Annotated in this window: 58 protein-coding genes (2 of these 58 only partly in view); 15 read left to right on the plus strand and 43 right to left on the minus strand. The window is 71.3% G+C overall.

Annotated features, from left to right (window positions below):
- Together clpS and AC6CQV_RS06890 are read left to right on the plus strand one after the other, a co-directional pair.
- A protein-coding gene (gene clpS / locus AC6CQV_RS06885; protein WP_060958584.1) for an ATP-dependent Clp protease adapter ClpS crosses the window boundary here: on the plus strand, positions 1-68 show its final stretch. The gene continues 217 nt to the left of window position 1, outside the view; the window shows 68 of its 285 coding nt (coding positions 218-285); its start codon lies beyond the left edge, outside the window; it ends in the stop codon at positions 66-68.
- Positions 65-553 (plus strand): DUF2017 family protein, encoded by a 489-nt coding sequence (locus tag AC6CQV_RS06890; RefSeq protein ID WP_498260598.1) that lies wholly within the window; start codon positions 65-67, stop codon positions 551-553. Before clpS ends, AC6CQV_RS06890 begins: the two co-directional genes overlap by 4 nt.
- 15 nt (positions 554-568) lie before the next feature.
- Here AC6CQV_RS06890 and AC6CQV_RS06895 read toward each other — a convergent pair whose 3' ends face one another.
- Genes AC6CQV_RS06895 through gatC form a run of 6 tightly spaced genes read right to left on the minus strand, consistent with a single transcriptional unit; the run spans position 569 to position 6,129 of the window.
- Entirely contained in the window at positions 569-1,159 is a 591-nt protein-coding gene (locus tag AC6CQV_RS06895) for a nucleoside/nucleotide kinase family protein (protein WP_498260599.1), read from the minus strand.
- Positions 1,143-1,463, minus strand: coding sequence for a hypothetical protein (locus AC6CQV_RS06900; RefSeq protein ID WP_060958511.1), 321 nt, complete (start codon positions 1,461-1,463; stop codon positions 1,143-1,145). Before AC6CQV_RS06900 ends, AC6CQV_RS06895 begins: the two co-directional genes overlap by 17 nt.
- Positions 1,464-1,485: 22 nt before the next feature.
- The gene (locus tag AC6CQV_RS06905; protein ID WP_498260600.1) at positions 1,486-2,748 is read right to left on the minus strand and encodes a DNA polymerase IV; all 1,263 of its coding nucleotides are present in this window, start codon (positions 2,746-2,748) and stop codon (positions 1,486-1,488) included.
- A gap of 59 nt (positions 2,749-2,807) precedes the next feature.
- Entirely contained in the window at positions 2,808-4,322 is a 1,515-nt protein-coding gene (gene gatB, locus AC6CQV_RS06910; protein ID WP_498260601.1) for an Asp-tRNA(Asn)/Glu-tRNA(Gln) amidotransferase subunit GatB, read from the minus strand.
- Entirely contained in the window at positions 4,322-5,833 is a 1,512-nt protein-coding gene (gatA, locus tag AC6CQV_RS06915) for an Asp-tRNA(Asn)/Glu-tRNA(Gln) amidotransferase subunit GatA (RefSeq protein ID WP_060958508.1), read from the minus strand. The genes gatB and gatA overlap by 1 nt, the downstream gene beginning before the upstream one ends.
- Positions 5,830-6,129: an Asp-tRNA(Asn)/Glu-tRNA(Gln) amidotransferase subunit GatC gene (gene gatC / locus AC6CQV_RS06920; RefSeq protein WP_060958507.1), complete on the minus strand. Its 300-nt coding sequence runs from the start codon at positions 6,127-6,129 to the stop codon at positions 5,830-5,832. The genes gatA and gatC overlap by 4 nt, the downstream gene beginning before the upstream one ends.
- Positions 6,130-6,197: 68 nt before the next feature.
- Here gatC and AC6CQV_RS06925 point away from each other — a divergent pair, with 68 nt between their 5' ends.
- Positions 6,198-7,916: a long-chain-fatty-acid--CoA ligase gene (locus tag AC6CQV_RS06925; RefSeq protein ID WP_498260602.1), complete on the plus strand. Its 1,719-nt coding sequence runs from the start codon at positions 6,198-6,200 to the stop codon at positions 7,914-7,916.
- Between the two features lie 6 nt (positions 7,917-7,922).
- On the opposite strand, the gene ligA is transcribed toward AC6CQV_RS06925, so the two are convergent.
- The 3 genes from ligA to AC6CQV_RS06940 all read right to left on the minus strand — a co-directional run bounded on the left by ligA (position 7,923) and on the right by AC6CQV_RS06940 (position 12,715).
- Positions 7,923-10,250 (minus strand): NAD-dependent DNA ligase LigA, encoded by a 2,328-nt coding sequence (gene ligA, locus AC6CQV_RS06930; protein WP_498260603.1) that lies wholly within the window; start codon positions 10,248-10,250, stop codon positions 7,923-7,925.
- 155 nt (positions 10,251-10,405) lie between these two features.
- Positions 10,406-11,497, minus strand: coding sequence for a tRNA 2-thiouridine(34) synthase MnmA (gene mnmA, locus AC6CQV_RS06935; RefSeq protein ID WP_082734057.1), 1,092 nt, complete (start codon positions 11,495-11,497; stop codon positions 10,406-10,408).
- 9 nt (positions 11,498-11,506) lie between these two features.
- On the minus strand, positions 11,507-12,715 hold the full coding sequence (locus AC6CQV_RS06940; protein ID WP_498260604.1) for a cysteine desulfurase family protein: 1,209 nt from the start codon (positions 12,713-12,715) through the stop codon (positions 11,507-11,509).
- A gap of 54 nt (positions 12,716-12,769) precedes the next feature.
- Here AC6CQV_RS06940 and glgX point away from each other — a divergent pair, with 54 nt between their 5' ends.
- The 3 genes from glgX (at position 12,770) to glgB (ending at position 19,166) form a co-directional block, all read left to right on the plus strand.
- Entirely contained in the window at positions 12,770-14,854 is a 2,085-nt protein-coding gene (gene glgX, locus AC6CQV_RS06945) for a glycogen debranching protein GlgX (RefSeq protein WP_498260605.1), read from the plus strand.
- 209 nt (positions 14,855-15,063) lie between these two features.
- Entirely contained in the window at positions 15,064-17,031 is a 1,968-nt protein-coding gene (locus AC6CQV_RS06950) for an alpha-1,4-glucan--maltose-1-phosphate maltosyltransferase (protein ID WP_498260690.1), read from the plus strand.
- The gene (glgB, locus tag AC6CQV_RS06955) at positions 17,028-19,166 is read left to right on the plus strand and encodes a 1,4-alpha-glucan branching protein GlgB (protein ID WP_498260606.1); all 2,139 of its coding nucleotides are present in this window, start codon (positions 17,028-17,030) and stop codon (positions 19,164-19,166) included. The genes AC6CQV_RS06950 and glgB overlap by 4 nt, the downstream gene beginning before the upstream one ends.
- 37 nt (positions 19,167-19,203) lie before the next feature.
- On the opposite strand, the gene AC6CQV_RS06960 is transcribed toward glgB, so the two are convergent.
- The gene (locus tag AC6CQV_RS06960; protein WP_061781796.1) at positions 19,204-20,139 is read right to left on the minus strand and encodes a tetratricopeptide repeat protein; all 936 of its coding nucleotides are present in this window, start codon (positions 20,137-20,139) and stop codon (positions 19,204-19,206) included.
- Positions 20,140-21,897, minus strand: a complete 1,758-nt coding sequence (locus tag AC6CQV_RS06965; protein ID WP_498260607.1) for a DUF8094 domain-containing protein — start codon at positions 21,895-21,897, stop codon at positions 20,140-20,142.
- 154 nt (positions 21,898-22,051) lie between these two features.
- On the opposite strand from AC6CQV_RS06965, the gene AC6CQV_RS06970 reads away from it, so the two are divergent.
- On the plus strand, positions 22,052-23,131 hold the full coding sequence (locus tag AC6CQV_RS06970) for an AI-2E family transporter (RefSeq protein WP_492490780.1): 1,080 nt from the start codon (positions 22,052-22,054) through the stop codon (positions 23,129-23,131).
- Positions 23,132-23,162: 31 nt separating this feature from the next.
- Here the strand turns inward: AC6CQV_RS06970 and AC6CQV_RS06975 are convergent, their stop codons facing one another.
- The 9 genes from AC6CQV_RS06975 to rpsB all read right to left on the minus strand — a co-directional run bounded on the left by AC6CQV_RS06975 (position 23,163) and on the right by rpsB (position 29,759).
- Positions 23,163-23,876, minus strand: coding sequence for an alpha/beta hydrolase (locus tag AC6CQV_RS06975; protein WP_498260608.1), 714 nt, complete (start codon positions 23,874-23,876; stop codon positions 23,163-23,165).
- 1 nt (position 23,877) lies between these two features.
- Positions 23,878-24,159: an Rv1322 family protein gene (locus tag AC6CQV_RS06980; RefSeq protein ID WP_498260609.1), complete on the minus strand. Its 282-nt coding sequence runs from the start codon at positions 24,157-24,159 to the stop codon at positions 23,878-23,880.
- Positions 24,160-24,163: 4 nt separating this feature from the next.
- Complete coding sequence (locus tag AC6CQV_RS06985; protein ID WP_498260610.1) at positions 24,164-24,910, minus strand: aggregation-promoting factor C-terminal-like domain-containing protein; 747 nt, start codon at positions 24,908-24,910, stop codon at positions 24,164-24,166.
- Between the two features lie 48 nt (positions 24,911-24,958).
- Positions 24,959-25,525 carry a DivIVA domain-containing protein gene (locus AC6CQV_RS06990; RefSeq protein ID WP_205282869.1) on the minus strand — a complete coding sequence of 189 codons (567 nt, stop codon included), beginning with the start codon at positions 25,523-25,525 and terminating at the stop codon, positions 24,959-24,961.
- Complete coding sequence (locus AC6CQV_RS06995) at positions 25,522-26,544, minus strand: phosphatidate cytidylyltransferase (protein WP_101306246.1); 1,023 nt, start codon at positions 26,542-26,544, stop codon at positions 25,522-25,524. The genes AC6CQV_RS06990 and AC6CQV_RS06995 overlap by 4 nt, the downstream gene beginning before the upstream one ends.
- Before the next feature lie 4 nt (positions 26,545-26,548).
- Positions 26,549-27,103: a ribosome recycling factor gene (gene frr / locus AC6CQV_RS07000; RefSeq protein WP_060958581.1), complete on the minus strand. Its 555-nt coding sequence runs from the start codon at positions 27,101-27,103 to the stop codon at positions 26,549-26,551.
- Positions 27,104-27,159: 56 nt separating this feature from the next.
- A complete protein-coding gene (gene pyrH, locus AC6CQV_RS07005) occupies positions 27,160-27,879 on the minus strand; it encodes a UMP kinase (RefSeq protein WP_498260611.1) in 720 nt (239 codons plus the stop codon).
- 90 nt (positions 27,880-27,969) lie between these two features.
- Positions 27,970-28,797: a translation elongation factor Ts gene (tsf, locus tag AC6CQV_RS07010; RefSeq protein WP_101306245.1), complete on the minus strand. Its 828-nt coding sequence runs from the start codon at positions 28,795-28,797 to the stop codon at positions 27,970-27,972.
- Positions 28,798-28,889: 92 nt separating this feature from the next.
- Positions 28,890-29,759: a 30S ribosomal protein S2 gene (rpsB, locus tag AC6CQV_RS07015; RefSeq protein ID WP_060958492.1), complete on the minus strand. Its 870-nt coding sequence runs from the start codon at positions 29,757-29,759 to the stop codon at positions 28,890-28,892.
- Between the two features lie 290 nt (positions 29,760-30,049).
- Between rpsB and AC6CQV_RS07020 the strand changes: the two genes are divergently transcribed.
- Positions 30,050-30,652: a murein hydrolase activator EnvC family protein gene (locus AC6CQV_RS07020; protein ID WP_498260612.1), complete on the plus strand. Its 603-nt coding sequence runs from the start codon at positions 30,050-30,052 to the stop codon at positions 30,650-30,652.
- On the opposite strand, the gene AC6CQV_RS07025 is transcribed toward AC6CQV_RS07020, so the two are convergent.
- The 10 genes from AC6CQV_RS07025 to AC6CQV_RS07070 all read right to left on the minus strand — a co-directional run bounded on the left by AC6CQV_RS07025 (position 30,637) and on the right by AC6CQV_RS07070 (position 38,393).
- Positions 30,637-31,230, minus strand: coding sequence for a DUF3060 domain-containing protein (locus tag AC6CQV_RS07025; RefSeq protein WP_101306243.1), 594 nt, complete (start codon positions 31,228-31,230; stop codon positions 30,637-30,639). The two genes, AC6CQV_RS07020 and AC6CQV_RS07025, sit on opposite strands and share 16 nt — an antisense overlap.
- 24 nt (positions 31,231-31,254) lie before the next feature.
- Positions 31,255-32,157: a tyrosine recombinase XerC gene (locus AC6CQV_RS07030; RefSeq protein ID WP_498260613.1), complete on the minus strand. Its 903-nt coding sequence runs from the start codon at positions 32,155-32,157 to the stop codon at positions 31,255-31,257.
- A gap of 93 nt (positions 32,158-32,250) precedes the next feature.
- Entirely contained in the window at positions 32,251-33,450 is a 1,200-nt protein-coding gene (gene dprA, locus AC6CQV_RS07035; RefSeq protein ID WP_498260614.1) for a DNA-processing protein DprA, read from the minus strand.
- Positions 33,447-34,979, minus strand: a complete 1,533-nt coding sequence (locus tag AC6CQV_RS07040) for a YifB family Mg chelatase-like AAA ATPase (protein ID WP_498260615.1) — start codon at positions 34,977-34,979, stop codon at positions 33,447-33,449. The genes dprA and AC6CQV_RS07040 overlap by 4 nt, the downstream gene beginning before the upstream one ends.
- Positions 34,976-35,338, minus strand: coding sequence for a YraN family protein (locus AC6CQV_RS07045; RefSeq protein ID WP_101306239.1), 363 nt, complete (start codon positions 35,336-35,338; stop codon positions 34,976-34,978). Before AC6CQV_RS07045 ends, AC6CQV_RS07040 begins: the two co-directional genes overlap by 4 nt.
- Before the next feature lie 117 nt (positions 35,339-35,455).
- Positions 35,456-35,779, minus strand: coding sequence for a DUF2469 domain-containing protein (locus AC6CQV_RS07050; protein ID WP_060958485.1), 324 nt, complete (start codon positions 35,777-35,779; stop codon positions 35,456-35,458).
- A gap of 54 nt (positions 35,780-35,833) precedes the next feature.
- A complete protein-coding gene (rnhB, locus tag AC6CQV_RS07055) occupies positions 35,834-36,493 on the minus strand; it encodes a ribonuclease HII (RefSeq protein WP_101306238.1) in 660 nt (219 codons plus the stop codon).
- Positions 36,490-37,242: a signal peptidase I gene (gene lepB / locus AC6CQV_RS07060; protein ID WP_498260616.1), complete on the minus strand. Its 753-nt coding sequence runs from the start codon at positions 37,240-37,242 to the stop codon at positions 36,490-36,492. Before lepB ends, rnhB begins: the two co-directional genes overlap by 4 nt.
- 144 nt (positions 37,243-37,386) lie before the next feature.
- Complete coding sequence (gene rplS / locus AC6CQV_RS07065; protein WP_060958579.1) at positions 37,387-37,731, minus strand: 50S ribosomal protein L19; 345 nt, start codon at positions 37,729-37,731, stop codon at positions 37,387-37,389.
- A 167-nt stretch (positions 37,732-37,898) separates the two neighbouring features.
- On the minus strand, positions 37,899-38,393 hold the full coding sequence (locus tag AC6CQV_RS07070; RefSeq protein WP_060958482.1) for a hypothetical protein: 495 nt from the start codon (positions 38,391-38,393) through the stop codon (positions 37,899-37,901).
- 52 nt (positions 38,394-38,445) lie between these two features.
- Between AC6CQV_RS07070 and map the strand changes: the two genes are divergently transcribed.
- Entirely contained in the window at positions 38,446-39,228 is a 783-nt protein-coding gene (gene map, locus AC6CQV_RS07075) for a type I methionyl aminopeptidase (protein ID WP_061781801.1), read from the plus strand.
- 31 nt (positions 39,229-39,259) lie between these two features.
- On the opposite strand, the gene trmD is transcribed toward map, so the two are convergent.
- Genes trmD through rpsP form a run of 4 tightly spaced genes read right to left on the minus strand, consistent with a single transcriptional unit; the run spans position 39,260 to position 41,219 of the window.
- On the minus strand, positions 39,260-39,952 hold the full coding sequence (gene trmD / locus AC6CQV_RS07080; protein ID WP_101306236.1) for a tRNA (guanosine(37)-N1)-methyltransferase TrmD: 693 nt from the start codon (positions 39,950-39,952) through the stop codon (positions 39,260-39,262).
- A gap of 1 nt (position 39,953) precedes the next feature.
- Positions 39,954-40,562 carry a ribosome maturation factor RimM gene (rimM, locus tag AC6CQV_RS07085; protein WP_498260617.1) on the minus strand — a complete coding sequence of 203 codons (609 nt, stop codon included), beginning with the start codon at positions 40,560-40,562 and terminating at the stop codon, positions 39,954-39,956.
- Between the two features lies 1 nt (position 40,563).
- Positions 40,564-40,794 (minus strand): RNA-binding protein, encoded by a 231-nt coding sequence (locus AC6CQV_RS07090; protein WP_060958478.1) that lies wholly within the window; start codon positions 40,792-40,794, stop codon positions 40,564-40,566.
- Positions 40,795-40,799: 5 nt separating this feature from the next.
- Positions 40,800-41,219 (minus strand): 30S ribosomal protein S16, encoded by a 420-nt coding sequence (gene rpsP, locus AC6CQV_RS07095; protein ID WP_060958477.1) that lies wholly within the window; start codon positions 41,217-41,219, stop codon positions 40,800-40,802.
- A gap of 185 nt (positions 41,220-41,404) precedes the next feature.
- On the opposite strand from rpsP, the gene AC6CQV_RS07100 reads away from it, so the two are divergent.
- On the plus strand, positions 41,405-42,568 hold the full coding sequence (locus tag AC6CQV_RS07100) for a glutamate--cysteine ligase (RefSeq protein ID WP_498260618.1): 1,164 nt from the start codon (positions 41,405-41,407) through the stop codon (positions 42,566-42,568).
- Between the two features lie 75 nt (positions 42,569-42,643).
- Positions 42,644-43,393, plus strand: a complete 750-nt coding sequence (locus tag AC6CQV_RS07105; protein ID WP_205282859.1) for an SGNH/GDSL hydrolase family protein — start codon at positions 42,644-42,646, stop codon at positions 43,391-43,393.
- A gap of 4 nt (positions 43,394-43,397) precedes the next feature.
- On the opposite strand, the gene ffh is transcribed toward AC6CQV_RS07105, so the two are convergent.
- Positions 43,398-44,954, minus strand: a complete 1,557-nt coding sequence (gene ffh / locus AC6CQV_RS07110; protein ID WP_061781802.1) for a signal recognition particle protein — start codon at positions 44,952-44,954, stop codon at positions 43,398-43,400.
- A gap of 32 nt (positions 44,955-44,986) precedes the next feature.
- On the minus strand, positions 44,987-45,529 hold the full coding sequence (locus AC6CQV_RS07115) for a TetR/AcrR family transcriptional regulator (protein ID WP_498260619.1): 543 nt from the start codon (positions 45,527-45,529) through the stop codon (positions 44,987-44,989).
- A 119-nt stretch (positions 45,530-45,648) separates the two neighbouring features.
- On the opposite strand from AC6CQV_RS07115, the gene lipB reads away from it, so the two are divergent.
- The gene (gene lipB / locus AC6CQV_RS07120; protein ID WP_498260620.1) at positions 45,649-46,296 is read left to right on the plus strand and encodes a lipoyl(octanoyl) transferase LipB; all 648 of its coding nucleotides are present in this window, start codon (positions 45,649-45,651) and stop codon (positions 46,294-46,296) included.
- Positions 46,293-47,318: a lipoyl synthase gene (gene lipA, locus AC6CQV_RS07125; RefSeq protein WP_060958472.1), complete on the plus strand. Its 1,026-nt coding sequence runs from the start codon at positions 46,293-46,295 to the stop codon at positions 47,316-47,318. The genes lipB and lipA overlap by 4 nt, the downstream gene beginning before the upstream one ends.
- A 110-nt stretch (positions 47,319-47,428) precedes the next feature.
- Here the strand turns inward: lipA and AC6CQV_RS07130 are convergent, their stop codons facing one another.
- From AC6CQV_RS07130 to smc, 3 genes are read right to left on the minus strand one after another with little or no spacing between them, the layout of a single operon-like run.
- Entirely contained in the window at positions 47,429-47,929 is a 501-nt protein-coding gene (locus AC6CQV_RS07130) for a DUF2004 domain-containing protein (RefSeq protein WP_060958471.1), read from the minus strand.
- A 48-nt stretch (positions 47,930-47,977) separates the two neighbouring features.
- Positions 47,978-48,850 (minus strand): signal recognition particle-docking protein FtsY, encoded by an 873-nt coding sequence (gene ftsY / locus AC6CQV_RS07135; RefSeq protein ID WP_060958470.1) that lies wholly within the window; start codon positions 48,848-48,850, stop codon positions 47,978-47,980.
- 34 nt (positions 48,851-48,884) lie between these two features.
- Positions 48,885-52,394 (minus strand): chromosome segregation protein SMC, encoded by a 3,510-nt coding sequence (gene smc / locus AC6CQV_RS07140; protein WP_498260621.1) that lies wholly within the window; start codon positions 52,392-52,394, stop codon positions 48,885-48,887.
- Positions 52,395-52,786: 392 nt separating this feature from the next.
- Here smc and AC6CQV_RS07145 point away from each other — a divergent pair, with 392 nt between their 5' ends.
- Both AC6CQV_RS07145 and AC6CQV_RS07150 read left to right on the plus strand, forming a co-directional pair.
- Positions 52,787-52,918 (plus strand): hypothetical protein, encoded by a 132-nt coding sequence (locus AC6CQV_RS07145; protein WP_255266054.1) that lies wholly within the window; start codon positions 52,787-52,789, stop codon positions 52,916-52,918.
- Positions 52,919-52,976: 58 nt separating this feature from the next.
- A complete protein-coding gene (locus AC6CQV_RS07150) occupies positions 52,977-54,062 on the plus strand; it encodes a GNAT family N-acetyltransferase (protein ID WP_498260622.1) in 1,086 nt (361 codons plus the stop codon).
- A 19-nt stretch (positions 54,063-54,081) separates the two neighbouring features.
- Here AC6CQV_RS07150 and mutM read toward each other — a convergent pair whose 3' ends face one another.
- The 4 genes in view from mutM to AC6CQV_RS07170 are tightly spaced (at most 16 nt apart) and all read right to left on the minus strand, a layout consistent with a single transcriptional unit that may run on beyond the window.
- Complete coding sequence (mutM, locus tag AC6CQV_RS07155) at positions 54,082-55,011, minus strand: bifunctional DNA-formamidopyrimidine glycosylase/DNA-(apurinic or apyrimidinic site) lyase (RefSeq protein WP_498260623.1); 930 nt, start codon at positions 55,009-55,011, stop codon at positions 54,082-54,084.
- Positions 55,004-55,696 (minus strand): ribonuclease III, encoded by a 693-nt coding sequence (rnc, locus tag AC6CQV_RS07160; protein WP_191008497.1) that lies wholly within the window; start codon positions 55,694-55,696, stop codon positions 55,004-55,006. The genes mutM and rnc overlap by 8 nt, the downstream gene beginning before the upstream one ends.
- A gap of 16 nt (positions 55,697-55,712) precedes the next feature.
- A complete protein-coding gene (gene rpmF / locus AC6CQV_RS07165) occupies positions 55,713-55,922 on the minus strand; it encodes a 50S ribosomal protein L32 (RefSeq protein WP_005050211.1) in 210 nt (69 codons plus the stop codon).
- A 2-nt stretch (positions 55,923-55,924) separates the two neighbouring features.
- Positions 55,925-56,013, minus strand: partial view of a YceD family protein gene (locus tag AC6CQV_RS07170; RefSeq protein WP_267957040.1) — the end only. The gene runs 406 nt beyond the window's last position; 89 of the gene's 495 nt are visible here — the last part of the coding sequence; its start codon lies off the right edge, out of view; it ends in the stop codon at positions 55,925-55,927.

Here is a 56,013-nt window from a genome sequence, read left to right on the forward strand (position 1 = left end):
TGGAGCTCCACGTGCAGGCCATGCACGACTTCGGCCTGTGGGCCACCGTCCGACAGGCCGACTCGTGACGACGGCGGTGCGGATGGAGCTCTCGGCGCTCGAGGCCGCCCACCTCACCGACCTGATCGCGCAGTTCGCCCAGCTCCTGGCCGATGCGATCGACGACGCGGACGATCCGGCGATCGCGCGGCTCGTGCCGGATGCGTACCGCGACGACCCGCAGGCGGCCGCGGAGTTCCGTCGCTTCACGCAGGACGACCTGCTCGACCGCCGCCGCGACGACGCGCAGACGGTGCTGACCTCGCTGCAGCGCGAGGGAACCGTTCTGCGCGCCGCCGACCTCGATCGCGTCGAGGCGGAGACCTCGTTCGTCGTCGAGCTGGATGCCGCCGCCGTCACCGCCTGGCTGCGCACGCTCACCGCGGTGCGCCTGGTCATGGCGACGCGCCTGGGGATCGTCTCGGATGACGATCAGGACGACGACCCCCGTTTCGGGGTCTACAACTGGCTGGGTTTCCGTCTCGAAGGTCTGCTGCAGGCGCTGGAGGACTGACGGCGCTGCTGGCCGCTACGGCACGTCGACGCGGATGGTGGCCAGGTCGCGCGGATGGTGCGCGCGCAGATGGGCCTCCTCCTGGCGGGCCCACCGCTGCCAGTGCGGCCGATAGGTGTCGCCGTCGCGAGCGAGCGCGCGATCGCGGCGGCCCAGTTCCGCCGACTCCAGCCAGAGCCGGACCGGCGCGAGAGGTGCGGAGGCGGGGGTCAGCACGCCCGACCCCTCCAGGATCAGCGGCACGAAGGCCGGGGTCACGACTCCGCCTCCGGGGGCGTCTCGCACCCAGTCCCAGCGGTTCCAGTGCGCGGCGCGCCCCGAGGCGAGAGGTTCCAGGATGCGGGTGCGCGCGATCTCGGCGCCCTCCGCCAGCCCGTCCCACCCCGGGTAGAGCTCGTCGAGCCCGATCATCGTGACCGGGCCCGCCCAGCGGGCGCGCACGCGCGCGGCGACCGTCGACTTCCCCGCGCCGGAGCGCCCGTCGATCAGCACGATGGGAAGGACGCCCGGAGGCAGCGCGACCACGGCCCGTTCGACGAGAGTCACCGCGTCGTCGAGGGCGGCGTCGACCTCGTCGCTGTGCGCGTGCTCAGCGCTTGAGTGCACGGATGATGCGGCTGAGCGTCCGCCCCGCGACCCACACGAAGGGGATCGCCACGGCCACCAACGACACCAGGTTCGGCTCGAAACGGAGGTCGTCGCCCTTGCGGATGTAGGCGCCGAGAGGAACGGCGAAACCTCCGCCTCCCCCGCCGTTGTTCCCGCTCTCGTCCTCGCCTGCGCCGAAGCCCGACCACGACAGAGCGACCGGGATGAGCCGGATGCCGTCGACGTCCTGCTGTTCGCCGTAGACGCTGTTCACGCCGAGCGCTGCGGACTGCTTGCCGAGTTCGAGTGCGAGATTGGGCATGGCTCCACCGTAGCCCGGAACGTCAGTCGGTGCGAGGCAGTCGCGGATTCGTCGGCAGCGCATTCACGTCGCGGCGCGGGCCGAGCACGCTGGCACGGGTGACGGCTCCCCCGCCGAAGCGCTGGCGCGCATCGTCGAGCGCTGCGTCGACGCGGCGCCACTCCGCGTCGTCGTCCCACAGGGGCAGCGCGCCGCCGTCGCCGCCGCCGCGGAGCTTCTCGGCGCGCACGCCGATCAGCCGCACGGGCTGCGCCAGCTCGACCGCGTCGAAGAGGGCGATCGCGACGTCGCCGATGCGCTGGCCGACGTCCGACGGCTCCGTGAGCGTCTGTGAGCGCGAGAGCGTCGTGAAATCGGCGTAGCGCAGCTTCAGCGCGACGGTGCCCGCTCGCCATCCGCCGGCGCGAAGCCGGGAGGCGACGCGGTCGGACAGGCGCCGCAGTTCGCTGCGCAGGACGGCGGAGTCGGCCACATCGTGCAGGAACGTCTCCTCGTGGCCGATGCTCTTCTCGACACGCTGGGTCTCGACGGCGCGGGGATCGATGCCGTGAGCCAACTGCCAGATCCGCTCTCCGCCGGCAGCGCCCAGGGCGCGATCGAGCACGCCGCGCGGCGCCGCGAGGATGTCGGACACCGTGCGCAGGCCCCGGCTCTCCAGAGCTTCCGCGGCCTTCGGGCCGACGCCCCACAGCGCGGACACGGGGAGTCCGGCGAGGAAGGCGGCCGTGTCCGGCTCGCTGACGATCAGCAGGCCGTCGGGTTTGGAACGCGTGGAGGCGATCTTCGCGACATGCTTGGTGGCCGCGACCCCCACGCTGCACACGAGACCGGTCTCGCTGCGCACCCGCGCCCTCAGCATCCGTGCGATCTCGCCGGGCGAGCCCCAGAGCCGCCGGGCGCCCGACACGTCGAGGAACGCCTCGTCGATGGACAGCGGCTCGACCAGCGGCGTGATGTCGTGGAAGATCGACATCACCTGCCGCGACAGGGCGGCGTACCTCTCGAAGTGCGGCGGGACGACGACCGCCTGCGGACACAGACGCAACGCCTGGGCGACCCCCATCGCCGAGCGCACGCCGAACCGCCGTGCCTCGTAGGAGGCGCTGGACACCACGCCGCGCCCCTCCATTCCGCCGACGATCAGCGGCTTTCCCGCGAGCGACGGATCGTCGAGCACCTCGACGGAGGCGTAGAAGGCATCCATGTCGACGTGGAGGATGCGGGTGCCGGTGTCATCCGCGCCGTCGGCGGAGACGATCCGTCCCGATCCGTCGCCACGTCCCATGAGTCCATTGTCGGTGACACCGCCGACACGGCGGCGTCACCGACACGAGGACGGCCGGGCTACTTCGCGGCGCGCTCGAGTACGAGCTCGCGGACGCGGGCGGCGTCCGCCTGACCCTTCATCGCCTTCATGACGGCGCCGATGACGGCGCCGGCGGCCTGGACCTTGCCGTCGCGGATCTTCTCGAGCACATCGGGCTGCGCCGTGAGCGCCTCATCGATCGCGGCGATCAGCGCGCCGTCGTCGGAGACGACGGCGAGGCCGCGGGCGTCGACGACCTCCTGCGGGGTCCCCTCCCCGGCGATGACGCCCTCGAGCACCTGGCGGGCGAGCTTGTCGGTGAGGGTCCCGGCGTCCACGAGCTGCTGCAGCGCGGCGACCGAGGACGGCTCGACGAGCGAGGACGGCTCGACGCCCGACGCGTTCGCGAGGCGCGAGATCTCGCTCATCCACCACTTCCGCGCCGCGGCGGGAGACGCACCGGCGGCGACGGTCGCGTCGACCTCGGTGAGGAGCCCCGCATTCACGATCCCCTGGAAGTCGATGTCGGCGAAGCCCCAGTCCGCCTTCAGCCGGCGGCGGCGTGCGGCGGGCGGCTCCGGGAGGTCGGCGCGCAGCGACTCGATGAGCTCCGTGGACGGCGCCACCGGCAGCAGGTCGGGCTCCGGGAAGTAGCGGTAGTCGTCGGCATCCGACTTCGGCCGCCCCGGGGAGGTGGTGCCGGTGTCCTCGTGCCAGTGACGCGTCTCCTGCGTGATGCTGCCACCCGCGGCCAGGATCGCGGCCTGGCGCTGGATCTCGTAGCGGACCGCGCGCTCGACGGAGCGCATGGAGTTGACGTTCTTCGTCTCCGTGCGGGTGCCGAGCTTCTCCTGGCCGCGCGGGCGCAGGGAGACGTTCGCGTCGCAGCGCAGGTTGCCGCGTTCCATGCGCGCTTCGGAGATGCCGAGCGACAGCACGATGTCGCGGATCGCCCGCACATAGGCGGCGGCGAGCTCCGGTGCGCGGTGCTCGGCGCCGAAGATCGGCTTGGTGACGATCTCCACGAGCGGCACGCCGGCACGGTTGTAGTCCACGAGCGAGTACTCGGCTCCCTGGATGCGCCCCGTGGAGCCACCGACGTGCGTGAGCTTGCCGGCATCCTCCTCGATGTGGGCGCGCTCGATGGGCACCTCGAAGACGGTGCCGTCGGTGAGCTCGACCTCGACCTGCCCCTCGAAGGCGATCGGCTCGTCGTACTGCGAGATCTGATAGTTCTTGCCCAGGTCGGGGTAGAAGTAGTTCTTGCGCGCGAAGCGGCTCGACGGCGCGATCTGGCAGCCGAGCGCGAGACCCAGGCTGATCGAGAACCGCACGGCCGTCTCATTGACGACCGGGAGCGATCCGGGTAGGCCCATGTCGACGGGGGCGACGAGCGTGTTCGGGGCGGCGTCGTGGTTCGACGCGTGAGCGGGGTTTCCCGCCGGCGAGAACATCTTGGTCTCGGTGTTGAGCTCGACGTGCACCTCGAAGCCGAGCACCGGCTCGTACAGCGTCAGGGCCTCGTCGAAGTCCATGAGTGCGGCCTTGGCCATCAGCGGTTCCCTCCCAGCAGCGGCGCGCGGTCCAGCAGCGGGCCGCCCCACGAATCGACGAGCAGTGCCTCGGCGGCAGCGCCCACACGGTACAGTCGGGCGTCCTCGCGTGCCGGCGCAATGAACTGGATGCCGACGGGCAGCCCGTCCTCCTCCGCCAGACCCGACGGGATGGAGATGCCCGGGACCCCGGCCAGGTTGACCGGGATCGTGGTGACGTCGTTGAGGTACATCTGCAACGGGTCGTCGATCTTCTCGCCGAGCTTGAACGCGGTCGTCGGAGCCGACGGCGTCGCGATCACGTCGACCTGCGCGAACGCCGCGTCGAAGTCGCGTTGGATCAGCGTGCGGACCTTCTGCGCACTGCCGTAGTAGGCGTCGTAGTAACCCGCCGAGAGGGCGTAGGTGCCGAGGATGATGCGGCGCTTGACCTCGTCGCCGAACCCGGCGTCACGGGTCGCCGCCATGACGTCCTCGACGGTACCGCCGGGCACGTCCACGCGGAGGCCGAAGCGCACGGAGTCGAACTTCGCGAGGTTGCTCGACGCCTCCGCCGGCAGGATGAGGTAATACGCCGCCACGCCGTACTCGAAGTGGGGCGCGCTGATCTCCACGATCTCCGCACCCTGCCCTTCGAGGAGGGCGAGCGCGCTGCGGAACGACGCCGACACACCGGCCTGGAAGCCGCTGTCGGGCAGTTCGCGGATGACACCGATCTTGAGGCCCCGGAGCCCCGCGCCGGACGCGCCCTCGCGCGCTGCGGCGGCGAAGGACGGCCAGCTGTCGGTGAGCGACGTCGCGTCATGCGGGTCGTGGCCGCCGATGACGTCGTGCAGCAGTGCGGAGTCGAGCACCGTACGCGACACGGGGCCCACCTGGTCGAGCGACGAGGCGAGCGCGATCGCACCGAACCGGCTGACGCCGCCGTACGTCGGCTTCATCCCGACCGTTCCGGTGACGTGCGCGGGCTGGCGGATCGAGCCGCCGGTGTCGGAGCCGAGCGCGATCGGCGCTTCGAACGCCGCCACGGCGGCGGCGGAGCCACCGCCCGATCCGCCCGGGATGCGCTCGAGGTCCCACGGGTTGTGGGTCGGGCCGTACGCCGAGTGCTCGGTGGAGGAGCCCATGGCGAACTCGTCCATGTTCGTCTTGCCGAGCGGAACCAGCCCGGCGGCACGCGAACGGGCGACCACGGTCGCGTCGTACGGCGACAGGAAGCCCTCGAGGATCTTGGACCCGCTGGTGGAGGGCATGTCCGTCGTGACGAGCACGTCCTTGATGGCCAACGGCACCCCGGCCAGCTCGCCGAGCGTCTCCCCCGCCGCCCGGCGACGGTCGATGTCGGCGGCGACGTCGAGCGCGTGGTCGCTCACGTGCAGGAACGCGTGCACGTCGCCGTCGACGGCGGCGATGCGGTCGAGGTGGGCGCGCGTGGCCTCCACGCTCGACACCTCGCCGGCGGCGAGCCGCGACGCGAGATCCGCGGCGGTCAGACGCGTCAGGTCGCTCACTGCTCCTCCCCCAGGATCGCCGTCACCCGGAAGCGCCCGTCGGCGGCATCCGGCGCATTCTGCAAGACCTGGTCGACCGTGAGCATCTCTCCGACCACGTCGGCGCGGAACACGTTCTCGAGCGGGATCGGGTGGCTGGTCGCGGGCACATCGGGGGTGGCCACTTCGGAGACCTTCGCGATGTTGTCGACGATGACGGAGAGCTGGCCCGTCAGGCGCTCCACCTCATGCTCGTCGAGCTGAATCCGGGCCAGAACGCCGAGATGGCGAACGAGTTCAGGGGTGATTTCAGACACCCGTCGATTCTAGTCGGCCCCTCTTCACCCCCTTCGACCGGGTTCTCACGGCCGCTAGGCTGACCGGCGTGAGCAGTGCGACCTCCTTCGACCCGCCCCGCCCCTGGATCGCGAGCTACGCCGCGGGGGTGCCCGACGATCTCGAGCCGGTCTCGGGCACGCTGCTCGACATCGTCGAGGCCTCGGCGCGCGACTACCCCGACGCACCCGCGCTGCAGTTCTTCGGACGCACGACCTCCTACCGCGAGCTCGTCGACGCCGTCGACCGCGTCGCCGCGGGGCTGCGCGAACGCGGCGTCGGCAAGGGTGACACCGTCGCCATCGTGCTGCCGAACTGCCCGCAGCACATCATCGCGTTCTACGCGATCCTGCGACTGGGCGCCATCGCCGTGGAGCACAACCCGCTGTACACCCCGCGTGAGCTGCGCAAGCAGTTCGAAGACCACGGGGCCACGACGGCGATCGTCTGGAGCAAGGTCGTCAAGACCGTGCAGGAGTTCCCCGCCGACCTCGCGGTGTCCACCCTCATCAGCGTCGACATCACGACGGCCATGCCCGTCACGCTCCGCCTCGCCCTGCATCTTCCGGTGCCCAAGGCGCGGGAGTCGCGGGCCGCGCTCACGGTGCGCACCACGGGAGCCACGCCGTGGGAGCATCTGACGCGCTCGGCGCCCCTGCCGGCATCCTTCCCGAAGCCCGCCACCGACGACGTCGCGATCATCCAGTACACGAGCGGTACGACCGGCACCCCCAAGGGCGCGGTCCTCACGCACCGCAACCTGCTCTCCAACGCGCGCCAGGCCCAGGCCTGGGTGCCGCAGATCACGCGCGGCAACGGATGCGTCGTCTACGCCGTGCTGCCGATGTTCCACGCCTACGGCCTCACGCTCTGCCTCACCTTCGCGATGTCGATGGGGGCCCGCCTCGTGCTGTTCCCCCGCTTCGAGCCGGCGATGGTCCTGGCGGTCACCAAGAAGCACCCGGCGACCTTCCTCCCGCTGGTTCCCCCCATCGCGGACCGCCTGCTCACGGCGGCGCGGGCGGAGGGCATCTCCCTGGCGGGCACCGAGGTCGCGATCTCGGGCGCGATGGCGCTTCCCCATGACCTCGTCGTGCCCTTCGAGGAGGCGACCGGCGGCTACCTCGTCGAAGGCTACGGACTGTCGGAGTGCTCGCCGGTGCTGATGGCGAACCCCGTCGCGGCCAACCGCAAGGCGGGCACCGTCGGACTCCCGCTTCCGGGCACCGAGTGCCGCGTGGTCGATCCCGACGAGCCGACGCGGGACGTCCCCGCGGGTGAGCGCGGAGAGCTGCTCGTCCGCGGCCCCCAGGTCTTCCAGGGCTACTACGGCAAGCCGGAGGCGACGGAGGCCGTGTTCGTGGACGGCTGGTTCCGCACCGGCGACATCGTCCAGATCGACGAGGACGGCTTCGTGCGCATCGTCGACCGGATCAAGGAGCTGATCATCACGGGCGGCTTCAACGTCGCGCCGACCGAGGTCGAGAACGCCCTGCGCCAGCATCCGCAGGTGGTCGATGCCGCCGTCGTGGGGCTGCCCAGCGCGCACTCCGGCGAGGAGGTCGTCGCCGCGGTCGTACTGGATCCCGCCGCGACGGATGCCGACACGGAGGCGATCCGCACGTTCGTGCGCGGCATCCTCACGCCCTACAAGGTCCCGCGTCGCCTCTTCGTCGTCGACGAGCTTCCCACCTCGCTGATCGGCAAGGTCCTGCGGCGCCAGGTACGGGAGTCGCTGCTGGCCCTCACCCAGCCCGCGGAGGACTGAGCGTCGTCACCCGGCATCCGGGTCGAGGGCGTCCAGCGCGGCCGGGCCCTGTTCGACGAGGATGCGGAACTGCGCGGCGTCGATGATCCGCACGCCGAGCTCCTCGGCCTTGCCGAGCTTGGAGCCGGCGCCGGGGCCCGCCGCGACGAAGTCCGTTTTCTTCGACACGGATGACGCGGCCTTGCCGCCCGCCGCGATGATCGCCTCCTGAGCGCCCTCGCGCGTGTAGCCCTCGAGGGAGCCGGTGGCGACGACGGTGAGACCGTCGAGCACGCCGCCTGCGGCGGCCGCCGCACCCGGTCCGGGGTGCCCGGGGATCTCGAGCCGCGCTCCGGCGGCCTGCCAGCGGTCGACGATCTCGCGGTGCCAGTCGACCGCGAACCATTCGATGAGCGAGTCCGCGATGATGCCGCCGACGCCGTCGACCGCCGCGAGGTCATCGCGCGACGCCGCGCGGATGGCCGCGAGCGACCCGAACCACTGCGCCAGCGCGCGCGCCGCGACGGGGCCGACATGGCGGATGCTGAGGGCCACGAGGAAGCGCCACAGGTCCTTCGTCTTGGCCTTCTCCAGCTCTTCCAGCAACGTCAGCGCCTGGGCGGAGGGCTGCGGTCCGGTGAGGCCCTGCTTCTTCTCCGCCGCGGACGGCAGGCGTCGGAACGGGGACCGCGTCACGGGCGCGCCCGTCTCGTCGTCGAGCTTCGGCTCGCCGGTCTCACTGTCGCGCACCACGACCTCGATCGGCACGAGCTGGGCGAGGGTCAGCTCGAACAGGCCGGCCTCGGTGGCGAGGGGCGGATCGGCCGGCACCGACGGCTGCGTGAGCGCGGCCGCGGTCACCTCGCCGAGCGCCTCGATGTCCAGCGCGCCGCGCGAGCCGATGTGCTCGACGCGCCCGCGCACCTGCGCGGGACAGGTGCGGGTGTTCGGGCAGCGCAGGTCGATGTCGCCCTCTTTCGCCGGGGCCAGCGTCGCTCCGCACTCGGGGCACTGCGTCGGCATCACGAAGGCGCGCTCGCTGCCGTCGCGGAGCTCGACGACGGGGCCGAGCACCTCCGGGATGACGTCGCCGGCTTTGCGCAGGACGACGGTGTCGCCGATCAGGACGCCTTTCGCGACGACGACCTCCTGGTTGTGCAGGGTGGCCTGACGGACGACGGAGCCGGCGACGCGCGCGGGCGCCATGACGGCGAACGGTGTCGCGCGACCGGTGCGGCCCACCGACACCACGATGTCGAGGAGCTTCGTGTTGACCTGCTCGGGAGGGTACTTGTACGCGATCGCCCAGCGCGGGGCCCGGCTGGTCGCTCCGAGCTCGTCGTGCAGCGCCAGTTCGTCGACCTTGACGACGACGCCGTCGATCTCGTGCTCCACGTCGTGGCGATGCTCGCCGTAGTGGGCGACGAAGTCCACGACGCCGTCGATGTCGTCGGCGGTCCGGAAGTACGGGCTGGTCGGCAGCCCCCAGGCCGACAGCAGCGCGTAGACCTCGCTCTGGGATGCGACCGGCGGGGCGGGCCAGGCGCCGATGCCGTGGACGAAGAGCCGGAGCGAGCTCAGTCGCGCATGCCCCGCCTCCCGCTCCATGCCGTTCTTCTTGTCGAGCTGCTGACGCAGTCCGCCGCTGGCCGCGTTGCGGGGGTTCGCGAAGGCCGGGAAGCGACGGGCTGCGCTGCGGGTGAGCTTCTCCTCGTCGCCGCCGCGCTCGCGGCCCTCCTCGATGACCCGCTCACGCAGACGCGCCTGCAGGGCGTTGAGCTCGTCGAACGCCGCGACGGGGATGTACACCTCGCCGCGGACCTCGACGAGGGGCGGGTGGCCCGTCCCCGCCAAACGAGCCGGGATGCCCGCGACCTGGAGCGCATTGACGGTGACGTCTTCGCCGACCCGACCGTCGCCGCGGGTCGCCGCCGACACGAGCACGCCGTGCTCGTACCGCAGATTGATCGCGAGACCGTCGATCTTCAGCTCCAGCAGCCAGCGCACGGGGCGCCCGGCCGCGGCCTGCGTCTTGGCGCACCACTCGCGCAGCTCCTCGGTGCTGAAGACGTTGTCGAGGCTCAGCATCCGCTCGGCATGCTCCACGGGCGCGAACATGGTGCTCTCCGCCGCCCCGACCGACAGCGTCGGCGAGTCCTGACCCTGCACCTCGGGGAACGCGCGCTCGACGGCCTCCAGTCGCTGCATCCACCCGTCGTATGTCGCGTCGTCGACGATCTCCGCGTCGCGGCCGTAGTAGGCATCCCGCGCTCCGACGATCAGGTCGGTGAGGCGCTGCGCCTCGCGATGCGCATCATCGAGACTCGTCGGAAGGGGTGCTGCGTGGTCCGTCACCCCGCCAGTGTAGGCGGCACCTCCGACATCCCCCGGACCGCGAGGGCGCCGGCGCTCGAGGCGACTTTCGGACGCCTCGAGCGCCCGAAACCCGCCCCGGCGCACGATCGGGCGCGCGAAGCGACCGAATCGCGACGGGATGCCGCGAGAGAGCGCTAGACGGGGACGGCGGAGACGGTGCGGTCGATCGTGAACTGCCCGATCACGCGGGTGCCGTCGTAGAGCACCGCGGTCTGGCCGGGCGCGACGCCGTCGAACGGCACCTCGGGCGTCACCGCCAGCATCCCGCCCTCGATCACGGCGCGGGCGGCCACGGGCTCGGCGTGGGCGCGGATCTGCACGTGGCACGCGAACGTCGTGGATGCCGGCGCGCGTCCCGTCCAGGTGACGCGCTCGCCCGAGATCTCCGCGGTCGCCAGCGCCTCCTTCGGGCCGACGACGACGGTGTTGCTGACCGGACGGACCTCCAGCACGAACCGCGGCTTGCCGTCCGCGGCGGGCGTGCCCAGCTGCAGACCGCGCCGCTGGCCGACGGTGTAGGCGTGGGCGCCCTCGTGGCTGCCGACGACGGCGCCGGTGCGATCGACGATGTCGCCCTGAGCGGTCCCCACCCGCTCGGCGAGCCACCCGCGGGTGTCGCCGTCGGGGATGAAGCAGATGTCGTGGCTGTCGGGCTTCTGCGCGACCGTCAGTCCGCGTGCCGCCGCCTCCGCCCGCACGACCGCCTTCGACGGCGTCGACCCGAGCGGGAAGTAGGTGTGCGCCAGCTGCTCGGCCGTCAGCACGCCGAGGACGTAGGACTGGTCCTTCGCCTCGTCGCTCGCGCGGTGCAGCTCGCGTCCGCCGGGCCCGTCGACGAGGGTGGCGTAGTGCCCGGTGCAGACGGCGTCGAACCCGAGTTCCAGCGCCCGCTCGAGCAGCGCGGCGAACTTGATCTTCTCGTTGCAGCGCATGCAGGGGTTCGGGGTGCGGCCCGCGCGGTACTCGGCGACGAAGTCGTCGATCACGTCGTCGCGGAAGCGTTCGGAGAAGTCCCAGACGTAGAACGGGATGCCGAGGAGGTCGGCCGCGCGGCGGGCATCCATCGCGTCCTCGATCGTGCAGCACCCGCGGCTGCCCGTGCGCAGGGTGCCGCCGGCGCGCGACAGGGCCAGGTGCACGCCGACGACATCGTGTCCCGCATCGACCGCGCGTGCCGCCGCGACGGCGGAGTCGACGCCGCCGCTCATCGCCGCAAGGATCCGCATCGTTCCAGTCTACGAGCGCCCCGGGACGGCGGCACCGGCGCTGCGCAGGCGTCCCGCTCCCGTCGCCCGAGCATAGGCCCCGGGGAGGGCGGAGAGGAGGGCATCGACGTCCCCCTCCGTGGACGTGCGCCCCAGGGTGAGCCGCAGCACGGAACGCGCGACCCGCTCGTCGCGACCGAGGGCGAGCACGACGTGCGACGGCTCTGCGACGCCGGCCTGGCAGGCCGAGCCGGTCGAGACCGAGATGCCGGCCTGATCGAGCAGGAACAGCATCGACTCCCCCGCCGCGCCCGGCAGGTGCACGTGCACGTTCCCCGCGATGCGGTGGTCGGCGTCGCCCAGGAGCTCCGCCTCCGGCACGGCCGCGCGGATGCCGGCGACCAGACGGTCGCCGAGCCGGCGCAGCCGGGCGGTCTCCTCGACGCGTTCCGACTCCGCCTCCTCCAGCGCGACCGCCAGCGCGGATGCTCCGGCGACGTCCGGCGTGCCGGAGCGCAGACCGCGCTGCTGGCCGCCGCCGTGCACGAGCGGCGAGAGCCGGGCGTGGCGGGAGACGACCAGCGCTCCCGTGCCGACGGGCGCGCCCACCTTGTGTCCCGAGATGCTGAGGGCGACCAGGCCGCCGGCACCGGACGCGTCGGCCCGCCACGCCGAGAACGACACCGGTACGTGGCCCAGGGCGCCGACCGCGTCGAGGTGCAGGGGGACGCCCGCGGCGGCGGCGGCACCGGCGAGGGCGACGGCATCCTGGACGGTGCCGACCTCGTTGTTCGCGACGAGCGCGGTGGCGACGGCGGCGGGCTCGGGCGCCGTCAGGGCGTCGCGGAAGTCCTCCTTCCGGATGCGGCCGACGTCGTCGAGGCCGACGGGGCGCACCGCGGCCCCCTGCGATCGCAGCCAGCCGACCGCGTCCAGCGTCGCGTGGTGCTCGCCGTCAGGCAGGACGATCGCCCCCGTATCGGCCGGCCGCGCCCACCAGAGTCCCTTGAGCGCGAGGTTCACCGATTCGGTGCCGCCCGAGGTCAGCACGACCTCGATCGGGTCGCAGTCGAGCACCGCCGCGATCCTCTCGCGTGACCCCTCCAGCAGCCGACGGGCCGCCTGACCGGCACCGTGGACCGACGAGGCATTGCCGACGAGAGTGGATGCCGAGATCCACGCGTCGCGCGCCGAATCGCGCAGCGGCGCCGACGCCGCATGGTCGAAGTAGATCGACATGACGCTCCCGCACTCGTGACGACGCGGTCTCACCGCGTCACTACTCTAGAGCGCATGGCCAGCCCGAAGCCGTCCGAGACCGCACCCCCCGCCGCCTTCCTCGGTGCGCCGTACGACGGCCTGGGGGTGACGCTCGGCCCGGACGGGGGAACCCTCCGCGTCTGGGCGGAGGACGCGACCGCGATCGAGCTCGTCCTGTTCGATGGCGAGGACCTCGACTGGATCACCGCGAGCCTTCCGCTCGCGCCGACGGCCGGCGACGTGTGGGAGGTCACGACACCGGAACTGCGCGTCGGGGCCTGCTACGCGCTGCGCGTGAGCGGGCCCGCCGGCCCCGGCCAGACGTTCAACCCGGAGAGCCTGCTGATCGATCCGTACGCGCGGGGGCTCGTCCCGGTCCGCATCGGCCAGTGGCGTTCGGCCGTCGTCGACCGGGACTTCGACTGGCAGGGCGTCGGGCGACCCGCGGTCCCGCTGGATCGGACCGTGATCTACGAGGCCCACGTGAAGGGCCTCACCAAGCGGCATCCGGACATCCCGCCGGCGCTGCACGGCACGTACGCCGGTCTCGGTCACCCCGCAATGATCGCCCACCTGACCGCGCTCGGCGTGACCGCCGTCGAGCTGCTGCCGATCCACGCCTTCGAGACCGAGCCGCGCCTGCTCAACCAGGGGCTGACGAACTACTGGGGCTACAACACGCTCAACTTCTTCACCCCCCACGCCGCGTACGCGACGGCGGAGGCGATCGCCGCCGGCCCGGACGCCGTGCTCCGCGAGGTGAAGACGATGGTGCGCGATCTGCACGCCGCGGGCATCGAGGTGATCCTCGACGTCGTCTACAACCACACCTCCGAACTGGGGCTCGGCGGACCGCGCTCGAGTCTGCGCGGCATCGACAACCGCGGCTACTACCGCCAGCAGGAGGACGGCGCCTACATCGACGTCACCGGCTGCGGCAACGCGGTGAACACCGCGACGGATGCCGCCGCCCGCCTCGTCCTGGACTCGTTGCGGTACTGGGCGCAAGAAGTGCAGATCGACGGGTTCCGCTTCGACCTCGCGGTCACGCTGGGGCGCGACGCACAGAACACGTTCGATCCTCGGCATCCGCTGCTGCGCGCGATCGTGGAAGACCCCGCCCTGGCGGGCCTGAAGATGATCGCCGAGCCCTGGGACGTGGGCATGGGCGGCTGGCAGACCGGCAACTTCGGCGCCGGCTGGTCGGAGTGGAACGACCGCTATCGCGACCGGGTGCGCAACTTCTGGCTCAGCGACGTCGACTACGCGCGCCGGGCCGCGATCTCGCCGGTCGGCGTGGGGGGGTTCGCGACGCGGCTGGCGGGATCGTCCAACACCTTCAGCGCGGAGCGCGGGCCGCTGGCGAGCGTGAACTTCGTCACCGCCCACGACGGATTCACCCTCCGCGATCTCGTCTCGTACGACGTCAAGCACAATCTCGGCAACGGCGAGCAGAACCGCGACGGCGCCGACACCAACCGGTCCTTCAACCACGGTGCGGAGGGACCGACCGACGACGAGGCCATCCTCGCGACGCGCCGGAAGGCGATGCGCAACCTGATCGGGACGCTCCTGCTGTCGGCCGGCGTACCCATGATCACCGCCGGCGACGAGTTCGGGCGCTCCCAGCGCGGCAACAACAACGCCTACTGCCACGACTCGCCCCTGACCTGGCTGAACTGGGAGCACGCCGCGTGGCAGGAGGATCTCCTCGCCCATGTACGACGACTGGTGCACCTGCGACGGGAGAACCCGGCCCTGCGTCCGCGCCGCTTCGCGCGCGACGCGCACGTGGTGCCCAGCGCATCGGTCATCGACTGGTACGACGAGAACGGCGAGACCATGTCGATCGAGCGGTGGACCGACCCGGCGCACCGCACCCTGCAGTACGACGCCGCCTCCACGCCGGAGGAGGAGGCGCCCAACCGCATCCTGCTCGTCGTGCACGGCACCGAACGCCCCATCGACGTCACCCTGCCCCGCATCGACGGGATCACGGGGTACGTGTCGCTGTGGTCGAGCGTGCCCGACCGTCCCGACACGACGGAGCCGGTGTTCGCGCCCGGCGACGTCGTGACGCTGCCCGGCACGGCACTGCACCTGTTCCGCGCACGATGAGCCGGACCCGCGGGCAGATGGTGTCCGCCGCTGCGCTTCGGCGGTAGGTTCGAGACGTGGCATCGACGACGCGCTCCGTTCCTTCCGACCTCCCCCGCGCGACGACGCCGCCCCCGCGCACGGCGCCCCTGCGCAGCGCGGCGCCCCTGCCGGTCCGCCCGGCCGTGCCGTGGCGCGCCGTCGCCGACACGCGCACCGGACGCATCCCGATGGCCGGCGCCCACCCCTCCGTCCCCGATGGTCTCTTCCGGCCGTCCGCCTTCGCGGGCGAGGCGGTGCCGTTCGTGGTCACCGCCTTCCGCGAGGGGCACGATCTCATCGGCGTCCACGTGCGGCTCTTCTCCCCCGCGGGCGACGAGTCGCTGCACCGACTGGAGCCCGTGGGCGACGGCTTCGACCGCTGGAGCGTGCAGCTCGCGCCCGTCGAAGAGGGGGTGTGGCGGTTCCGGTTCGAAGCGTTCGCGGACGACTTCGCGACGTGGGAGCACGCCGCCGCCCTGAAGATCGCGGCGGGTGTCGATGCCCCGCTCATGCGCGAGGCGGGCGCGCGTCTGCTCACCTCCGCCGCCGCGGAGAAGGACCGTCCGGCGGCGGAGCGGCGCGCGCTGACGGCGGCGGCCGCGGCGCTGCGCGACGGGGACGTCACGGACGAGTCGGCTCTCGTCGTGGTGCGCGATCCGGCGCTCGCGTCCTTCTTCCGCGCACGACCCGTGCAGTCCCTCCTCACGGTGGGGGCCGAGCAGGAGCTCCTCGTGGAGCGGGAGCGCGCCGGTGTGGGCGCCTGGTACGAGTTCTTCCCGCGCTCGGAGGGCGCCAAGCGGCTCAAGGACGGCACGATCCGCAGCGGCACCTTCCGCACGGCCGCCAAGCGGCTCCCCGCGGTCTCCGCGATGGGCTTCGACGTGCTCTACCTCCCCCCGATCCACCCGATCGGCGAGAGGAACCGCAAGGGCCCCAACAACACGCTCACGGCCGGCCCGGGAGACCCCGGCTCGCCCTGGGCGATCGGATCCGCGGCGGGCGGGCACGACACCGTGCACCCCGATCTCGGCACCCTCGCCGATTTCCGCGCCTTCGTCCGTGCCGCGCGTGCGGAGGGCCTGGAGATCGCCCTCGACCTCGCGCTGCAGGCCGCTCCCGACCACCCGTGGGTGGCCGCTCACCCCGAGTGGTTCACGACCCTGCCCGACGGCTCGATCGCGTACGCCGAGAACCCGCCGAAGAAGTATCAGGACATCTACCCGATCAACTTCGACAACGACCCCGAGGGCATTCGCGCCGAGGTGCTGCGCATCGTCCGGCACTGGATCGCGCAGGGCGTGAAGATCTTCCGCGTCGACAACCCCCACACCAAGCCGTTGCAGTTCTGGGAATGGCTCATCGCGACGGTCAACGCGGAGCACCCCGACGTCGTCTTCCTCGCCGAGGCGTTCACCCGGCCGGCCCCGCTGCAGGCCCTCGCGCAGGCGGGTTTCCAGCAGAGCTACTCCTACTTCACGTGGCGCAACACCAAGGCCGAGCTCGAGGAGTTCTTCCGCTGGATCTCGCAGGACACGGCGGACTTCATGCGTCCCAACCTGTTCGTCAACACGCCCGACATCCTCACCGAGTACCTCCAGTACGGCGGCCGGCCGGCGTACAAGATCCGTGCGGCCCTGGCCGCCACCGCCGGCGCCTCGTACGGGGTGTACGCCGGCTACGAGCTCATCGAGAACGTCGCGCGGCCGGGGTCCGAGGAGAACATCGACAACGAGAAGTACGAGTACAAGCTGCGCGACTGGGATGCCGCGGCATCCGCCGGCGTCTCGATCGCTCCCTACCTCACGCGGCTCAACGAGATCCGCAGGGCGCACCCGTCGCTTCGTCAGCTGCGCGACCTCAGCATCCACTGGAGCGACGACGACGCCATCCTGGTGTACGTCAAGCACCTGCCCGCCGCCCTGAGCGAGACCGGACGGGCCGACACGATCATCGTCGTGGCCAACGTCGATCCGCACTCCACGCGGCAGACGACCGTCCACATCGACAGTTCCGTCTTCGGGGTGACGCCCGGCACCGACTACGTCGTGGAGGACCTCATCACGGGCGCCACCTGGACGTGGAACCGGGACAACTTCGTCCGACTGGACGCGTTCGACGAACCCGTCCACATCCTGCACGTGAAGGAGTCCCGATGACCGACGTATCCGACGAGGTGCTCGACACCGTCGCCACCGGCTCCTACCACGCACCGCACGACGTCCTGGGCCCGCACCGCCGCGCCGACGGCACCTGGGTGATCCGCGCCCGGCGCCCGATGGCGTCGTCGGTCACGGCGGTCACCGACGAGGGCGTCCGCATCCCCCTGGACCATGTGCGCTCCGGCATCTGGGAAGGCTCCGCCGCGGAGCAGCCGCGCGCCTACGAGATCGTCGCCGCGTACGACGGTGCGCCGGACTTCCGCGCCGACGACCCCTATCGCCACCTCCCCACCCTCGGCGACGTCGATCGCCACCTCATCGCGGAAGGCCGACACGAACAGCTCTGGCAGGCGCTCGGCGCCCACGTCCGCCACTACGACGGCGTCGCCGGCGTGTCCTTCGCCGTCTGGGCGCCCAACGCGCGCGCGGTCCGCGTCGTCGGAGACTTCAACGCGTGGGACGGTCAGGGCCACGCGCTGCGCAGCCTGGGATCGAGCGGTGTCTGGGAGCTGTTCGTGCCGGGGCTCGGCGCCGGCACGGTGTACAAGTACGAGATCCTGACGCGGCACGGCGGCTGGGTCCTGAAGGCCGACCCGATGGCCCAACGCGCGGAGGTCCCGCCGGCGACGGGGTCGATCGTCACCGAGAGCGCGCACACGTGGGGCGACGGCGCATGGATGAGCGCCCGCGCCGAGCGCGACGTCCTCGCGCAGCCGATGTCCACCTACGAGCTGCACCTCGGCTCGTGGCGGCCCGGTCTCGGCTACCGCGACGCGGCGGAGCCCCTGATCGACTACCTCACGGAGGTCGGCTACACGCACGTCGAGTTCCTGCCGCTGGCGGAGCACCCGTTCGGCGGGTCCTGGGGCTACCAGGTGAGCGGCTACTACGCGCCGACCAGCCGCTTCGGAAGCCCCGACGACCTCCGCTACCTGATCGACCGTCTGCACCAGGCCGGCTTCGGCGTGATCATGGACTGGGTGCCGGGACACTTCCCCAAGGACGCCTTCGCCCTCGCCCGCTTCGACGGCGACCCCCTCTACGAGCACCCGGACCCGCGGCGTGGCGAGCACAAGGACTGGGGCACACTGATCTTCGACTACGGCCGCAACGAGGTGCGCAACTTCCTCGTCGCGAACGCGCTGTACTGGTTGGAGGAGTTCCACGTCGACGGTCTGCGCGTGGATGCCGTGGCCTCCATGCTCTACCTCGACTACTCGCGCGAAGAAGGCCAGTGGGAGCCGAACATCTACGGCGGCCGGGAGAACCTGGAGGCCATCCGGTTCCTGCAAGAGGTGAACGCGACGGCCTACAAGCGCTACCCGGGCATCGCGATGATCGCGGAGGAGTCGACGAGCTACCCCGGCGTGACGGCCCCGACCAGCGCCGGAGGGCTCGGTTTCGGCTTCAAGTGGAACATGGGCTGGATGAACGACTCCCTGGAGTACATCAAGCGCGACCCCATGTACCGCGCGCATCACGAGGGCGAGCTGTCGTTCTCGTTCGTCTACGCGTTCAGTGAGCACTTCATCCTCCCCATCAGCCACGACGAGGTCGTGCACGGCAAGGGCACGCTGTTCACCCGGATGCCGGGCGATCACTGGCAGAAGCTGGCGAACACCCGCGCCTTCCTCGCCTACATGTGGGGGCACCCGGGCAAGCAGCTGCTGTTCATGGGCCAGGATTTCGGCCAGCTCTCCGAGTGGTCGGAGGGACGCGGCCTCGACTGGTGGATGCTCGATCAGCCGCCGCACCGCCGACTGCTGGACTTCGTCGGCGCGCTGAACCGCGTCTATCGGGAGAATCCCCCCCTGTGGGCCCGCGACAGCGACGGCTCGGCGTTCTCGCGCATCGGCGCCCCGACCTGGAACCCGAACGTGATCGCCTTCACGCGGTACGACCACGAGGGCAACGCCGTCGCCGTGGTGTGCAACTTCTCCGGCGTGCCGCTGCACGACTACGCGCTGGATCTTCCTGCCGGCGGCGAGTGGACCGAGTTGCTCAACTCGGATGCCGAGGCGTACGGCGGCTCCGGCGTCGGCAACCTCGGAACGGTGCACGCCGACGGCAACGGGCGCGCGACCCTCGTGCTGCCGCCGCTGGGCGTGCTCTGGCTCGGCCGATCCGCCTAGAGCGGCGGTATGGCGGGGCCGGCGCCGGGACGCGGGGTCAGAACAGCAGCGAGGTCAGCCGTCCGCGGGCGCGGATGACGCGCGCGTCGCCGTCGCCGACGAGCGCGAAGAGCTCGACGAGCCGCTCCCGCACCGGGGCTCGTTCGTCCGACGGCAGCGCGGCGAAGAGGTCGAGCAGGCGGCCGAAGGCGTCGTCGACGTGCCCGCCGGCGATGTCGAGGTCGGCGACGGCGAACTGCGCCTCGATGTCGCGGGGCGCCTCCGCCGCGGCGGCACGGGCCTGGGCGAGATCGAGGCTCTGGACGCGCTGGAGCAGTCGCACCTGACCGAGACCGGCGCGCGCCTGCTCGTCGCGGGGGTTCTCGGACAGGGCGGCCTCGTAAGCGGAGACCGCACGCCCGTAGTCGCCGGCCTCGATCGCGTCGAAGGCCTCCTGATGGAGGGGCGGAAGAGCGGGCTCGGCATCATCGGCGGCATCCGCGCCGGCGCCGTCCACGGGCACGGTGCCGGTCACGCCGTTCTGGGCCGCGAGCTGCAGGAGCTGGGCGAACACCTCGCGCACCTGCTGTTCGGGGACGGCGCCGGTGAACAGCGGCACCGGCTGCCCCGCGACGAGCGCCACGACCATCGGGATGGACTGCGCGCGGAACCCCTGGGCGAGCTGGGGGTTCGCGTCGACGTCGACCTTGGCGAGCACGAGGCGTCCGCCGAGCTCGACGACGACCTTCTCCAGGATCGGGCTGAGCTGCGTGCAGGGGCCGCACCATTCGGCCCAGAGGTCCACCACGACCGGCACGGATCGCGAGAGCTCGAGGACCTCGCCGAAGGTCGCGTCGGTCGCGTCGAAGACGAGCGGGGTGGCGGTCGGCGCGCCCGCGGCGGGAGCCGTACCGGCCGGCGCGGCGGCACGCGATCGGAGAGAGGACAGGTCGACGGCACCGCGCAGCACGGCGCCCGAGGTGGGATCGCTCACTTATGAGACCACTTTCGCGTCGAGGATGGAGGTGGAATAGCCCAGCAGCTGGATGCGCTTGTTCGAGCTCTGCGACGGCACGAAGAAGAACAGCTGATCGACGAAGGTCGTCGTGAAGCCGCTGGAGGACTGGTTCACGCCGGTGAGCGTCTGCACGATCGGGTTGTTGTCGAGCTTGATGACGGCGTCGGTGTTCGTGGGCTTCACCGTGTCGCTCTCGTGCACCGTGACCGCGACGATCGCCCCCGAGTCGAGTGTCGCGAGGGAGATCGGCTCGTCGGGCCCCGCCGAGGCGGCGAAGCTGAGCGTGCCCGTCTGGGCGCCGGTCTGGTTGAACGACTCCAGCCGCGCGGCGCGGTTATCGGCGACGAGCTTGCGGAACGGGTCGTTCGTGGCGTCGAACTGTCCCGCGAACGGGCTGCTGTCGCCGTTGGTCAGGATGTCCGCGTAGGCGGCGGCGACCTTGTTCGGAGCGAGCGCGAGGAACGGCGAGTCGGGGTCGATCGCGATGGCGCCCACGTACGCGGGAGCGAGGTTGAGGCTCGCCTGCGACACCAGCTCGGCCTGGTTGGTCACCTTGTAGGGCGACCACGGGTCTTCCTGGGTCACGCTGAGGATGACGTCGCCGGTCTCGATGACGGCGAAGAACGTCCGCGGCCACCCGTCGTAGGCCTCCGGCAGGATGACCTTGACCGGCTTGTCGGGCAGGGCACCCAGTGCCGTGTGCCCGGCGACGTCGCGCAGGCGGTAGTCGGTCTCGCGTGCGGCCAGTGCCGAGTCGGTGAGACGCTCGGCGGCGGCGGCGGGATCCTTCGCGGCATCCGCCTTCGCCACCTGCTCGGAGATCCGGGTGAGGATGCGCTCGGCCTGCGCCTGCGTGACGGCGGGGCTGCCCTGGTCCTGCGGCACGACGACGCTCTCCGATGCCGTGGGGGTCGGGGTGCCGGCCAGCTGAGGCCACGCATCGGCGGTGCAGCCGGTGAACAGGAGGGCGGACAGGCCCACGGCGGGGGCGGCCAGCAGGACGCGCTTTCCCCGGCTGAGCTGACGACGTGTCGGCGTGGCGCTGATCACTCCCTTGTCGGCGCCCTCCACCGCGACATCGATCGGCTCGGTGACGGGCATGGGCAGCCCCTTGCGACGGGGCCCGCGCGACCGGCGGGCATGGCGGACGCCCAGGACGTACAGCACGAGACCGATGAGGAGCAGGATGCTGCCGCCGACGATGAGCGGACCGGCCCAGGGGGTCGTCGGGCCGGTCGGCCACGTGACGGTCATGCTCGACGGTGCCGGCTTGATGCCGTCGGTCGCGACGAGCAGGCTCATGTCCGCCGGCAGCTGAAGGGGGGTGACCAGCAGATCGTCCTGCTGGAACTCGTCGAGCCAGAGGTCCGAGCCGACGGGAGTGATCGCGGCGCTCCCCTCCGCGGGCGGGGTCTTCGCGGCGACGGCGGTGGTAGCGAGCTCGTCGCCGTCCAGGGTGACGTGGGTGTACGACGACGGCGTCAGCCAGGCCTCGAGATCGGCGGTGCGGCCGTAGGAGGCGAAGATCGTGCCGGATTCCTTCACGCGCAGGGTCTGCGAGCCGGTGTGGCTGTTGAGGACGCTGCCGTCGATCAACACGTAGGGGGCATCCCCGGACACCGAGATGGTCTGGCTCTCCGTGCGCGGCCCTTGCAGGACCGTCCGCTGAGCGATCCCCGCCCCGATCATGAGGGCAGCCAGCACGAAGGCCGTTACAGCCCAGACGAAACGCACGAAAGACACCTCCCTGCGCACCGAAGACGGGATGACGGCGCGCAATCGACATTCCAGACTAGCGACATCCGGCTGTGCGTCGCCCGGGAGGGTCGAACGCGCTTCGGCCGTGTCGACACGGGAACGCCGACGCGGTGCGTATTCTGACAACACCATGAAGCTCCAGCATCCGTTCCGCACGGCCCTCGTCGCCACCCTCGGCGTCGGCGTCGGCATCCTGCTCATCACCAGCGTGCAGACCCTGTCGACGATCCTGCTCTACGTGGGCACCGCGCTGTTCCTCGCGCTCGGCCTCGACCCGCTGGTCAGCTGGCTGGAGCGGCGGAAGCTGCCGCGCTGGGCGGCGCTGCTGATCACCTTCGCCGCCGTGCTCGCGGTGTTCACGGGCATCGTCCTGATCGTGATCCCCGTCCTGGTCGGGCAGATCGCGCAGCTGGTGACGCAGATCCAGCAGCTCATCCAGAGCGCCGTGGACGGCGCCTGGAACCCCGTCGACGACCTGTCGGCGTGGCTGCACAGCAACTTCCCGGCGCTCGACGTCGACAAGGCGTTCGCGTACGTGTCGGACTGGTTCAACACGCTCGACTTCGGTCAGATCGGCACCTCCGCCGGCAACGTGATCCTCGGCATCGGCGCGGGGATCATCTCCGGGGTCACCGGGGCCATCATCATCCTGATCCTCACGATCTACTTCACGGCCTCCACGCCGTCGCTGAAGGCGTCGGTCGCCCAGCTCGTGCCGGCCTCGAAGCGCGCGCGGTTCGTCGACCTGTCGGAGCAGATCACGGCATCCGTGGGCCACTACGTCATGGGGCAGGTCACGCTCGGCGCGATCAACGGTGTGCTCAGCGCCGTGTTCCTGTCGATCATCGGCGCACCGTTTCCCGCCGTGCTGGCCGTGGTCGCCTTCTTCTTCTCGCTCATCCCGCTCGTCGGTACGCTCACCGGCTCGGCGATCATCGTGCTGACCTGCCTCATCCCCGGGCTCAGCTCGCCCCTGACGGCGATCGTCGCGCTCATCTGGTACGCGATCTACATGCAGGTGGAGGCCTACGTCCTGTCGCCGCGCATCATGAACCGCGCCGTCTCCGTGCCCGGCGCCGTCGTGGTGATCGCCGCCCTGGCCGGCGGATCGCTCCTCGGCCTGCTCGGCGCGCTCATCGCCATCCCGGTCGCGGCGAGCGTGCTGATCATCTACCGCCAGGTGATCATTCCGCGGCAGAACGAGCGCTGAGCGGCGGGGACGCGCTGCGCGGCGGATGCCGTCAGTCGCCGTCCCACTGCGTGGGCAGCGGCAGCGCGTCGGGATTGACCGCGGCCACGATCTCGGTGAGCACACGGCGGGTCTGGTTCTCCCCCACCCACAGGTGCTTGCCGCCCTCGACGGCGATCAGCTCGGCGTGCGCGATCGGCGCGAACCGCTCGCGCGCCTCGTCCGGTCGCAGGTAGTCGTCGAACTCCGGCACGAGCACGATCACCGCACGGGGATCGCCCCGCCAGGCCGCGATCTCGTCGGCTCCGGCACGGTGCAGCGGCGGCGAGAGCAGGATCACGCCGTCGACGGCGTGGTCGCGGCCGTACTTGAGGGCGAGCTCCGTGCCGAACGACCAGCCGACCAGCCAAGGATGCGGGAGGCCTCGAGCGGTCACGAAGTCCATCGCCGCCGCGACGTCGAACGCCTCCGCGCGTCCGCCGTCGAAGGCGCCCTCACTGGTCCCGCGGGGCGAGCTCGTGCCCCGCGTGTTGAAGCGGAGCACGGCGAGATCGGCCAGCGCGGGCAGCCGCCCCGCGGCCTTCCGGAGGATGTGCGAGTCCATGAAGCCGCCCGCGGTCGGAAGCGGATGCAGCGTCACCAGGGTCGCGATCGGCTCCCGATGCTCGGGCAGCGCCAACTCCCCGACCAGCGTGAGTCCGTCGAGCGTCGTGAGCTCGATCTCCTCGCGCCGCGCGGGAAGCTGGACGGGTCCGCGAATCTCCATGTCAGGCAATCCTCCAACAGGCCGTGTGCCAATGTCTGCGAGCCGCGAGGTCCGCCGCGTCGCCCAGGACGCCGTCCGCGCGCCAGACCACGAGGTGCGCGGTGCCGGGCGTGATCGCACGAGAGCACCCCGGACAGGTGTAGCTCTTCTGCGCCTTCGCGGCGCTGACCGGCTGCACCGTCCACTCCGAGCCGCGTCGGTGCTCGGAGCGCTTCCACCCGCTCAGGAGCCGATCGAACGAATCGTCGGCGGGTTGCGGCTGCCGTCGGTTCGCGCGCGGCATCGGATCAGTACCACCCCGTGGACTGCGAGTGCGACCAGGCACCGCACGGCGTGCTGTAGCGGCCGCCGATGTAGCCGAGCCCCCAGGCGATCTGCGTCGCCGGGTTGGTCTCCCAGTCAGCACCGGCGGAGGCCATCTTGCTTCCGGGGAGCGCCTGCGGGATGCCGTACGCGCCGCTGCCGGCGTTGTAGGCGCCGACGCGCCAGCCCGACTCCTTGTTCCACAGCGCGACGAGACAGGCGAACTCGTCGTCGCCCCATCCGCGCTGCTGCACCATCGAGTAGGCGATCGCCTGCGCGGTGCCGGGATCCGGGGCCACGAAGGGCGGCGACCACGCGGCAGACGACGACGAGGTGCCGGTCGCCGTCGCCGTCGGCGTGGGCGTGGGCGTGGGCTTCGGCGTGACGTACACGCTGTAGACGACGCCGTCGCGGCCGAGCCCGGTGGTCTGATCGGATGCGGCGAGGTACGCCTGCGCGTCGGCGATGGTCGAGGCGTAGAGAGAGATGGGGGCGACTTCCGCGGCGTGCGCCTCGGGGGTCGAGGCCGTCAACGGCGCGATATACACCACGCCGAAGCCGAGCACCGCGACGACCGCGAACACGCTCATCGCCCCGCGACGCCGCGTCCACTTGGCGGGGGCGGCCTTCGCCGGGCGTCGCCCCGCTCCGGATCTCGCAGCCGCACGCCCATCGCCCCGGGTCGCCGGTGCGGCGGCGGGAGCGGCGGTGAGCTCGGCGTCAGAAGTCACAGTGCTCCGATTCTAGCCTCGCGACGGCGACGCCCACACGAGCGGCGGTCACACGACCGCCAGCATCACCTCGACGGTCGCATCGAGCACCGCGTCCACCTGCGCCTCGCTGTAACCGCGACGCTGCATGCGGAAGGCGACCGACCGCACCTGATCCACCGTGACGGGCTCGCCGCTCTCGAGGAACCGCGCGATCTTGTCGGCGACGAGGTCGACCTCGTCAACGCGGTAGCCGAAGCGGAGGGCGCCCACCCGGCGGAACCGGTGGCCCCGCGGACGGGTGAGGCGGTCCAGCACCTCCTGGGCGAGCTGGCGCGACTGCCCGACCCAGGCGCGCGCACCCCGTCGCGACAGCGCCTGCTCGCGCTCGCGGGCGGCGAAGGCATCCTCGATCCGGCTCAACGCCGCATCCACGGCCGACACCTGATAGCCGTGCCGCACGAGCGGGAAGGCGGCCGTGCGGACGACGGTCGAGTCGATGTCGGTCGCCTCACCGTCTTCGAAGGCCGCGCGCGCCCGCGCGAGGAACGCGTCGACCGCGTCGGGCCGGTAGCCGCGCGTGCGGCCCGTCGTGTGGGGGAACGCCGGGGCGTGGGTCTCGGAAACGTCGCTCATAGGGTCACCAGGGGGAAGAAGAGGAAGTAGAGGGCGAGGGCGGCAGCCGCGGACGGCAGGATCGAATCCAGCCGGTCCAGTACACCGCCGTGACCCGGCAGCCAGGAGCTCATGTCCTTGATGCCGAGGTCGCGCTTGATCATCGACTCGCCGAGGTCGCCCACCGTGGCGCAGCCCAGGATCAGGAGGCCGAACACCGCTCCGGCCCACCACGGCACGTGGAGGGCGAAGATGCCCCACAGCACGGCCGCGATCACCGTGGCCACGGCGCCGCCCGCGAAGCCCTCCCAGGTCTTCTTCGGACTGATCCGCGGCGCCATCGGGTGCGCGCCGAACGCGAGACCGGAGGCGTACGCGCCGGTGTCGGCGGCGACGACGGCGATGAGCATGCCGAGCACCCAGTACTCGCCCTGCTCCTGACGCAGCAGCACGAGCGCCAGGCTGGCGAGGAAGGGCACGTAGAGGGGCAGGAAGCCGGCGATCAGGACGTCGCCGAGCACGTCTCCGTAACGGCGGCCGTCACTGGCGATCATCTGGGCGAGCAGCCGCCACACGATGACGGCGGCGACGGCGCCGAAGGTGAGTGCCCAATGCGTGAGGTGTCCCGCGAAGAAGGCGGACAGCATGATCACGGCACCGGCCACGACCTGCGGCCAGACGTCGACGCGCCGACCGGCGGTCTGGAGGGCACGGCTGAACTCGAAGACCCCCAGCAGGCACACCGGGATCGCGAAGACCAGGAACAGCCACTTGATGAACAGCAGCGACCCCAGCACGACGGCGCCCACGGCGAGCCCGATGAGGGTCGCCATCAAGAGGTTGCGCCCCGTCCGCGCGTTGATGCGGTCGTTGACCTCTTCGAAATCGGCGCGCGCGCGATCGATCTGATGCTCGAACTCGCTGCGTGCCGCACGCACGTGGGCCTGGAAACCGGCCGAGGTCCCGGGGCGGGCGCGCTCGCCCTCCGGCCCCGGAACGCCTCCGGGCCCGGCATCCCCCGGGGAGTCGGTGGTCGGCACGTCCTCAGACCTCGAGAAGCTCGGCCTCTTTGCGCTTGAGGGCCTCGTCGATGTCGTCGACATGGCTGCGCGTGACGGCGTCGAGTTCCTTCTCAGCGCGCACGAGATCGTCTTCGCCGACCTCGCTCTTGAGCGCATCCAGCTCGTCCTTCGCCTTCCGACGGATGCCGCGCAGGTGCACCTTCGCGTCCTCGCCCTTGGTGCGCACGAGCTTGACGTACTCCTTGCGGCGCTCGGCGGTGAGCTCGGGCATCGAGACGCGCACGATGTTGCCGTCGTTCGACGGGTTGGCGCCGAGGTTCGGCATGTCGCGGATCGCCTGCTCGATGGCCTTCAGCGCCGACTTGTCGTACGGCGTCACGACGAGCGTGCGGGCCTCGGGCGTGTTCAGCGACGCGAGCTGCGCGAGCGGCGTCGGGGAGCCGTAGTAGTCGACCAGGATCTTCTGGAAGAGCTGGGGGTTCGCGCGGCCCGTGCGCACGGTCGCGAAGTCGTCCTTCGCGGCCTCGACGGCGCGGTCCATGCGGGCGGACGTGTCGGCCAGGATCTCGGCGATCACGGTCACTCCATTCATTCGGTACGTCAGGGAAAGTCTAGTGCGGGGCGTCGTCCGACTCAGACGGTGACGAGCGTGCCGATCGAATCGCCCAGCAGCGCGCGCGTGACGTTGCCGGCCGGCTCCATGCCGAACACGCGCATGTCGATGCCGTTGTCCATGCAGAGGCTGAACGCCGTGGAGTCGACGACCTTGAGCCCGCGCTGGAGCGCGTCGCGGTACGTGATCGTGTCGATGCGCTCGGCATCCGGGTTCGTCTTGGGGTCGGCCGTGTAGACGCCGTCGACGCCGTTCTTGGCGACGAGCACCTCATCGGCGCCGATCTCCAGCGCGCGCTGGGCGGCGACCGTGTCGGTCGAGAAGTAGGGCAGGCCGGCGCCGGCACCGAAGATGACGACGCGGCCCTTCTCCATGTGGCGCTCGGCGCGACGCGGGATGTAGGGCTCGGCGACCTGGGTCATGGAGATGGCCGACTGGACGCGCGTGGCGGCCCCCGCCTGCTCGAGGAAGTCCTGCAGCGCCAGGGCGTTCATGACCGTTCCCAGCATGCCCATGTAGTCCGCGCGGCCGCGGTCCATCCCCCGCTGGCTGAGCTCGGCTCCGCGGAAGAAGTTGCCACCGCCCACGACGATGGAGATCTCGACACGATCCACGGCGGCGGCGATCTCACGCGCGATCTGACCGACCACGTCGGGGTTGACGCCGAGCTGGCCCCCTCCGAACGCTTCGCCGGACAGCTTCAGGAGGACGCGGCGGCGTCCGGTGTTCTCATCGATCACAGGGGGTTCCTCTCGTCGAGTTGCAGACTATCGAAGGCAGGGCATGGAAAAGGGGTCCGCATTCGATGAATGCGGACCCCTTCGAACGACTTACGCGCCGACCTTGAAGCGGGCGAAGTCGGTGATCGTGATCCCGGCGTCGCCGGCGACCTTTGCGACGGACAGCTTGTTGTCCTTCGCGTAGTCCTGGTCGAGCAGGGCGACCTGCTTGAAGAACGCGTTCACGCGGCCCTCGACGATCTTCGGAAGGGCCGCCTCCGGCTTGCCCTCGTTGCGGGAGATCTCCGTGACGATCTCGCGCTCCTTCTCGACCTCGTCGGCGGGGACGTCGTCGCGCGTGAGGTAGGTCGGGTTGGCGAACGAGATGTGCTGCGCGATGGAGCGCGCGGTCTCCGCGTCGTCACCGCTGTAGGCGAGCACCACGCCGACCTGCGGGGGGAGGTCCTTGCTCGTCTTGTGCAGGTAGATCTCGAACTTGTCGCCCGAGAGCGTGCGCACGCGGCGCAGTTCGACCTTCTCGCCGATGATCGCGGCCTCGTCGGAGATGAGGTCGGCGACGGACTTGCCGTCGGCATCCGCGGCCAGCGCGGCCTCGACGGAGTCGGCGCCGACGGCGGCGGCCGCGGCGAGCACCTTGTCGGCGAGGGCGATGAAGCGCTCGTTCTTGGCGACGAAGTCGGTCTCGGTGTTCAGCTCGAGGATGGTGACCTTGCCGTCGTTCAGCGCGGCGGTGACGAGGCCCTCGCTGGTGGAGCGGTCGGCACGCTTCGCGTTGCCCTTCGCGCCCTTGAGGCGGAGGATCTCGACGGCCTTCTCGAGGTCGCCGTCGGCCTCCTCGAGCGCCTTCTTGGTGTCGACCATGCCCGTGCCGAGCTGCTCGCGCAGGGCCTTGATGTCGGCGATGGTGAAGTTTGCCATGGGTGGTGGCTCCTTGCGTGTCGTGAGTTCTCGTGGGATGCCCGTGCGAAGCCGTCCCTCAGGAGCGGCTTCGCACCGGCGCGAAAGTGGTCTTACTCGGCAGCGGTCGCCGCGGCGTCGCCCTCGGCCTTGGCCTCGGCGCCCTCGACGTCGGCGGCCGACTCGGTGGCGATGGTCTCGACCTCGGCCACGTCGGTGACGACGGGCGTCTCGAGCAGCTCGCGCTCCCAGTCGGCGAGGGGCTCGGCGTCGGCGGACTCGTCGGTCGGCTGGTGACGCTGGATGAGGCCCTCGGCGGCGGCGTCGGCGATGATGCGGGTGAGCAGGCCCACCGAGCGGATCGCGTCGTCGTTGCCCGGGATCGGGAACTGGAACTCGTCGGGGTCGGCGTTGGTGTCGAGGATGCCGATCACGGGGATGCCGAGCTTCTTGGCCTCGTCGATCGCGAGGTGCTCGCGCTTGGCGTCGACGACCCAAATGGCCGACGGCGTCTTCTGCAGGTTGCGGATACCGCCGAGCGACTTGTGCAGCTTGTCGAGCTCGCGCTTCTTGAGCAGGAGCTCCTTCTTGGTGAAGCCGCTGTCGGCGGGGTTGTCGAAGTCGAGCTCCTCGAGCTCCTTCATGCGGGCGAGGCGCTTGCTGACGGTCGAGAAGTTCGTCAGGAGGCCACCGAGCCAACGCTGGTTGACGTAGGGCTGACCGACGCGGGTCGCCTGCTCGGCGATGACTTCCTGGGCCTGCTTCTTGGTGCCGACGAACAGCACGGTGCCGCCGTGGGCGACCGTCTCGCGGACGTACTCGTACGCCTTGTCGATGTACGACAGCGACTGCTGCAGGTCGATGATGTGGATGCCGGAACGCTCCGTGAGGATGAAGCGCTTGACCTTCGGGTTCCACCGGCGGGTCTGGTGTCCGAAGTGCACGCCGCTGTCGAGCAGCTGGCGGATGGTGACGACGGCCATGGCCGTTCTCCTTTTCGTTGGGTTGATCGCGGGGACCGGTCGGTCCCGTGCGCCTGGCGCCCGGCGCACACCCGCTCGCCGTTCTCACGGTGAGACCTCGGGGTGTGGATGCCGCGGAATCCGTCTCAGGACGGTCCCGCTGTGGGCACGCGGAGTCACCCCGACGCGCGGGGTGCAGGCAACAGTGTATCAGTCGCACCGCCTCCTCCCCCGCCGCGGCGACGCGGGTTCGCGTCCACGGATCGGGCGGTCGTCCGGCGCGGACCGCATCTGTCGACCACGGTGGAGGGATGCGTGCACGCGGCCCCGCCGGGGCGATCATCGTGCTCTCGGCGGTCGCGTTCGTGCTGCCGCCCGGGGCGGCGACGGCCGCTGCGCGCCCGCCGGCGGTGCATGCCTCCGGGAACCCGTTCGAAGGTGCCCCCCGGGACGTCTCCGCGGCGGCGGACGGTGACGCGGAGCATCCGCCGCGATGGGCCTGGCCGGTGCGCCCGCCGCGGATCAGCGAGCCGTATCGGGCACCTGCTCACGCGTACGGCGAGGGGCATCGCGGCATCGACCTGGCAGCGGCCGTCGGCAGACCGGTGACCTCACCGGACGACGGAGTGGTCGCCTTCGCGGGCACCGTCGTCGACCGCGGCATCCTGACGATCGATCACGGCGGCGGCCTCGTCAGCACGCTGGAGCCGGTCGAGCCACTGGTCGCCGCGGGAGCCGTCGTGCGCGCCGGCGACGTCGTGGCGACGGTCGGCACCGGCGGACACACGAGAACGGGTGAGCTCCACCTCGGCGCGCGCGAGGACGGCGCGTACATCACCCCGCTGCGCCTACTCGCCGAGGTGCCGCGCGCGATCCTCCTGCCGTGCTGCGACGCGCCTCACGACCCGGGGTAGGTGTTGCCGTCTCCGCTGACGGTGGAGGTGCCGATGCCGGGGGCGGCGATCGTGTTGGCACTGCCCGCGATCTCAAGCGTCGCGATCCGGTCGGCGCTCGTGAGGCTGTTTCGTTGCCCGCGGATCGTCACGTCGTCCGCGCGACCGGTCGCGACGACGTTGTCCTGTCCCTCGAGGGTGACCGTCCCCGCGACACCGCTGCCGCTGATCGTGTTGCCGTCGCCCTGGACGAGGAGGGTGTCGATGGCGACGCCTCCCGTCTCGAGGATGATGGCGTTTCCGGCCACGGCGACGCGGGCACAGGGCTCGGTCAGCACGTAGCTGCCGGAGCCCGCCGACACGCTGGCGCTTCCCCCCGGACAGGCGACCTCGATCGCGCCGGCCGGTGCGGACGGCTCCCCCGTCGGGGACGGCGGGGTGGCGGGAGGCGTCGTCGGCGTGGTCGCCGAAGCGGATGCCGACGAGGTGATGCCCGGCGTCGGCAGCACGGTGCGGCGCGGGGCCGCCTCGGCGGCGCACGAGGTCAGAGCGAGAACGGCCGCGACGGTGACGGCGATGACGACGGAGCGTGTTCCCATGAGTGCAGGCTAGTGCCGCGACCCTCACGCCCGCGGATGAGCCAGACGATAGGCCGCGGCGAGGCGTTCCGCAGAGACGTGGGTGTAGATCTGCGTCGTGCCGAGACTCGCATGGCCCAGCAGCTCCTGCACGGTGCGCAGGTCGGCGCCGCCGTCGAGCAGATGGGTCGCCGCGGAGTGGCGCAGCGTGTGGGGCCCGGCCGCCGCGCCGACGGTCGGGCCGACCGCACGCGAGACCACGTCGTACGCGGTGCGTGCGCCCAGCCGCGCTCCGCGCGCTCCGAGGAACAGCGCCGGCGTCGCCGCGCCGATACTCGCGAGCTGCGGACGGCCGCGCACGAGGTAGGCGTCCAGGGCGTGCGCCGCCGGCGCGCCGTACGGCACGACCCGCTCCTTTCGCCCCTTCCCCATCACGCGCACGGTCCGGCGCGCGGCGTCGACGTCGTCGACATCGACGCCGCACAGCTCCGAGACGCGCAGAGCGGAGGCGTAGAGCAGTTCCAGGACGGCCGCGTCGCGCAGCGCGATCGGATCCGTCGCGTCCGCGTCGGCGCGGGCGCCGGCATCGGCGAGCACGCTCTCCATGGCTCCTGCCGTGGCCACTTTGGGAAGCGGCCTCCCCCGTCGTGGCGCGGTGAGACGCAGTGACGGATCGGTGCCGACGTGTCCGTTCTCGACGGCCCACGCGAAGAAGCCGCGCGCCGCCGCGGTGCGACGGGCCAGGGTGGAGCGGGCGTCGCCGCGACGCGTCGCCGCCCACAGCCATTCGCGCAGCGCTTCGAGGTCGATCTCGCGCACGTCGATGTCGCCGACAGCCGCGGTCAGGTCGCGAAGATCCCCGCCGTACGCGCGGACCGTCGCCGGAGACAGACGCCGCACGTCCGCGAGCTCCCGCGTGTACGTCATCACCGCCTCCGATAGCCGCATGCTCCCAGCATCGCGCGCACCGGCGCACCGGCGGCGCCGACGCACCGATCGCCGTCATCCTGCGCGTGCTCAGCGGATCAGCGGATCAGCGGCTCAGTGGCGCGGCGCCGAGGACGCCCGGCGCGCCCATCCTCCCTCGCGGCGCTCCACGGCTCCGTCGAGCTCGAGCAGGCCGAGCAGCGCGGCGACCTCCTCCGGCGCCATCCCGCATCGACGCGCGATGTCGGCGAGGAGCCGAGGGCTGCGCGAGCTGAGCGCATCCAGCACGCGCGTCCGGTCGTCCGTACGGTCGGGATCGACCTCGAGCGTCGCGTCGCCGCCGCGGCCCAGCAGCTCGAGGACGTCGGCGACACCGGTGACGCAGACGGCGTCGGCCTCCCGCAGCAGACGATGGCAGCCGGCGGAGGCGGCGCTGGTCACCGGTCCCGGGACGGCGCCCAGCGGCCGACCGAGGGCGGCGGCGTGATGGGCCGTGTTCAGCGCGCCGCTGCGGTGAGCGGCCTCGACCACGACCGTCGCGTCGGTCATGGCGGCGATCAGACGGTTGCGCGCGAGGAACCTCCACTTCGTCGGGGCGCTCCCGCAGGGCACTTCGGCCACGACCGCGCCCCGGACGGCGATCTGAGAGATGAGATCCTCGTGCCCCGCCGGATAGGGACGGTCCACGCCGCCCGCGAGCACCGCGACCGTCGCACCACCGGCGCGCAGCGCGGCCCGGTGCGCGGCCGCGTCGATGCCGTAGGCCGCTCCGGAGACGACCGTGATGCCGTCGCTCGCGCAGTCGGCGGACAGCCCCGCCGCCACGTGCACGCCGTACGCCGTCGCCGCGCGCGCACCCACCACGGCGACCGCGCCCTCGGCGTCCGCCACCGCGAGGTCGCCGCGCACCCAGAGGCAGAGCGGCGCGTGCACTCCGAGGTCATCGAGCCGGTGCGGCCAGGAGCTGTCGCGGGGCGTGAGGAGTGTCACGCGAGCGCGCCGCGCCGCGCTCAGTGCGCCTTCGACCGCGTCTTGTCGGAGCTGCCAGCGGCGGCGCGCCGCATGCACGTCGTCGTGATCGATCCCGGCCGCGGTCGCCGCCGCGCCGGCGGATGCCGTCGACAGCGCGGTCTCGAGCGCGTCGACGGCGCCGAGCGCGCGGATGAGCGCACCGGCGACGCCGTCGCCCGGCTCGACGAGTGTGGACCAGACCGCCGTCGCGTAGATGCGGCGCACGTCGTCGTCACCGAGTCCGTCGTCGACCAGACCCGCCAGCGCACGCCGAGCGGATGCGGCATCGGGCACGGCGCTCATCCCGCGAAGCCCTGTTTGAGGTACAGCGCCCGTCCCACGTCCGAGGATTGCAGCCGGTCGTGGCCCGCCAGATCGGCGACCGACCACGCCACGCGCAGCACACGGTCGTAGCCGCGCAGTGTCAGCGTGCCGCGGTGCAGCGCCGTGTCGAGCGGACGCCGGATCTGCGCGTCCGGCGCGAGCGGACCGTTGCGCAGCCACGATCCGGAGACCTCGGCGTTCGTCCGCCAGACCGTGGCGCGCAGTCGGGACCGGGCACGGTCGCGCGCCGCGACGACGCGATCGCGGACGGTCACCGAGGAGCTGCGGAGACCGTCATCGGCGGCGCGCGTCGTCGCGACCCGCTGCAGGGACAGTGCGATGTCGATGCGATCGCGCAGCGGACCCGAGAGCTTCCCCAGGTAGCGTCGGATCGCAATCGACGGGCAGGTGCACTCCGCTCCCGGCACGCCGTAGTTCCCGCACGGGCAGGGGTTGGTGGCGAGGACGAGCTGGAAACGGGCCGGGAAGCTCGCCCGGAACCCGGCGCGATGGATCTCGATCGTGCCGGACTCCAAGGGCTGTCGCAGGGCGTCGAGGGCGTGGCCGGCGAACTCGCCCGCCTCGTCGAGGAAGAGCACCCCACCGCTCGCCCGCGCGATCGCGCCGGGGCGCACGGCGCGGCTGCCGCCTCCCACGAGCGCCGCCGCACTGGCGCTGTGATGGGGTGCCTCGAACGGCGGAGTGCGGCAGAGGTCGGTGACCGCCTCCCCCGCGAGCGAGCGCAGGGAGGCGGCGTGGACCGCGTCGTCGTCGTCCAGATCGGGGAGGATGCCGGGAAGGCGGCGCGCGAGCATGGTCTTGCCCGCACCGGGCGGTCCGCTCATCAGCACGTGGTGCGCCCCGGCGGCGGCGACGGTGAGCGCGTCCACGGCATCGGCCTGCCCGATCACGTCCGCCAGATCCGGCGGGGGCGAGGCCGCACCGCGTCGCGGAGCCGCCGGATGCGGCACGGGCTCCACCGGGACGTCGTCGACGTCGAGCCCGTGCCAGCGGGCGACGTCGCGCAGGCAGGCCGCGCCCAGCACCTCGACACCGTCCACCAGCGCCGCTTCCTCTCGGTTCGCGTGCGGCACGACCACCCTGCGCACCCCCGCGCGTGCCGCCGCGGCCACGGCAGGCAGCACCCCGGTCACCGGACGAACCCGCCCGTCGAGGCCGAGCTCGCCGATGTGCACCGTGGCGGCGAGGGACGCGGCATCCATCGCGTGCTCGGTCGCGAGCGACGCGATCGCGATGGCGACGTCCAGACCGGACCCCTGCTTCGGGAGGTTCGCCGGTGACAGGTTGACGGTGAGTTTGCGTCGCGGGAGCGGCAGGTCGCTGTTCGCGCAGGCGTTGTGCACGCGCTGATGGGCCTCGCCGATGGCCTTGTCGGCGAGACCGATGATCGAGAACCCCGGCGTCTGATTCGACAGGTCCGCCTCGACCTCGACGAGATCACCCCGCAGGCCCGTCAGCACGACGCCCCAGGTGCGGCCGACCGTCATCGCACGTCCTTCAGGTGCTCCAGCACGGCGGTGGCCGGATCGTCGCCGGTCACCCCGATCACATCCACACGCGTGCGCCGTCGCCGCGAGAGGTCGGGATGCGCCGACGCCCATGCGTGGGCCAGGCGCCACAGGCGTGCGCGTTTGCGCGCGTCGACGGCGTCGAACGGGTGCCCGAACATCACCGATCGTCGTGTCTTCACCTCCACGACGACGAGGTCGCCGCCGTCGACCGCCACGATGTCGATCTCCCCCACGGCGCACCGCCAGTTGCGATCGAGGACCGTGTATCCGTTCAGCGCGAGGTGTCGCGCGGCGCGATCCTCACCCGCCCGACCGAGCTCGTCCTTGTCTGCCATGGCAGCAGACTGGCGTCATCGGCGTCCGCGCGCGGGCGCGACGACGGGATCGGTGGACGGTCGATCGGTGTCCGGCGCTGGGGAGGAGTCGACGTCTCGTCCGGGGCGCGGGTGCGCTCAGGAGTCGAGCGAGAGCTCGTCGGGGAGTTGGAAGTCCCGGCGCTGGAGTTCCTCGACGTTGACGTCCTTGAACGTGAGCACGCGGACCGACTTCACGAACCGGTCGGCGCGGTAGATGTCCCACACCCACACGTCGGTCATGGAGATCTCGAAGTAGAAGTCGTGCTCGGTGTCGCGGCGCACGACGTTCACGTCGTTGGCGAGGTAGAACCGGCGCTCCGTCTCGATGACGTAGGCGAACTGGGAGACCACGTCGCGGTACTCCTTGTACAGCGCCAGCTCGAGTTCGCGGTCATAGTCGTCAAAGCCCTCGTCGTCCATGGTGCTCCCATCCTATGCGGGCGGCGGGGGCGGGCGGATGCCGCCGCATCCGCGTCAGAACAGCGTCGGCGCGTCGGCGATGGCCCACGACGCCCGATGATGCGCGCTCAGCCCGTGCGCGCGGATCGCATCGCGGTGCTCCAGGCTCGCGTACCCCTTGTTGCGCTCCCACCGGTAGACGGGGTGCTCGTCGTGCAGGCGCGTCATGAGGTCGTCGCGGGCGACCTTGGCGAGCACGGAGGCCGCCGCCGCCGACGCGCAGTCGCGGTCCGCCTTCACGATGGGACGCACCCGCAGACCGGACCCTCCCGCCGGGGTGATGTAGTCGTGGTTGCCGTCGAGGATGACGATCGCCTCTTCCGGGACGATGCCCGCGGCCCGGAGATCCGCGATGGCGCGCAGCGCGGCGAGGCCCAGGGCGCGGATGATCCCCACCTCGTCGATCTCCGCGGCGCTCGCCCAGCCCACCGCAGACGCACCGACCCACGCGGCCGCGCGAGCGGCCACGTCCGGGCGGCGGTGCTCGGCGACGAGCTTGGAATCGCGCAGGCCCTCGGGGATGCGGCGGCGCGCGCCGGCGGCATCCATCACCGCGGCGCCGACCGCCACCGGGCCGGCCAACGCTCCCCGCCCGACCTCGTCGCACGCGATGACCAGCGCGTGCTCCTTGAGCAGCCGGCGCTCGACCGTCAGACGCGGAGCGACGACGCTCATTCCGCTCCCGGCTCGGGCACCCCCGCGAACACCGCGTGGTGCCCGTCGATCGTGCCGAAGCGGTCGAACGGCCAGGTGATCAGGAACGCGCGCCCGACGACGTTGTCCAGCGGCACGAAGCCCTTGTTGGGCTGATCCATGTTGTAGCGCGAGTCGCGCGAGTGGTCGCGGTTGTCGCCCATGACCCACAGCGAGTTCTCCGGTACGACGACGTCGAACGGGACCGGCTGGGGCGCGCTCTGGCCCGGGGAGAGGTTCAGGTACGGGGTCTCGTCGATCGGGGTGCCGTTGACCGTCACCTGGCCGATCGCGTTGCAGCAGACCACGTGGTCGCCGCCGACGCCGATGATGCGCTTGATCAGGTGCTCGTCACTGTCGGACGCCGTGATGCCCACGAGGGACAGCAGCCAGTCGGCGGCCTGGGCGAGCGGCGGCTGATCCGGCGTGGCCGGCGCCGCGGGGAGCCAGCCGCCCGGGTCGCGGAAGACCACGACATCACCGCGCTCGTACCCGCCGAAGCGGGGAGTGAGCTCGTCGACGAGGATGCGGTCCTTGATCAGCAGCGTCTGCTCCATCGAGCCCGACGGGATGTAGAACGACCGCACCAGGAACGTCTTGATCACGAACGAGACCACGACGGCGATCAGCACGATCACCAGCACGTCCCGAAGCAGCATCCAGATGCCTCGACGGCGGCGTTGGCGAGGAGGGAGCGCCGTGTCCGGAGCCGTGATGTTGTCCGAAGTCATGCCTGTCTTTCTCGATCTCGGAGCCGCCCGTCGGTACCGCCCCTCAAGGGTCGCACATGCGCGCGCCGTCGGCTCCACACGCCTCGCCGGGACGACGGATGCCCCGGACCGCAGAGGTCCGGGGCATCCGTGAGGAGGAACGCGTCAGCCGCGCTTCTCCTTGATCTTGGCCTTCTTGCCGCGGAGGTTCCGCAGGTAGTAGAGCTTCGCGCGGCGGACGTCACCACGGGTGACGACCTCGATGTGGTCGATCACCGGGCTGTGCACGGGGAACGTGCGCTCCACGCCGACCTGGAAGCTGATCTTGCGGACGGTGAAGGTCTCGCGCACTCCGTCTCCGGAGCGGCCGATGACGACGCCCTGGAAGACCTGGATGCGGGAACGGTTGCCTTCGGTGATGTTCACGTGCACCTTGACGGTGTCACCGGGGGCGAAGGCGGGGATGTCGCTGCGCAGCGATGCCGCGTCGACGGCGTCGAGAATCTGCATGATCGTCACTTCCTGCGACCGCCACAGGTCGATCGCGAGATGGGGATGGTAAGGATTCGTGTGCCCGAGGCGATCGTTGCCGACGCCGTGCTCCCCTGAGGCAGAGCCTGTTCAGGGCACAAACAGCCATTCTGCCATGGATGCCGGGTGCATCCAAACCGCGTCGGTCAGGACGACGGGGGCGTGTTCTCGCGGATGACGATGATCTCCTCCGGCTCGGATGCGCGCGGAGCGTCGTCGCGCGCCGGGGCCACGTACCCCATGCCGGACGGCGTGCGCAGGATCGAGACCCGCGGACCGGCCTCGCGCCACAGCTGCGACAGCGACGACCACATGGCCGCGACGCCCAGCGCGACGGTCACCGCGAAGACGGGCCACCACCACCGGCCGTCGAACACGCCGAGAGCGACGACGAGCACGTGCCACGCGCCGATCACCCCGGCATCGCGCCACGAGACGGCGCGCTCGGCGCGCACGGTGCCGCGCGCCCGCACGAGCAGCGCGAGGATCAGCTGCCACACGAACACGATCGGCGCCGACAGCAGCACCCACAGCAGCGCCCACGGGCTCGCACCGAACACGATCCAGCCGACGACCAGCCACAAGGGCAGGACGAACGCCGCCGGAACGAGCCACCGGAAGAACGTCTGTCGCAGCCACATACCTTCGATGCTACGCCGGTCGGACAGAATAGATCCTGACGAAAGGATCACGATGATCGAGCTGCGCACCCCCGCCGAGATCGAGGCGATGCGTCCCGCGGGACGATTCGTCGCCGAGACGCTGGCGGCCCTCCGCGAGGACACGAAGGTCGGCACCAACCTGCTGACCATCGATCGGCGGGCGCACGAGCTCATCCGACGCGCCGGCGCGGAGTCGTGCTACATCGACTACCACCCGTCGTTCGGCGCCAGCCCGTTCGGCAAGGTGATCTGCACGTCGGTCAACGACGCCGTCCTGCACGGCCTCCCCCACGACTACGCGCTGCGCGACGGCGACCTCGTGACGCTCGACTTCGCCGTGTCGATCGACGGCTGGGTGGCCGACTCGGCGGTCTCCTTCGTCGTGGGCACGGCGCGCGACGAGGATCTGGCGCTCATCGACACGACGCAGCGCGCCCTCGACGCCGCGATCGGCGCGGCATCCGTCGGGGGGCGGATCGGCGACATCTCGCACGCGATCGCCGAGGTCGCGCGCGCCGACGGTTACGAGATCAACACCGATTTCGGCGGACACGGAGTCGGACGCACGATGCACGGCGACCCGCACGTGCCCAACGACGGCAAGCCGAATCGCGGCTACCCGCTGCGGGCCGGACTCGTGGTCGCCCTGGAGCCGTGGTTCCTGCAGACGACCGACGAGCTCGTGACCGACCCCGACGGCTGGACCCTCCGCAGCGCCGACGGTTCGCGCGGCGCGCACGCCGAGCACACCGTCGCCATCACCGACGACGGTCCGCTGATCCTCACGGATCGCTCGTTCCTCGGCGTCGACTGAGGAGCGGATCGCGGCCGGTCCGCCGCGCCGCTCAGTCCGCCAGCAGATCCGGCCTGCGCGCGCGGGTCCGTTCGACCTGCTGCGCGCGTCGCCAATCGGCGACGCGGCCGTGGTGGCCGCTGAGCAGCACGTCGGGCACGTCGTAGCCGCGCCAGGCGGCGGGCTTCGTGTACGACGGGTACTCCAGCAGCCCGTCCTCGTGCGACTCCTCCACGAGGCTCTCGGGATTGCCCACGACGCCGGGGACGAGCCGGCCGACGGCTTCGATCATCGCCATGGCGGCGACCTCGCCCCCGTTGAGCACGTAGTCGCCGATGCTCGTCAGACTGACCTCGCCGAGGGTGGCGGCGTAGGCGAACACGCGTTCGTCGATGCCCTCGTAGCGGCCGCAGCCGAACACCAGATGCGTCTCGGCGGACGCCCAGTCCCGCGCGGTCCGCTGCGTGAACACGGTGCCCGCGGGCGACGGGAACACGAAGCGCAGCGGCCCGTCGGCATCCGCGGCGATCGCGTCGAGCACCTCGCCCCACGGCTCCGGCTTCATGACCATCCCCGCCCCGCCGCCGTAGGGCGTGTCATCGACGGTGCGGTGACGATCGTGCGCATAGTCGCGCAGGTCGTGCACGCGCACGTCCAGGATGCCGGCGCCACGCGCTCTGCCGAGCAGCGAGACCTCCAGCACGTCGAAGAACGCCGGGAAGATCGTGACGACGTCGATCCGCACGTCAGTCCTCGGCGGGTGCGGCCTCGGCGTCGGCGTCCGCCTCGGGGGTGTCGTCGTCGCCCGGGAGCTCCTCGAAGAGCCCGGCGGGGGGTGTCACGGTGATCGTGCCGGCGGCGATGTCGACGTCGGGGACGATCGCGGCCACGAAGGGCACGAGGATCTCGTCGTCGCCGCTGAGAGGGCGCACGACGAGCAGATCCTGGGCCGGCAGGTGGTCGACGCGGATCACGCGGCCGACGGGCTCGCCGTCCCGCTGAACCGTGAGCCCGACCAGCTGGTGGTCGTACCAGGCGTCGTCCTCGGCCACGGCCGACTCGTCCTGGTCGATCCAGAGGATGGCGCGCACGATGCTCTCGGCGGCCGTCCGGTCCTCGACCTCCTCGAAGAAGGCGACGGGGTGGGAGTTCATCCAGCGGAACTCGCGCACCGTCAGCGTCTTGCCGTGCCACGGGGAGGACTCGGGGACCTGCAGGGTGAAGACGGCGCCCGGGACGAATCGTCCGTCGGGGTCGTCGGTGTACAGCTCGAGCTTGAGGGCGCCCTTCAGGCCATGGGCCTTCACGAGACGCCCGACGCGCAGCTGCGTGCGTGCGGGGCCGGCCGTCGCCATGTCAGTCGTCCGCGACGTCGACGCGGACGCGGGCACCGTCGGCGAGAGCGGACACGAGGGTGCGCAGCGCCTTGGCCGTGCGTCCGCCGCGCCCGATCACCCGACCTCGGTCGTCGGGGTGCACGCGCACCTCGAGGACGTCGCCACGCGGCGACGAGGAGGAACGGATGATGACATCCTCAGGGTGATCGACGATCCCCTTGACGATGTGTTCGAGCGCGGCGGAGAGCAACGGTCTTACTCTGCGTCGGTCTGCTCGGCCTCGGCCGGAGCCTCGACCTCGGCGGCGGGCTCTTCGGCCTTCTTCTCCGCCTTCGGCTTGATGACCGACTTCTTGGCGGAGTCGATCTGGAACTCCTCCTTGGCCGCGGCCGTCTTGACGGTCGAGACGGCGTTCGCGTCGCCCTTGAAGCGACCCCAGTCGCCCGTGAGCTTCAGCAGCGCGGCGACCTGCTCGGTCGGCTGCGCGCCGACGGACAGCCAGTACTGCGCACGCTCCGAGTCGACCTCGATGAACGACGGCTCCTCGGTGGGGTGGTACTTGCCGATCTCCTCGATCACACGACCGTCGCGCTTGGTGCGCGAGTCGGCGACGACGATGCGGTAGTAGGGCGCACGGATCTTGCCGAGGCGCTTGAGACGGATCTTGACAGCCACAATTCTCCTGAATGGTGTTGTGAGGTGATGAACGACGCTCGGGCTGTGGGGTGCACACCCGGCGGAAGCTCTAGGGTGGACGCGATCGCCGGATAGAGGGTCGAGCGAGCGGTCCAACGGTCTATTTTGCCAGATCGTGACGGATGCCGCGAACACGCCGTACTCCGCGTGTCAGACTGTGGGCCATGACGGTGCCCTTCGCGACATCCAGCCGGTCCACTGTCGGCATCGAGTGGGAGCTCATGCTCGCCGACGAGCAGACCGGGGACCTCGTCCCCCGGGCCCCGGAGATCCTCGCCGCACTGGGCGATTCCACGTCGTTGGAGCGTCACACGATCACCGGCGAGCTGCTGACGAACACGATCGAGGTCACCAGCGGCGTCGGCGACACGGTCGCGGCGGTCGTCGACGACATCGCCGATGCCATCGCGACGATCCGCCGGGAGACCGATCCGCGGGGCATCGCGCTCCTGTGCGCCGGAAGTCATCCGTTCGCCCAGTGGTACGAGCAGGAGGTCACCGACAAGACGCGGTACCACAAGCTCATCGAGCGCACCCAGTGGTGGGGCCGCAACATGATGATCTGGGGCATCCACGTGCACGTCGGTGTCGACGACGTCAACAAGGTCTTCCCGATCATCGGTGCCCTCACCGCCTACCTGCCGCATCTGCAGGCGTTGTCGGCATCCAGCCCCTTCTGGGCCGGCGAACGCACGGGATACGCCTCGAACCGCGCCCTCGTCTTCCAGCAGCTGCCCACGGCCGGACTGCCCTGGCCGCTGACCGCGTGGCCGGAGTACGAGTCGTATCTCGACGACATGGTGCGCACGGGGGTCATGGAGGACGCCACCGAGGTCCGTTGGGACATCCGCCCGGCACCGCGCTGGGGGACGATCGAGGTGCGCGCGTGCGACGGGATGTCGACGCTTCCCGAACTGGCCGCCGTCGCGGCGCTGGTCCAGGTGCTGGTGGAGCACTTCTCGCGCGAGCTCGACGCGGGGCGCACTCTTCCCGCACTGCAGCCGTGGTTCGTCCGAGAGAACAAGTGGCGCGCGGCGCGCTACGGCACCGAGGCGCGCGTCATCGTCGATCGCGACGGAACCCAGCGCCCCGTGGCCGAGCACCTGCGCGAGACGCTCGCCGCGCTGGAGGACGTCGCTCGCGATCTGCACTGCGCGCGCGAGTTCGCGGGGGTCGGCCGCATCCTCGACGAGGGCGGCAGCTCCGCTCGTCAGCTGCTCGTCGCGGACGCGGCCGGAGGGGACCTCCGCGCCGTGGTGCACCACCTGATCCGCGAGTTCCGCGCGGGACCCACGCTGCACGAGCACCTCGCCGGCCTGGCCGACTGAGCGGCGTCGGCGCTCTCGGCCCGCGCATCGGATCACCCGGGCGTGTTCACACCGGGCGAAGCCTAGAGTGAAGCGGTGCGCACCCGCAGGCTCGTTCCGGTCGCCGCCGTCTCCGGCGCCGTCATCGCCGTGGCAGCGCTCGCCCTGTCCGGGTGCGCCGCGGCGGTTCCCGACGGCTCCGCCGACGCGCGGCGCCCGGAGGCCGCCCGCGACGCGCCGACCGCCGCCCCGGTGCCCGCCGCACGCGCGGCCGCGCCGAGTGCGACCGGTGGCCTCGTGGTCACCATCGGCGACTCGATCATGGCCGGGCTCGGTCTCGACGAGGACGAGGCCTGGCCCGCGCTGCTGGCGCGCGACACCGGCGCGGACATCGTGAACCTGTCGTGCAGCGGCGCGGGCTTCACGATCGAGGGCGACTGCGGCGACGATCTCGGCGGCCTGGTCGACGAGGCCATCGCGATGGACCCCGCGGTGGTCATCATCCAGTCCTCCGACAACGACGTGGACGCGGCGCAGGACGAGATCGACGACGCCACGCGGGCGGCCGTCGACCGGCTCCGCGCCGGCCTCCCGGATGCGCGACTGATCGGCATCGACACCCTCTGGCACATCGACGACGACGAGCCCGACGCGATCGGCTGGGCCAGCGACGCCCTGCAGAGCGCCCTCGACGCCGACGACGGTGTCTTCGTCTCCATCGGGCAGCCGTTGCGCGGACGACCCGACCTGCTGCAGTGGGACGGCGAACATCCCACCGCCGAGGGACAGGTCGTCCTGGCGGATGCCGTGGAGGCCGCCCTCGACGAGGCCGGCATCACCCTCTGACGGGTCAGCCCTTCCCGAAGAGCTTCTGGATCTCCGCGAGCTCCGCCTCGGTCGGCTGCGGCGCGGAGGCGCCGAGGCCGAAGCCCGACCCGGCGGGGCCGCTCGGCGCCGCGGCCGCGAGGCCCGCGTTCTCGGCGGCGCGCTTGGCCGGGTTGCCGGAGCGGGAGCCGCTGCGCGCCTTCTGCTTGCCGCCCCGCTTGCTCGACGCGCCGGGCCTTCCGCCCACGGGCCCCATGCCCGGGATGTTGGGCACTCCGCCCCGTGCGACGGTCTTCATCATCTTGGCGGCCTGCTCGAAGCGCTGCACGAGCTGGTTGACATCGGTGACGGTCATCCCCGAGCCGCGCGCGATGCGCAGGCGACGGGAGCCGTTGAGCACCTTGGGGTTGCGGCGCTCCCCCGGGGTCATGGAGCGGATGATCGCCTCGGTGCGGTCGATCTCGCGGTCGTCGAAGTTCTCCAGCTGCTGCTTCATCTGGCCCATGCCCGGCAGCATGCCGAGCATCTTCTTCATCGACCCCATCTTCTTCATCTGCTGAAGCTGGTCGAGGAAGTCCTCGAGGGTGAACTGCTCGGTCGCGAGCTTCTCGGCGACCTTGCGCGCCTCCTCCTCGTCGAAGGCCTGCTGCGCCTGCTCGATGAGGGTGAGGATGTCGCCGAGGTCGAGGATGCGGCTGGCCATGCGATCGGGGTGGAAGGCCTCGAGGTCCTCGAGGTTCTCGCCCGTCGAGGCGAAGATGATCGGACGGCCCGTCACGGACGCGACCGAGAGGGCCGCGCCGCCGCGAGAGTCGCCGTCGAGCTTGCTGAGCACCACACCGGTGAAATCGACGCCCTCCTGGAACGCCTTGGCGGTGTTCACCGCATCCTGACCGGTGAGCGCGTCGATCACGAACAGCACTTCGTCGGGATCGGTGGCCGTGCGGATGTCCGCGGCCTGCTTCATGAGCTCGGCATCCACACCCAGGCGACCGGCGGTGTCGATGATGACCACGTCGTGCTGCTGGCGGCGCGCGGTCTCGACGCCGTCGCGGGCGACCCGCACGGGGTCGCCGACGCCATTGCCCGGCTCCGGCGCGTAGATCGCCGCACCGGCGCGCTCGGCGACGACCTGGAGCTGGTTGACGGCGTTCGGACGCTGGAGGTCGGCGGCCACGAGCAACGGGGTGTGCCCGTCCTTCTCGAGCTGCTTCGCGAGCTTGCCGGCGAAGGTCGTCTTGCCCGATCCCTGGAGACCGGCCAGCATGATGACGGTCGGCGGGTTCTTCGCGAACTGCAGCCGGCGCTGCTGACCGCCGAGGATCGCGACGAGCTCTTCGTTGACGATCTGGACGACCTGCTGCGCGGGGTTGAGTGCCCGGTTCACCTCGTCGCCGAGGGCGCGTTCGCGCACCTTCGCGGTGAACTCCTTGACCACGATCAGCGCGACGTCGGCGTCGAGGAGGGCCCGACGGATCTCGCGGACCGTCCCGTCGACGTCGGCGGGCGTGAGCTTGCCCTTGGTGCGCAGATTGCGGAAGGTCTCTGTCAGCCGATCGCTGAGGGTGCCGAAAGTCGCCATGATGCCCCGATTCTACGGGACCGGCCTCGCCCTCAGCCCTTCGCGAGCGCCAGCGCGTCCTCCCAGAGCGGTGCGAGCGCCGACCGTCCAGGCCCCGCGACCGCCCATGCCCAGACGGCGGCGAGCAGGGCGCCGGCCAGCGCGCCGCCGCGGACGTCCGCGGCGAGACGACCCTCGCCGCGGTCCACGAGCCCGTCGCTGACGGCGCGCGCCAGCCGGGCCGTGCGCAGCGCTCGTTCCGTGGCGAGGTCGGGCTCCATGCCCATCGCGGCCGCGTGCGTGATCGCGAGGGCCAGGCTGTCGGGGGCGAAGCCGTCCACGAGCGCCCGCAGGGCCGACACCGGGTCGGCGCCGGCCGCGAGCGTCGCGCACGCCGTGTCGGCGCGTTCGTCGAATCCGCTCCAGAGGACGTCGGCCTTGGAGGAGAAGTAGTTGAAGAAGGTGGAGCGGCTCACTCCGGCGCGTGTCGTGATGTCGGCGACGGTGGTCTCGGCGTAGCCGCGTTCGAGGAACAGCTCCGAGGCGGCCTCGGCGATCGTCGCCCGAGATGTGGCGCGCGGGCGACCGGAGCTCATCCCCTCACCCTACTGGGGCGTATTGTGGGTTCCCGATCGTGTTTTTAGACGCCGTGCAGAAATAATGCCACCAGCATCCCGTTCTGCCTCCTCACCCACCGACACCGGAGGAGCACACCATGCTCGATGTGCAGACCGTGGGCCTCGCGCCCGATCTCGTCCCCTACACCGAGGGCTGGAGCCTGCAGCGGGAGATCCACGCCGGCGTCGTCGCCGGGGAACGCCCCGACACGCTGCTGCTGCTCGAGCACGAGCCCGTCTTCACCGCGGGCGCGCGCACGGCCCGCAACGAGCGTCCGACCGACGGCACGCCCGTCGTCGACGTCGACCGCGGAGGGAAGATCACCTGGCACGGCCCGGGGCAGCTCGTCGGCTACCCGATCGTGCGGCTGACCGAGCCGGTCGACGTCGTCGCCCACGTGCGTCGCATCGAGCAGATCCTCATCGAGGTGCTCTCCGGCCTCGGCGTCGAGGGCTACCGCGTCGAAGGGCGCAGCGGCGTGTGGGTGCGCCGCCCCCTTTCGGAGGACAAGATCGCCGCCATCGGGGTGCGCGTGCAGCGCGGTGTCACGATGCACGGGTTCGCCCTCAACTGCGACAACTCCCTCCTGCCCTTCTCCCAGATCGTCCCGTGCGGCATCTCGGATGCCGGAGTCACGACGATCAGCGAGGTGCTCGGGCGCGACGTCTCCCCCGCCGACGTGCAGGATCTCGTGGCCGATGCCTTCCGGGCGTCGTTCGGCCCGGCCGTGGAGGTCGCGGCATGAGCGCGTGCGGCGTGACCCCCAGCGGCGACACCGGTCCGGCCAACGCGCCGGAGGGCCGCAAGCTCCTGCGTCTGGAGGTGCGTAACGCCCAGACGCCGATCGAGCGCAAGCCCGAGTGGATCCGCACGAAGGCGAAGATGGGCCCCGAGTACCAGGCCCTGCAGTCGCTCGTGAAGGACGAGGGGCTGCACACCGTGTGCCAAGAGGCGGGCTGCCCCAACATCTACGAGTGCTGGGAGGATCGCGAGGCGACCTTCCTCATCGGCGGATCGCAGTGCACACGGCGCTGCGACTTCTGTCAGATCGACACCGGCAAGCCGGCGGACTACGACACCGATGAGCCCCGGCGCGTCGCGGACAGCGTGCGCAGGATGCAGCTGCGGTATGCCACGGTCACCTGCGTGGCCCGCGACGACCTCCCCGACGGCGGGGCGTGGCTGAACGCCGAGACCATCCGTCAGATCCACGCCGTCAACCCGGGAACCGGTGTGGAGCTGCTCGCGACCGATTTCAACGGCGAGCCACGTCTCCTCGACGAGGTCTTCGCCGCGCGCCCCGAGGTGTTCGCCCACAACGTCGAGACGGTGCCGCGCATCTTCAAGCGCATCCGCCCCGCATTCCGCTACGAGCGCTCCCTGGATGTGCTCACCCAGGCGCGCGCGGCCGGGCTGATCACGAAGTCGAACCTCATCCTCGGCATGGGCGAGGAGCCGGAGGAGGTCGTCCAGGCCCTCCAGGACCTTCACGACGCCGGCACCGACATCATCACGATCACGCAGTACCTCCGCCCGACGCCCCGCCACCTGCCGGTGGCGCGGTGGGTGCGTCCCCAGGAGTTCGTCGAGTTCAAGGAGGAGGCGGAGCGGATCGGGTTCCTGGGCGTCCTCGCCGGTCCGCTCGTGCGCTCGTCCTACCGTGCCGGCCGCCTCTGGGCGCAGTCGATGACGGCGAAGGGCCGTGAGATCCCGGCGCACCTGTCGCACCTCGCCGACGCGCAGCTGGGATTCGCCCAGGCCGTCTGACGCCGCCGCTCCGCGCGCGAGCCGCTACTGTGCGTCCGAACCGCCATCGCGCGTGCCGTCCGGGCTGTAGCGGCTCGACCAGGGCGTAGCGGCTCGCGGGCGGGGGGGGGTCAGTCGGCGCTCGTGACCGACTGGACGTCGCCGTCGCTGGTGAGGTTGACCAGCAGCACCTCGTCGGTGGCGTCCGGGTCGAGCGCGTACTCGAGCACGGCGAAGGGGTCGGAACCGCCGTGCTCGTCGGCGAGGATCGTCATGCTCACCAGCTGCAGCGAGCGGATGATGTCGATGTGCACGTCGCCGGAGATGTCGACGAGCACGTCCTCGAGGTCGTCTCCGAGCGTCTCCTGCTGCTGCAGCAGGTACTCCGTCACCTCGCTCGTGCGGTCGTCCAGCTCCGCCACCATGGCGTTCCGGGCCTGCAGGTCGATCTGCTCGAGCGCGTTGATCATGGCCGCGGCGACGTCGAGCGCGGCCGCGGACACGTCGTCCTGATCGGGCGCCGTGAGGTCCACCGTCACGCGCTGATCCGCGAAGTCGACCACCTCGGACCAGAAGATCGATCCGTCGGGCCCGGACTCCAGCAGTCCGAAGTAGTCGTGCTCGATCGCCATGTCCCTATGCAACCACCCTCGGCGCCCGTGCGCGACCCCGCGGCGTCATCAGTCGACGAGCGCGGCGGCGAAGACGTGCGGTGTGAAGCCGGTGAGGTCTCCGATGCCTTCGCCCTGTCCCAGGAGCTTCACGGGGATGCCGGTGCGCTCCTGCACCGCCAGCACGAACCCGCCCTTCGCGGAGCCGTCGAGCTTGGTGATCACCAGTCCCGTGACGCCGGCGTGCTCGAGGAACGCCTCGGCCTGCATGACGCCGTTCTGTCCCGTCGTGGCGTCGAGGACGAGGAGCACCTCGCTGATGGGGGCCTGCTTCTCGATCACCCGACGGATCTTCGTCAGCTCGTCCATGAGGCCGCCCTTGGTGTGCAGGCGTCCCGCGGTGTCGACGAGCACGATCTCGGTGCCGTGGGCCTTCGCGTAGTCGATCGTCTGGAAGGCCACGGATGCCGGATCCTGCCCCTCCTGCTGCGGGCGGACGATCGTCGCTCCCCCGCGTTCGGCCCACGTCGCCAGCTGGTCGACCGCGGCGGCACGGAAGGTGTCCGCTGCGCCGACGACGACCGAGCGGCCGTAGCGCTGCAGGAACTTCGCGAACTTGCCGATCGTGGTCGTCTTGCCCACGCCGTTGACGCCGACGACGAGCACCACCGCCGGGCGCTCCGTGAGCCGCAGCGTCGTGTCGAACTTCGCGAAGTGCTCTTCGAGGGTCTCCCTCAGCATCCGCTGCAGATCGCGCGGGTCGGTCGTGCGGAAGCGGTCGACCTTCTCGTGCAGCTCGTCGATGATGCGTTCGGTGATGTCCGGGCCGAAGTCCGCGGTCAGCAGTGCCGTCTCCAGGTCGTCCCAGGTGTTCTCGTCGATCGTGGGCTTGACGAACATGCCGCGCAGAGCGCGACCGAGCGACCAGGGATTCTCCGCCATGACTTCAGCCTAGATGCCCGCGCGGCGCACGCCGTCAGGCGCGCTCGCGCTCGCGCACCCGCTGGCCGACGACGGCGGAGACGCCGTCCTGACGCATGGAGACGCCGTAGAGGGCGTCGGCGATCTCCATCGTGCGCTTCTGGTGGGTGATCACGATCAGCTGGCTGGACGCGCGGAGCCGTTCGAACACGCCCAGGAGCCGGCCGAGGTTGGCGTCGTCGAGCGCCGCCTCGACCTCGTCGAGGATGTAGAACGGGCTGGGCCTGGCCATGAAGATCGCCGTCAGGAGCGCCACCGCGGCGAGCGAGCGCTCACCGCCGGAGAGCAGCGACAGGCGCTCGATCTTCTTCCCCACGGGGCGCACGGCGACCTCGATGCCGGTCGTGAGCGGGTTGTCGGGGTCGGTCAGCGAGATGCTCCCCGAGCCTCCGGGGAAGAGGATCGGGAACACTTCGCCGAACGCGACGCGGGTGTCCTCGAACGCCGCCACGAAGATCGTCTGCATCCGCTCGTCGAGCTCGGCGATGATCGTCTGCAGATCGGACCGCGTCTGCACCAGGTCGGCGAGCTGCTCCGTGAGGAACGCATGGCGCTGCTCGAGCGCCGCATACTCCTCGAGCGCGAGCGGGTTCACCCTGCCCAGCTGCACGAGCTTGCGTTCGGCCTCCTGGAGACGCTTTCGCTGCGCGGCACGGTCGTACGTCTCGGGCGGCGTGTCATCCCCGGTGGGGATCGGCACGTCGGGGCCGTATTCCGCGACGAGAATATTCTCGTCCAGGCTCAGTTCGGAGGCGACCCGCTCGAGCAGACTCGTCACGTGGAGGCGCTTCTCGTGCATCTGGAGCTCGAGGCCGTGGACGCTCTCGGTGAGACGGCTGAGGCGTTCGCGGACGGTCGCCTCCTCCGCCCGGAGGGTCGTGAGCTCCGCGGTCAACGCGGTGCGCGCCTGCTCGGCGAGCTGCAGCTCCACGCGAGCCTGCGTCACAGACCGGTCGACCGAGTCGAGCACGGGAGGCAGCGCGTCGGCGACGTCGGCGGCGAGCTCCCGCTGCGCACGGCGGATCACGGCGCGACGCGCGGCCTCTGCCGCCGCGGCGCGCTCCCGCTCGCGCTGACGCACCAGCTGATCGACGCGGGCCTCACCCGCCCGCACCCGTTCGCGGAGCGTCTCGACGTCGAGACGGGCACGCATCTCCCGGTCGCGCGCGGCCTCGAGGGCGTCGAGGAGACCGTCGCGTGCGGAGGCGTCGAGCATCGGGCGGGGTGCCTGCTGTGCGCTCTCCAGCGCGTCGTTCGCCGCACGCGCCGCCTTCTCGGCATCCGCGACGGCGGCCGACGCCTGCGCGAGGCCCGCCTCGAGGCGTTCGCACTCCGCGACGGCCGCCTCGTGGCGCACCGTCGCACGATTGACCTGCTCGGTGTGTGCGGCGAGGGCGGCGTCGTGCTCCCTGAGGCTCTGCAGCGCGTCGCGGGTTCGGGTGCGCGCCGCGTTCCACCCGTCCTGCGCCTCGGCCAGGGCTTCGCGCAGCGAGTCGGCGACCACGGTGATCTCCGACAGGCGCTCCGCGGCCGCGTCGCGCTCGGCGGCCAGCTCCAGGCGGGACCGGCCGGCGCCCGACCCGGCCCGCATCGTGTACTCGGTCACCACCTCGCCGAGACGGGTGACGACGGTCACGGGCAGACCGCCGTTCGCCGCCACCAGAGCGCGTCCGGCGGCGTGCGCGGAGTCGAGGTCCTCGACGATGGCGACCCTCGACAGGATGCCGAGGATGCCGTCGGGGGCGGTGACGACGTCCCGGGCGCTCACCGCCGCGGTGCCGGCGACGGCCAGAGCGGATCCGGCGGAGAGATCGGCGACGGCGATGTCGACCCGCCCGAGATCGGCGGCGCCCGCGGCACGCGCGAGCGCGACGGCCGCTTCCACGTCGTCGACGAGCACGCCCTCGGCGAGGGCGCCGAGGGCGGCCGCGATCGCCGCCTCGTAGCCCGGGCGCACCTTCACGTCGTCACCGACGAGTCCGCGGATGCCGGTGCCACCGCGGGCGATGAGCTCGGCCGCGGCGTTGCGCACGTCGAGCGCGCGCCCGAGGGCCGCGGTCTGGGCCGTGAGCGACTCGCGCTCGCGTTCCGACGCGTGCAGGCGCTCGCGCAACGCGGTCACCTCGTTCTCCGCCGTCGTCGCGTCGCGCTGCGCACGCTCGTACGCGGCGGTGTGCTCGGCCGAGGAGCCCTCCGTGGAGAGATCGGGATCCACCCCGGCGAGCACCTCGGCCGCCTCCGATCGCCGGGCGAGCGCCGCATCCAGGGCACGCTGCTGACGCTCGACCGCCGCGCGCACGGCGTCGAGGCGGGACGCGGCGGCATCCGCGGCACCGCGCAGCTTGGTGAGACGCATGTCGTGGGCGGAGACCAGAGCGCTCTGCGCGGCGATGTCGGCGTCCAGCGCGTCGAGCTCGGCGCGGGCGCGCATCACGTCGCGCGCCGCCGCCTCCGCGGCATCCTGAGCACCGCCCAGGCCCGCGGAGATCTCGTCGATCTCGGCGCGCGCCTCATCGATCGCGGACTGGCTGACGGTCGCCACCTCGATGCCGAGTGTGCCGTCGTCCTCCAGGAGCGCCAGCCGCTGGCCGGCCAGGGAGAAGAGTCCGCGCAGGCGCTCCTGCACGCGTTCGAGGCCGAAGGCGACGGCCCGGGCGCCGTCGACGGCCTCGGAACGCTGCTGGGCCTCCAGCGCGTCGATCCGCAGCTTCAGCTGCTCGGACGAGTCCTGGAGCACGAGCCGCTCCGCGCTGCGTTCCTGCTCGTTGCGGGCGTGGTCGGCCAGCTGCGCTCGCAGCCCCACCAGTTCGTCGGCGAACAGGCGCGCCTTCGCATCACGCACGACCGCGGCGATCGTCGCGGCCTCTCGGGCGATCTCGGCCTGCTTCCCGAGCGGCTTGAGCTGCCGGCGCAGCTCGCCCGCGAGGTCGCTCAACCGCGTCAGGTTCGCTTCCATCGCCTCGAGCTTGCGGAGCGTCTTCTCCTTGCGGCGGCGGTGCTTGAGGATGCCCGCGGCTTCCTCAATGAAGCCGCGCCGGTCCTCCGGACTCGCCTGCAGCACGCTGTCGAGCCGGCCCTGGCCGACGATGACGTGCATCTCGCGTCCGAGCCCCGAGTCGCTGAGCAGCTCCTGCACGTCGAGGAGGCGACAGCCGACCCCGTTGATGGCGTACTCGCTCGTGCCGTTGCGGAAGAGGGTGCGGCTGATGGTCACTTCGCTGTACTCGATCGGCAGCGCGCCGTCGCTGTTGTCGATCGTCAGCTGCACCTCGGCGCGGCCGAGGGGTCCGCGGGTGGAGGTCCCGGCGAAGATGACGTCTTCCATCTTGCCGCCGCGGAGGGTCTTCGCCCCCTGCTCGCCCATCACCCAGGCCAGGGCGTCGACGACGTTCGACTTCCCCGACCCGTTGGGGCCGACGATGCAGGTCACACCGGGCTCGAGTGCGAAGGTGGTCGGCTGCGCGAACGACTTGAAGCCCTTGAGCGTCAGGCTCTTCAGGTGCATTCGGGCGTCCTCCAGGGGTGGGTGTGCGAACCACGCTATCGGAACGACACGCGAACGCCGGCTTGACGCGCGACGAGAACAGCCGCTATCGTCACAGATCGCGTCTGAAGTCGAGAAAGGAGGTCCCCGACATGATTCGTTTGAACGCCACCGGCAGCGCCGCATTCGCGATGCGCGCCCTTCCGTTCCGTGAGCCGACGGGGACCGTCTCCTTCGACGCCTTCCGCGGCGTCTGCTGACGCGAACACAGGAGAACTCCGCCCGTCACGCGGGCGAGAGCGACCTCGCGCAGTCCTCCGGCACCGACGTCCACGTTGCGTGTGCCCACCGCCGTAGCCCGGCCAGACACCTGCCCTCGCGCGCATCTGCGCGCACTCACCGAAAGCACCACGATGCATACCTTCATCGCGTCGGTTCTGCACGCCAACGATCCCGAACGCCGCCGCATCCGTCTCGCCGAGCGCGAGCGCGAGCAGCGCGAGCTCGAATGGCAGCGCCGCCGACAGATCCTTCCGTATCTCTGACCCGCGCCTGGGGGCGACGACGACCGTCGCCCCCGGCCCTCACCATCAAGGAGAGAACATGACCACCACCGCCGCGGAGCTCCGCTTCCGCCCCTTGAACGTCCCGACATCGATGAGCGGTGACGACGCTGCCGACTTCCGCGAGTTCACCCGGGTGCGCAACCTCGTCTACCGCGAGATCGCCGGCAACGACGACGACGCGCTGACGCCGGAGGAGCTGCTCCCCCACTACCAGCCGGATCCGGACGAGATCCGCATCGCCTGGATGGCGCTGTCCGACGGCGAGGTCGTCGGCCGTGTCGGCATCGACATCCCGCTCGAGAGCGGGTCGCGCAACGCCTTCTGGCTGGTGGAGCTGCTCGCCGCGCACCACGGGCGCGGCATCGGTTCCGCCGGCTACGCGCTCATCGAAGAGGCGGCGCGCGCACACGGGCGCACCGTCCTGCAGTCGTGGGCACAGCATCCCGACGCCGCGGGCGAGCGCCTGCAGGCGCCGACCGGGTTCGGCTCGATCCCGAAGGACCACGCGGCGCGCTTCTACCTGCGCCACGGCTACGCCCTCGAGCAGATCGAGCGTCAGAGCGAACTCGATCTGCCCGCGAGCGACGCCACGGTGGCCCGGCTCCTCGACGAGGCGGCCTCGGCGTCGGCGGGCTATCGCGTCGTGCAGTGGCAGGCGCCGACACCGGCGGAGTACGCCGAGGGGTTCGCCTGGATGAAGTCGCGCATGTCCACGGACGCCCCCAGCGCCGATCTCGAGTTCGACGAGGAGGTGTGGGATGCCGAGCGTCTCGCGCGTCACGATGCGAAGTACGCCGAGTCGGGTCGCATCAAGCTCGTGACCGCTGCCCAGCACATCGGCACCGGCGCGCTCGTGGCCTTCAACGAGCTCGTGCTCGGCACCGATCCGACCGGGCCCAGCCACCAGGAAGATACCCTCGTGCTCCGTGAGCACCGGGGACACAAGCTCGGTCAGCTGGTCAAGTGCGCCGGTCTGCGGACCTGGCGCAGCGAGATCGCCCCGGCATCCCAGAAGGTCATCACCTACAACGCCGAGGAGAACCGGCCGATGCTGGACATCAACGAGGCCATCGGCTTCGTGCCGGTGGCCTACAACGGGGCGTGGAAGAAGGTGCTCGCGTGAGTCGCCGGGTCGGCGCCGCTCATCGCAGCGGCGCCGACCCGGTGGGGCGCTGGCACCGCGGACAGTAGTGGCTGGACCGGTTCATGAACGAGTCCCGCACGATCGGGCGGCCGCACCGCGGACACGGCAGGCCGTCCCGGCCGTAGGCGTTGAGCGAGTGCGCGAAGTAGCCGGCCTGGCCGTTCACATTGACGTACTGCGCGTCGAAGCTCGTGCCGCCTTCCGCGAGCGCCTTCAGCAGCACCGCGCGCACCTCGGCGAACAGGCGGCGCACCGCGCGGACGCTGAGGGCATCGCCCGGCGTCTCGGGATGGATGCGGGCCGCCCACAGCGCCTCGTCCGCATAGATGTTGCCGACGCCGCTGACCACGGTCTGATCCAGGAGGATCCGCTTGACCGCCGAACGCTTCGCGCGCACCCGGGCGACGACCGCGGCCTCGTCGAAGGCGTCGTCGAGCGGATCGCGGCCGATGTGGACCACCTGCGAGGGGACGAGCGCCTCGTCGCTCCCCCATCCCCCGACGCGCCCGTCGGCCGTGGGCACCAGATCGTCGATCGCCAACGAGCCGAAGGTCCGCTGATCGGCGAACACGACGGCGAGGTCGCCGTGATCCGGGTGATGGACGTCCAGGCGCACCCGCTCGTGCCGTTCCACCAGGGCACCGGATGCCCGGAGAAGCATCTGTCCGCTCATCCCGAGGTGGGCGATGACGGCGCCGCGAGGGGCGTCGGCGGCGGATGCCGGAGCCAGCGGCATCCAGAGGAACTTGCCGCGTCGCGCGACGCCGGTGATCAGGCGGCCGGTCAACGCGCGTTCGAAAGAGCCGGCATCGCCGTCGTGACGCGTCAGCGCGCGGGCATCGCGCGCGTCCACCGCGACGATGCGCGCCCCGACCACCGCCGGTGCGAGACCGGCGCGGACGACCTCGACCTCGGGAAGCTCAGGCACGTTCGCTGAGCGTGCGCCACAGGGTGAGCGCCGCGGCCATCTCGGCCTGCTTCTTGCTCGATCCCACTCCGCGGCCGGCGGTGTCTCCGACGGACACGGTGGCGGTGAAGACGCGGTTGTGGTCGGGGCCCTCGGCCGCGATCTCGTAGACCGGGGGCGTGAGCCCGAGACGCGCGGCGAGTTCCTGGAGGCTCGTCTTCGGGTCCATCGCCGCGCCGTACCGGTCGGGATCGGCCATCAACGGCTGCACGAGCCGCAGCACGAGCGCGGTGGCCGCGTCCGGACCCGCCGAGAGGTAGGTGGCACCGATGACGGCTTCCATCGTGTCGGCGAGGATGGAGTCCTTGTCGCGTCCGCCGGTCTGGTCCTCGCCGCGGCCCAGGCGGAGATGCCCGCCGAGCCCGATACCGCGCGCGACCTCGGCCAGGGCGACCGTCGAGACGACGCTCGCCCGGCGCTTGGCGAGGGCGCCTTCCTCGAGGTCGGGGTGCGCGACGAACAGATGCACCGTCACGGCCTGGCCGAGGATCGAGTCGCCGAGGAATTCGAGCCGCTCGTTGTGCGGCACGCCGCCGTTCTCATACGCGAACGAACGGTGCGTGAGCGCAACCGACAGAAGCTCGGGGTCGATGTCGACCCCGAGCTTGTCGGTGAGCACACGGTGCTCGATCACGGCATCCGCCATCAGATGGCCGCCGCGATCAGATGTCGGCGACCTTGCGGCCCTTGTACTCGAGGAACAGCTCGGTGCCCTGCGAGTCGGTGACGACCTTCGCCTGGTGCGGGCGGCTGTAGACGACCTTGCCGTTCTCGACGGTCTTGACGAGCGTGGGGGCCTCGGCCTTCCACTGCGCGCGACGCGAACGAGTGTTGGAGCGGGAGACCTTCCGCTTCGGGGGGTTACCTGCCATGGCTAGCTCTTCTCTGTGTCGGTGACGACAGGGCGCGGAGCCTCGTCGTCAGGGTCTGGGGTGAGGGCCTTCAGCGCGGCCCAGCGCTCGT

The organism is Microbacterium sp. EG9, assembly GCF_059759475.1.

Coding starts and splice junctions, on each gene's coding strand:
- AC6CQV_RS06900 (WP_060958511.1), bottom strand. CDS start 1,463: ATGCCCAATCTCGCACTCGAACTCGGCAAGCAGTCCGCAGCGCTCGGC.
- AC6CQV_RS06905 (WP_498260600.1), bottom strand. CDS start 2,748: ATGGGACGTGGCGACGGATCGGGACGGATCGTCTCCGCCGACGGCGCG.
- gatB (WP_498260601.1), bottom strand. CDS start 4,322: ATGGCCAAGGCCGCACTCATGGACTTCGACGAGGCCCTGACGCTGTAC.
- mnmA (WP_082734057.1), bottom strand. CDS start 11,497: ATGCGGATCCTTGCGGCGATGAGCGGCGGCGTCGACTCCGCCGTCGCG.
- AC6CQV_RS06940 (WP_498260604.1), bottom strand. CDS start 12,715: ATGTCGATCTACTTCGACCATGCGGCGTCGGCGCCGCTGCGCGATTCG.
- glgX (WP_498260605.1), top strand. CDS start 12,770: ATGGCCAGCCCGAAGCCGTCCGAGACCGCACCCCCCGCCGCCTTCCTC.
- AC6CQV_RS06950 (WP_498260690.1), top strand. CDS start 15,064: ATGGCCGGCGCCCACCCCTCCGTCCCCGATGGTCTCTTCCGGCCGTCC.
- glgB (WP_498260606.1), top strand. CDS start 17,028: ATGACCGACGTATCCGACGAGGTGCTCGACACCGTCGCCACCGGCTCC.
- AC6CQV_RS06970 (WP_492490780.1), top strand. CDS start 22,052: ATGAAGCTCCAGCATCCGTTCCGCACGGCCCTCGTCGCCACCCTCGGC.
- AC6CQV_RS06975 (WP_498260608.1), bottom strand. CDS start 23,876: ATGGAGATTCGCGGACCCGTCCAGCTTCCCGCGCGGCGCGAGGAGATC.
- AC6CQV_RS06980 (WP_498260609.1), bottom strand. CDS start 24,159: ATGCCGCGCGCGAACCGACGGCAGCCGCAACCCGCCGACGATTCGTTC.
- AC6CQV_RS06990 (WP_205282869.1), bottom strand. CDS start 25,525: ATGAGCGACGTTTCCGAGACCCACGCCCCGGCGTTCCCCCACACGACG.
- tsf (WP_101306245.1), bottom strand. CDS start 28,797: ATGGCAAACTTCACCATCGCCGACATCAAGGCCCTGCGCGAGCAGCTC.
- rpsB (WP_060958492.1), bottom strand. CDS start 29,759: ATGGCCGTCGTCACCATCCGCCAGCTGCTCGACAGCGGCGTGCACTTC.
- AC6CQV_RS07020 (WP_498260612.1), top strand. CDS start 30,050: ATGCGTGCACGCGGCCCCGCCGGGGCGATCATCGTGCTCTCGGCGGTC.
- AC6CQV_RS07025 (WP_101306243.1), bottom strand. CDS start 31,230: ATGGGAACACGCTCCGTCGTCATCGCCGTCACCGTCGCGGCCGTTCTC.
- AC6CQV_RS07030 (WP_498260613.1), bottom strand. CDS start 32,157: ATGCGGCTATCGGAGGCGGTGATGACGTACACGCGGGAGCTCGCGGAC.
- dprA (WP_498260614.1), bottom strand. CDS start 33,450: ATGAGCGCCGTGCCCGATGCCGCATCCGCTCGGCGTGCGCTGGCGGGT.
- AC6CQV_RS07040 (WP_498260615.1), bottom strand. CDS start 34,979: ATGACGGTCGGCCGCACCTGGGGCGTCGTGCTGACGGGCCTGCGGGGT.
- AC6CQV_RS07045 (WP_101306239.1), bottom strand. CDS start 35,338: ATGGCAGACAAGGACGAGCTCGGTCGGGCGGGTGAGGATCGCGCCGCG.
- AC6CQV_RS07050 (WP_060958485.1), bottom strand. CDS start 35,779: ATGGACGACGAGGGCTTTGACGACTATGACCGCGAACTCGAGCTGGCG.
- rnhB (WP_101306238.1), bottom strand. CDS start 36,493: ATGAGCGTCGTCGCTCCGCGTCTGACGGTCGAGCGCCGGCTGCTCAAG.
- lepB (WP_498260616.1), bottom strand. CDS start 37,242: ATGACTTCGGACAACATCACGGCTCCGGACACGGCGCTCCCTCCTCGC.
- rplS (WP_060958579.1), bottom strand. CDS start 37,731: ATGCAGATTCTCGACGCCGTCGACGCGGCATCGCTGCGCAGCGACATC.
- AC6CQV_RS07070 (WP_060958482.1), bottom strand. CDS start 38,393: ATGTGGCTGCGACAGACGTTCTTCCGGTGGCTCGTTCCGGCGGCGTTC.
- map (WP_061781801.1), top strand. CDS start 38,446: ATGATCGAGCTGCGCACCCCCGCCGAGATCGAGGCGATGCGTCCCGCG.
- rimM (WP_498260617.1), bottom strand. CDS start 40,562: ATGGCGACGGCCGGCCCCGCACGCACGCAGCTGCGCGTCGGGCGTCTC.
- AC6CQV_RS07100 (WP_498260618.1), top strand. CDS start 41,405: ATGACGGTGCCCTTCGCGACATCCAGCCGGTCCACTGTCGGCATCGAG.
- ffh (WP_061781802.1), bottom strand. CDS start 44,954: ATGGCGACTTTCGGCACCCTCAGCGATCGGCTGACAGAGACCTTCCGC.
- AC6CQV_RS07115 (WP_498260619.1), bottom strand. CDS start 45,529: ATGAGCTCCGGTCGCCCGCGCGCCACATCTCGGGCGACGATCGCCGAG.
- lipB (WP_498260620.1), top strand. CDS start 45,649: ATGCTCGATGTGCAGACCGTGGGCCTCGCGCCCGATCTCGTCCCCTAC.
- lipA (WP_060958472.1), top strand. CDS start 46,293: ATGAGCGCGTGCGGCGTGACCCCCAGCGGCGACACCGGTCCGGCCAAC.
- AC6CQV_RS07130 (WP_060958471.1), bottom strand. CDS start 47,929: ATGGCGATCGAGCACGACTACTTCGGACTGCTGGAGTCCGGGCCCGAC.
- ftsY (WP_060958470.1), bottom strand. CDS start 48,850: ATGGCGGAGAATCCCTGGTCGCTCGGTCGCGCTCTGCGCGGCATGTTC.
- smc (WP_498260621.1), bottom strand. CDS start 52,394: ATGCACCTGAAGAGCCTGACGCTCAAGGGCTTCAAGTCGTTCGCGCAG.
- AC6CQV_RS07145 (WP_255266054.1), top strand. CDS start 52,787: ATGCATACCTTCATCGCGTCGGTTCTGCACGCCAACGATCCCGAACGC.
- AC6CQV_RS07150 (WP_498260622.1), top strand. CDS start 52,977: ATGACCACCACCGCCGCGGAGCTCCGCTTCCGCCCCTTGAACGTCCCG.
- rnc (WP_191008497.1), bottom strand. CDS start 55,696: ATGGCGGATGCCGTGATCGAGCACCGTGTGCTCACCGACAAGCTCGGG.
- rpmF (WP_005050211.1), bottom strand. CDS start 55,922: ATGGCAGGTAACCCCCCGAAGCGGAAGGTCTCCCGCTCCAACACTCGT.